We start from the raw sequence: 57398 nt of genomic DNA on the forward strand, positions 1-57398 counted from the left end.
TGGTGCCGCTGGCCAAGGGCATCGAGATCGATCCGTCCCTGATCCGCGTTCCGGGCGAAGCCATCCGAGGCTACCGTGGCGCCAAGGCGGTCGACCTCGCCATCGTCAGCCGCGCCCCCGTTCCGCTGGACGGCGCGCCCACCAGCGAATTCGTGGTGTTCCGCGGCGGCGAGGGCCTGCGCGACCAGGTGGCGATCGTCGTCGGCAAGCCGGACCTGTCGAAGCCCGTTTCCGTGCGGCTGCACTCGGCCTGCCTCACGGGCGATCTCTTCGGCAGCCTCAAATGCGATTGTGGCGACCAGCTGCGCAATACGGTGCGCTTCATGGCCGAAGACGAGGGCGGGATCCTGCTCTATCTCGACCAGGAGGGGCGCGGGAACGGCATCAGCAACAAGATCCGCGCCTACAAGCTCCAGTCGCAGGGCTACGACACCTATGATGCCGATGAGGTGCTGGGCTTCGAGGCGGATCAGCGCCGCTTCGATTTCGCGGCCGTGATGCTGAAGGAGCTCGGCGTCGGCAAGGTCCGCCTGATGACCAATAATCCCGAGAAGATCGCAGCCCTCAGCCAGGCCGGGCTGGAGGTGATCTCCGATCACCGGGTGCTGGGCCGCCCTACGGCGGAGAACGTGAGCTATCTCGCCGCCAAGCGGGATCGGGCCGGGCACTATATCGATCTCGAGGGCATGCTCGCCTGCTCGAGCAAGGATTGAGACGCCCACTCAGCGGACAAGCCGTTTGACTGGTTGCAGGGCCTGAAGGTTCCTGTGGATTTTGCGCGCCATTCGTCCGGCAACTGCCGCGCAAGTCTCTGCAATCATTGCCTTCCAAATCCTGAAAAGCTCCGGTCTTGCAGCTTAAATGAGCTACGTATAGTATACTATACGTAGCTCATGAATCTGTGGAGACATCAACGCATGCTGCGTCAATTATCGCTTGTCCTGACCATTGCCGGGGGCCTGACGAGTGCCGCCCACGCCCACGGGATCTGGACAGCCCAACGCCACGGCGACATCGCCATCGTCTATGGTCACGGCGCCGGAGATGATGCCTACAAGCCGGAGAAAGTGAAAAGCGCCGTCTCGTATCTCGCCTCGGGCGAGAAGCGGGACAGCAAGGTCCTGCATCAAGTCAAGAACGCCCTGGTCGAACCCGCAGAGGATGCGGTCGCCCTGACGGTGATTCTCGACAACGGCATCTGGACGAAAGGTCCCGACGACAAGTCGGCCAACCGGCCGAAAAGCCAGGTGCCGGGAGCGCAGTCGGCGAGCCACTCGATCAAGATCAACACAACGATCCTGAAAAGCGGTGCTTCACTGAAACCGACCGGGCAGGGCCTCGAGATCGTGGCACTGGCCGATCCGATGACCCTGAAGATGGGAGACGATCTTCCCGTTCAGGTCTTTGCCGACGGCGAGCCGCTCGCGGGCGTTCCGCTCTACGTCGACTACGTGAACGACGGGCATGCCCAGAGCAACAAGACCGATGCGGAAGGGAAGGTGACGCTCTTCGTGCGCAATGATGGACTCAACGTGATCGGCGTCTCGCATGCAAAGAAGACGCCCGGCAACGCGGAGATCGATCAGGTGAGTTATTTCGCGACTCTGTCCTTCATTCTGCCGCACGGCGAGGATTGATCGGGGCAGAGTCAACTAGGTGAGAAACGGCTGGCCTCTCGCGGGAGAGGCCAGCCTTTTTGTTTAGCGCGCCGGCATGCCGGTCTCGACGATCTTTGCCCACAGCGAGACGCCGTAGGGGCTCGCCTCGTCGTTGAAGTCGTAGGCCGGGTGGTGGACGCCGGCCGTGTCGCCGTTGCCGAGGAAGATGTAGGCGCCCGGGCGCTGCTCCAGCATGTAGGAGAAATCCTCCGCGCCCATGAGCGGCGGCACGGTGGTGTCCACCGCGTTCTCGCCGGCAACCGCACGGGCGACGTTCGCCATGAACTCGGTCTTGTCGGGATCGTTCATGGTGACCGGATAGCCGCGGTCGTACTCGACCTCCGCTTTCGCCCCGAAGGCCGCGCACACGTTCTCGACGATGGCGCGGATGCGGGTCTCGGCGAGGTCGCGCACCTCCGGCGAGAGGGTGCGCACGGTGCCGAGCAGCATGGCGGTCTGCGGGATCACGTTGAAGGCCTCGCCCGCCTTCACGGTGCAGACGGACACCACAACGGATTCGAGCGGATCGGTGTTGCGGGACGCGATGGTCTGCAGGGCCGTGATCACATGCGCCGAGATCACCACCGGGTCGATGCAGTCATGCGGGCGCGCCGCGTGGCCGCCCTTGCCCTCGATGGTGATGGTGAAGCGATCGGCGGCCGCCATCATGGCGCCGGCCCGGATGGCGAACTGGCCCACGGGAATGCCCGGCATGTTGTGCATGCCATAGACCTCCTGCACGCCGAAGCGCTCCATGAGGCCGTCCTTCACCATCTCGTTGCCGCCGCCGCCGCCTTCCTCCGCGGGCTGGAAGATCACCACGGCGGTGCCGTCGAAGTTGCGCGTCTCGGCCAGGTACTTGGCGGCGCCCAGCAGCATGGCGGTGTGGCCATCATGGCCGCAGGCATGCATCTTGCCCGGCACCTTGGAGGTGTGCGGAACGTTCGTCGCTTCCTCGATGGGAAGCGCATCCATGTCGGCACGAAGGCCGATCACACGGCCTGAGTTGTTCGTGCGGCCCTTGATCACGCCGACGACGCCGGTCCGTCCGAGGCCCGTGACGACCTCGTCGCATCCGAAGCTCTTCAGCTTGTCGGCCACGATGCCGGCGGTGCGGTGAACGTCGAACAGGAGTTCCGGGTTTTCGTGGAAGTCGCGGCGCCAGGTGGTGATTTCATCGGCGAGATCGGCGACGCGGTTGATGATCGGCATGAGGGATCCTCGAGCAGGGAAGCAGGAACCCTCAGCCAAGCAGAGGCAGGGGCCTTCCGTCAACCGTTACGGCATGGCCTGCTGCAGGATGTCAGAACTTCTTGCGCAGGATGGCCTTGGGGCGGGTGGTGCGGAACTGCCCCCGCTCGATGGCCACAAAGATCAGAACGAGCACCACGAGCGCGGCGAACCACCAGACCTGCGTGGTGCCGATGCCGAGGCAGCCCAGGGCATAGGCACAGGCAAAGGCCGCCATGATGCCGGGCGCAACGGTGGCGCGGTGGCTCTGGACTCCCACCACGGCCCGGTAAAGCAGCAGGCTTGCCGCGACCGCTCCCACGAGGCCAAGCTCGTACCAGATCTCGAACAGCAGGGTGGAGGGGGCGTTCCGGGGAACCAAGCCGAAATACCGGCCGCGCAGGGCGGTTTCCAACCCGTGCCCTGTGAGCAGCCGCAGCGGCTCGTTGAGCACGACCTGGCGCCAGACCTCGAGGCTCGCCGTCACCGGTGCTCGCGCGCCGAAGAGGGCTGCTGCAAAGGGCTTGAGGAGAAAGGGCAGGAGCGGGGCGAGCAGCAGGAGGCCTGCCATCATCAACCCGACCAATCGCGGGCCGAGTCTGGGACTGGCCGCCGTCAGGACGAACACGACGGCGCCGGCGGCAAGACCGTAGAGGGGCAGTCCCTCCCGAGTGAGGAGGGCTGCCACCGCGACCGCCAGGGCCAGCGCGACGGCCTCCAGGTTTCTCCCGCGGGAGTGGAGCCAGGCAAGCGCCGGCCAGACCAGCAGGGCCAGCATGAGCATGCCGCGCTCGAGGCTCAGGCCCTCCGGGTCGAAGCGGCTGCTGCCCCGGAGCGCCAGGGGAATGCTGATCACGGCCGCCAAGCCCACGCCCACGGGCAGGAGATAGAGATTGGCCGCACGCATCCGTTCTGGCACGGCCAGATAGCCGCCCAGCCCCATGAGAATCATGCCCGCGATGTTGAAAAGACGTTCCGACCCCTCGGGCAGGAACGGCGTCCAGACCAGGGACAGCCCAGCCCAGAACAGCAGGACGAGCCCGGCAATCCCTCCGGTGGAGGTCGCGAGCGCCAGCATCTTCTCCCGGGCATGCCTTGCGCTGCCGTCCAGCACCGAGGCGAGAACCAGGAGAATCACCGCGAGCGGCGCCATCACCACCAGGGCGCGCCGCGTGAACAGGGCCGCCAGGGGAACGGCGAAAAACAGGATCGCGAAGCCGAGGCGCCGCAGCATGGCGGCGGCGTCGGCGGAAGGGTTGGCCGTCTGGGAAACGGGGCGGACCATGCGGTGGGCTATCGACCTTGGGACGTTCAGGGACCGGGAGCCTAATGGACGAAGTCGCCAAAAGCTGTAGGTGTCGTGCAACACATCCTGTTCCTTTGTGTCCCCTTCCGGAGTTCGCGACCTCCATGTCATCGAGCGCCAAGACCACCGGCAAGCACCTCCTCCTGGTCGGCGGCGGGCACGCTCATGTTCTGGTGCTGGAAGCCTTTGCCCGCAATCCTGAGCCGGGCCTGACCATCACCCTCGTCAGCAAAGATCGCCTGACACCCTATTCGGGCATGCTGCCGGGGCATTTGGCCGGAACCTACACAAGGGACGAGATCCACATCGATCTGGAGCGGCTCGCCCGTGCCGCCGGCGCCGGACTGATTCTGGATGACGCTGTCGGGTTCGACAGGGCTGCGCGGCGCGTGCGGCTGAAAGGTGGCAAGGCGCTCGCCTACGACATCCTCTCGGTCGATATCGGCATCACGCCGGATCTGTCGGGGATTGCCGGAGCGCAGGAGCATGCGCTCGCGGTCAAACCCATCGGCAGCCTGCTGCAAAAATGGGACCGGCTTGTGGAGAGCGCCGTCGCGCCGAACGGACCGCGCCGATTCGCCATCGTCGGCGGAGGGGCTGCCGGGATCTGCCTCGCCTTTGCGGTCCAGGCTTTCTTCACGGCGCAGGTGAGCGTTCCCATTGAGGTGTCGCTGATCGGCTCATCCGAGGCGCCGGGCATCCATGCCGGCATGCGCAGACGCATCGCGCAGGCACTCAAGCGCCGCCGGATTGCGGTTCATGCCGAGGATGCAGCTGTGCGCATTGATCAGAATGGCGTGACTCTCGCGAGCGGCCGGTTCGTGCCGGCCGATGCCGTGCTGGTCTCAACCCATGCCGCGCCGCCGCCGGTGCTCGCCGCGACGGACTGGGCCAAGGACGAGAGCGGTTTTCTGGCCACAGGTCCCACGCTCCAGATCCTGAATGATGAAACCGCTTTCGCCGCCGGCGACTGCGCGACAATGATCGCGCATCCGCGCCCCAAGGCCGGCGTCTTCGCCGTGCGGCAGGGGCCTGTGCTGGCGCGCAACCTGAGACGGGCCCTTCGGGGCGAGCCACTTGAGAACTACATTCCGCAGCGCGATCACCTGCTGCTGATTGCAACGGGCGACGGCCGCGCCATCGGCGGTCGCGGCCGGTTTCTCGCCTTCGAGGGCCGCCTCGCGTGGCGGCTGAAGGATGTCATCGACCGGCGCTTCATGCGCCGGTTCGAGCTTTAGCTCTTCTGCCCGCGGATGAAGTTGATGATGCCGCTGTAGTCGTCGCCCTCGTGCCCGGACGCATTGAAGAGGGAAAAGAGCTGCGTGGCTTCCGCGCCGAGCGGTGTCGACGCGCCCGAGGTCAGAGCCGCCTCCTGTGAGAGCTTCAGGTCCTTGAGCATGAGGGCCGCTGCGAAACCCGGCTTGTAGCCGTTATTGGCCGCCGATGTGGGGACCAGATCCGGCACGGGGCAGTGGTTCATCAGCGCCCAGCACTGGCCCGAGGAGGTAGAGGCCACGTCGAAGAGCGCCTGATGCGAGAGCCCAAGCTTTTCGGCCAGCACGAAAGCTTCCGACACGCCGATCATCGAGATGCCGAGGATCATGTTGTTGCAGATCTTCGCCGCCTGACCGGCGCCCGCCTCGCCGCAATGCACGACGCGTCGGCCCATCTTTGACAGGATCGGCTCGGCCCGGTCGAAGGCTTGCCTGGCGCCGCCCGTCATGAAGGTGAGCGTTGCGCCCTTCGCGCCGCCGACGCCGCCGGAAACCGGCGCATCGAGGCTCATCAGGTTACGCGCCTGCTCACCGGCCATCCCATGCGCCTTGCGGGCGCTCTCCACATCGACCGTGGAGCAGTCGATGATCAGCGCACCCTCCTTCACGGATGGCAGAATATCGGTCCAGACCGAGAGCACGTGCTTGCCGGCCGGCAGCATGGTGACGACGATCTCGGCATTCTGCACCGCATCAAGTGTGGAGGAAGCGATGTTCACGCCGTCGCTCTTCGCCTGATCGCAGGAGGCGGGCGACAGGTCGAAGCCGGTGACCCTGTGCCCGGCCTTGACGAGATTGGCCGCCATGGGGCCGCCCATGTTGCCGAGGCCGATGAACGCGATGCTGGTCATGATAATCCTCCCGTGTTGTCGTGTGACGCTTCTACCCATCAGAGGCGTCCCGTTATCTTGCTCAAGATATTATGCGCGCCGCGCCACCCACAGGGCCCCCGCGAGCGAAAAGCCGTAGAACCACAGCATCAGCGATCCAAACACCTTGTCGAGGGCGGGGTCGAGCCGCGGGAAGAACACCGCGAAATGCGAGCCGACGGCGGCCATGATCAGCATGCCCGGAACGGCGACGAGCGCCATGGCCTGCACCGCCGCTTTCCTGGGGGCCTGCAGGATGCGGTGCATGAGCAGCCCCAGCATCAGCCCGAGTGTGGCGCCTGCCGTGAAGTTGAGCTGGAACGGCCGACGTCCGTCGAGGAAGAACCACGGACCTGCAAAGTGGAACAGCGCGAAGATCGCAGCACTGATGCCGAAGCCGAGACCAATCGATCTGAAGGCGATGCTCATCATGCCCCAAGCCTCATCCTGAGGTGCCGCTGAAAGCGGCGTCTCGAAGGAGGCTCCAGTGAGCACTGGAGACGCCCTGATCCTTCGAGACGGACCTGACGGTCCTCCTCAGGATGAGGGCTAGTGGGGAGAGCGTGCTTCTCAAGGTCACCGATTCCCGCGCCCCACCAGATCGCGCGCCACGATCAGGCGCATGATCTCGTTGGTGCCCTCCAGGATCTGGTGCACGCGCAGATCGCGCACGATCTTCTCCACGCCGTAATCGGCGAGATAACCGTAACCGCCATGGAGCTGCAGGGCATCGTTCGCCACCTGGAAGCCCACATCGGTGGCCATGCGCTTGGCCATGGCGCAGAGCTTGGTGGCGTCGAGCGCCTTGGCATCCAGCGCCGAGGCCGCGCGCCACAGGAAGGTGCGCGCCGCTTCGAGTTCGGTGGCCATGTCGGCGAGCTTGAACTGCAGCGCCTGGAAATCCGCAATGCGCTTGCCGAAAGCCTTGCGGTCGCCCGTATAGGCGAGCGCCTTGTCGAGGGCTGACTGCGCGCCGCCCAGTGAGCACGCGCCGATGTTGATGCGCCCGCCGTCGAGGCCCGACATCGCGATCTTGAAGCCCTGGCCTTCGTCGGAGAGCCGGTTGGCCACGGGCACGCGCACATCCTCGAAGATCACCGCGGCGGTGGGCTGCGCGTTCCAGCCCATCTTCTTCTCCTGCGCGCCGAAAGACACGCCGGGCATATCCTTCTCGATCACGAGGGTCGAGATGCCGGAGGGGCCTTCCTCGCCGGTGCGCACCATTGTCACGTAGATGTCCGAGGTGCCGGCGCCGGAGATGAACTGCTTCACGCCGTTGACCACATAATGGTCGCCGTCGCGCACGGCTTTCGTTTTCAGCGCCGCCGCATCCGAGCCCGAGCCCGGCTCGGTCAGGCAATAGCTCGCGATCAGCTCCATGGTAGCCAGGCGCGGGATATAGCGCTGGCGCTGCTCCTCGTTGCCATAGCGGTCGATCATCCAGGCGGCCATGTTGTGGATCGACAGATACGCCGACACCGCCGGGCAGCCCGTGGCGAGCGCCTCGAAGATCAGTGCCGCGTCGAGCCGCGTCATGCCCGATCCGCCCACATCGTCGCGGGTGTAGATCGCCGCCATGCCCAAGGCTGCCGCCTCACGCATCACATCCACGGGAAAATGCTTCTTCTCGTCCCATTCGAGGGCATGGGGCGCGAGGTTGTCCGCCGCGAAGGCCAGCGCCATGTCGCGGACGGCGATTTGATCGTCGGTGAGGGAAAACTGGGTCATAGCCTCAATCGTCATACCGGAGGGGTTTTGGGCAACCATGACTTTCGATCTAGGGCGTCTCCAGCCAAAGAGGATGCCATGGATAGGCTCTCATAGGCGACATGGTCCATGCCGGATCCTGCCCCATCTGAAACTCAGTTCCATTTGACCGATTGGGCAGGGGAGATAGGAGCCGATGCTGCAGGATCGAATCATTCAGGCTGTTTCCTCTGCTCTCCTGGACCATGAGGAACTGCGGGCATTGTTCCTTGTCGGCAGCTTCGGCAAGGGCACCGCAGATGCATACAGCGACATCGATTTCCTGGCCGTGATCGAGGAGAGCAAGAAGGCAGAGTTCCCGTCGATCTGGCGAAAAACCCTGGAAAGCATCTCCCCTGTCGTCTTCTGGAATCAGAGGCCGCTCGGCGGCATCCTGATCAATGCCGTCACGGCGGATTGGGTGCGCTGCGACCTTGCCATTCCTGCGGACAACAGGCTCAATCACAGGTCGAAAGACACTGTCCGGGTTTTGATCGACCGGGATGGTCTGTACGAGACATTGCCGTCGCACCTTGCCTACAAGGGCCCTAATACGGGTCGGGTCACTTATCTCATCAACGAGTTCATCCGCGTCCTGGGCCTGCTCAGCGTCGGCATGGGGCGCGGCGAGTATTTTCTGGGGACGGTCGGAGCAGGCCTGCTCCGGGATCATTTGTCGAGCCTCCTGGTGGAGGAGACGGGGATTCCCGATCCGGGCGGCGCCCTCCACCTGAGCCGCCTGCTTTCCGCCGATCAGATGCAGGTTCTCCTGAGCCTTCCGTTCCCGAAGCCTGAACGCAGGTCAATCATCGAAGCCCATCTTGCGACCGCCCGCGCATTCATGCCGAGGGCGCGGGCCATGGCGAAAAAGCTCGACATTCCCTGGCCGCAGCCCTTCGAGGACGCGACCCTCCGGAACCTGCAGCGACAGTTCGGTGAAGAGTTCGACGTGAGCTGGTAGCGCTCAGATTGTCTGGACTTGGAGCACGAACGAAAGCCGCCGCTCTCAGGTTGAGAGCGGCGGCAATGGGTTCTGCGAGTAAGCTTTCAGGCTGCTTTACTTCATCGTCGGAATGGAGAACTCCGCGCCTTCCTTGATGCCGGAGGGCCAGCGGGACGTGACGGTCTTCGTCTTGGTGTAGAAGCGGACCGCGTCCGGGCCGTGCTGGTTGAGGTCGCCGAAGCCGGAGGCCTTCCAGCCGCCGAAGGTGTAGTAGGCGAGCGGCACAGGGATCGGCACGTTGATGCCGACCATGCCCACGTTGACGCGCGAGGCGAAGTCGCGGGCGGCGTCGCCGTCGCGGGTATAGATCGCGACGCCGTTGCCGTATTCGTGGTCGGAGGGCAGGCGCAGGGCATCTTCGTAGTCCTTGGCGCGCACCACCGAGAGCACGGGGCCAAAAATCTCTTCCTTGTAGATGCGCATATCGGTGGTCACCTCGTCGAAGAGGCAGCCGCCCATGTAGAAGCCGTTCTCGTAGCCCTGCATCTTGAAGTCGCGGCCGTCGACCACAAGCTTGGCGCCTTCCTGCACGCCGATGTCCACATAGGAGCGCACCTTCTCCATGTGCGCCCGGGTGATCATCGGGCCGAAATCGGCCGACGGATCGGTGGAGGAGCCGACCTTCAGGCTTTCCACGCGCGGGATCAGCTTATCCATGAGCGCGTCGGCGGTGGCGCGGCCCACCGGCACCGCCACCGAGATCGCCATGCAGCGCTCGCCCGCCGAGCCGTAGCCGGCGCCGATGAGCGCGTCCGCCGCCTGGTCGAGATCGGCGTCGGGCATGATGATCATGTGGTTCTTCGCGCCGCCGAAGCACTGGGCGCGCTTGCCGTTGGCGGTGGCGCGGGAATAGACGTATTGCGCGATCGGCGAGGAGCCGACGAAGCCCACGGCCTTGATGTCGGGATCGTCGAGGATCGCGTCCACCACTTCTTTGTCGCCATTGACCACGTTGAGGATGCCGGCCGGAAGGCCCGCCTCCATCATGAGCTCGGCGAGGCGCATGGGCACGCCCGGATCGCGCTCGGAGGGTTTCAGGATGAAGGCGTTGCCGCAGGCGATGGCAGGCGACAGCTTCCACAGCGGGATCATGGCCGGGAAGTTGAACGGCGTGATGCCGGCCACCACGCCCAGCGGCTGGCGGATCGAATACATGTCGATGCCGGGGCCGGCGCCTTCCGTGAACTCGCCCTTGAGCAGGTGCGGGATGCCGGTGCAGAACTCCGCCACCTCGACGCCGCGCTGGATGTCGCCCTTGGCGTCCACGATGGTCTTGCCGTGCTCGCGGGCGAGCATCTCGGCCAGCGGATCCATCTCCTTGGCGATGAGTTCCAGGAACTTCATCATCACGCGGGCGCGGCGCTGCGGGTTGGTGGCGGCCCAGGCCGGCTGCGCAGCCTTGGCGTTCTCCACCGCCTGGCGCAGCTCGTCCTTGGACGCGAGCGCGACCCGGCCGATGGTCTCGCCGGTCATGGGCTGGAAGAATTCGGTGGTGCGGCCCGATTTGCCGGCAACCTGCTTGCCGCCGATGAAGTGTCCGACCTCGCGCATGGCGTCTCTCCTCCTGATGAGTATTTTTCGTGCCCTTCTTCTATCATTGTTGAAATCGCACGACTATGGGTGAAGCTGAGGCACCGTTGTGCGAAAACGCCAATATGGTGGGGCGGACATGAGCGCATTCGATTGGGACGATCTCCGCTTCTTCCTGGCCGTCGCCCGCGCCGGGCGGCTCACGGCCGCCGCCCGGCAGCTGGAGGCGGACCACACCACCGTGTCGCGCCGCATCTCGGCGCTCGAAGCCTCGCTCAAGGCCAAGCTGTTCGAGCGCAGCCCTCAAGGCTACACCCTCACAGAGCCCGGCGAGCGGCTGCTCGGTCATGCGGAGGCCATGGAGACCCAGGCGCTGTCCGTGGCGAGCGAACTGGGAGGCGCGGATCTCGCGCTCACGGGCACCGTGCGCATCGGCGCGCCGGACGGGATCGGCACCTATTTCCTCGCCCCAGAACTCGGGGCGCTGGCCGAGCGGCACCCAGGGCTCACTCTCCAGCTCGTGGCGCTCCCCCGCACCTTCTCCCTGTCCAAGCGCGAGGCCGACATCGCCGTGACCCTGGAACAGCCCACGGAAGGGCGTCTCGTGTCGCGCAAGCTCACGGATTACCGGCTCCGGCTCTATGCCTCGCAGGACTATCTCGCCCGTCACGGGCCGATCACAGAGTTGGCGGACCTTTCGGGCAAGACCCTCGTGACCTATGTGGCGGACCTGCTCTACAGCCCGGTGCTCGACTATTTCTCAGGGATCGAGAAACACACCTCCCGCCGTTTCGAGTGCGCCAGCGTGGTGGCGCAGGCCGAGGCCGTACGGGCGGGGATCGGCATCGGCATCCTGCACGATTACGCCGTGCGGTCCTTCCCGGAACTCGAGGTGGTGCTGCCCGAGGTCTCCTATCTTCGCACCTACTGGCTCGTGACCCATGCGGATGTCCGGAACCTCCGACGCGTGGAGGAGGTCTATTCCTTCATCCTGAGCCGCGTGAGGGCGAACCGGGGGCTGTTTGTCTGAGGCTTTGCTCTTCACGCGGGCGCCCTGAGGGACTAAGTCAAATCCAAACGAACCCCACGGAGATCCCGATGTCCTCCAAGCTCGACCAATTGCGCGCCATGACGGTCGTCGTCGCCGATACGGGCGACCTCGATGCGGTGCGCCGCCTGAAGCCCCAGGACTGCACCACCAACCCGACCCTGCTCCTGAAGGCGGTGGAGACCCCGGCCTATGGCCACATCATCGACGAGGCCCTGGCCTGGGGCCGCGCCCAAGGCGGCTCACGGGAGGGCGTGATCGAGGCGATCTGCGACCGGCTCGCCGTAGCTTTCGGCGCCGAGCTCGCCGGCATCGTGCCGGGCCGGGTTTCGACGGAGGTGGACGCGGACCTCTCCTTCGACACGGAGGCGACGCTTGCCAAGGCGCGGGCCATCATCAAGGCTTATGAGGCGCTTGGCATCGGGCGCGAGCGCATCCTCATCAAGATTGCCGCGACTTGGGAAGGCATCCGCGCGGCGGAAGTGCTCCAGAAGGAAGGCATCGACTGCAACCTCACGCTCCTGTTCAGCCAGGTGCAGGCCCAGGCCTGCGCGGAAGCCGGCGTGTTCCTGATCTCGCCCTTCGTCGGCCGCATCCTCGACTGGCACGTGAAGGCAGGCGGCGGACCCTATACCGGTGAAACCGATCCGGGCGTGCTCTCCGTGCGCAAGATCTATGCGTCGTACAAGGCGCAAGGGATCAAGACCGTGGTGATGGGCGCGTCCTTCCGCAACATCGGCGAAATCGAAGCGCTCGCGGGCTGCGACCGCCTCACCATCTCGCCCGCGCTGCTCGACGAGCTGGCCGGCTCGCAAGGCGAGCTGCCGCGCAAGCTCTCGGCCGATAACGTGGAAAAGATCGCGCCGCTGCCGCGCACGGACGAGAAGAGCTTCCGCTTCGCCATGAACGAAGATGCCATGGCGTCCGAAAAGCTCTCCGAGGGCATCCGCTCCTTCGTCAAGGACCTGCGTTCGCTGCGCAGCCTCGTGGCGCAGCGCCTGGATGAGGCGAAGGCGGCTTAAATCTGCACAACACTGTCATTCCGGGGCCGCGCAACGGAGCCCGGAATCCATAACCGCTAACGGAACAGAAAAGGCGCTGTGTGATCTGCAGCGCCTTTTTCTTGAGATGTCGTGTTTATGGATTCCGGGCTCGGCCTATGGCCGCCCCGGAATGACAGTGGAGGGTTACTTCTTCTCCGCCAACGCCTTTTCGCGGATCGCGGACAGCGACATGCTCGGCGTGATCGCTTCCGGGTCGAGGATGCAGTGCAGGATCGCGGGCTTGCTGGAGGTGAGCGCGCGCTGGAGGGCCGCGGCGAAGTCCTCGGTCAGCTCGACGCGCTCGCCATAGCCGCCGAAGGCGCGGGCGTAGGCGGCGAAGTCCGGGTTCTGCAGCATGGTGGCCGAGACGCGGCCGGGATATTCGCGCTCCTGGTGCATGCGGATCGTGCCGTACATGCCGTTGTCGAGCAGGATCACCAGAATCGGCAGGTCGTACTGCACGGCGGTGGCGAATTCCTGCCCGTTCATGAGGAAGTCACCGTCGCCGGCGAACACCACCACGGGGCTGTCGGGCCGCAGGCGCTTGGCGCCGACCGCTGCCGGCACCCCATAGCCCATGGAGCCGGAGGTGGGGGCGAGCTGCGTGCCGTATTCACGGAACGGCCAGAAGCGGTGCACCCAGGTGGCGAAGTTGCCGGCACCATTGCAGAAGATCGTGTCAGTCGGCATCACCTCGCGCAGGTGCCGCATCACCTGGCCCATCTGCAGGGCGCCGGGATGCTTGATCTCGCTCGGATCGCTCCAGGCCAGATAGCTTTCATGCGCCGCCTTCGTTCCTTCGCTCCAGGGCAGCGAAGCCGGTGGATGCACGGCCTCCAGCGCTGCCGTGAAGGCGTTGGGTGAAGCGTTGATGGCAAGATGCGGCGCGTAGACACGGCCGAGTTCGCTCGAATCGGGATGGATGTGCACCAAGGTCTGCTTCGGCGCCGGAATGTCGAGCAGCGTATAGGCCTGACTCGGAATCTCGGAGAGGCGCCCGCCAACGAGCAGGACGAGGTCGGCCTCCTTGATGCGCGCGAGCAGCTTCGGATTCACGCCGAGCCCGAGATCGCCGATATAGGAGGCGTGGTCGGCGGGAAACAGCATCTGGCGGCGGAACGTGCAGGCGACCGGCAGCTCGAAGCGCTCGGCGAAACGCACGAAGCGCTGCACGGCGTCTTCCGACCAGCGGCTGCCGCCGAGCAGCGCGATCGGCTTCTTCGCGCCGTGCAGGAGCTTCTGCAATTCGGCCATCTGGGCGGGACCGGGATGGGTCTCGATGACCTGATAGCGCGGCGCGTCGGCCACAGCGGCCATCTCGGTGAGCACGTCTTCCGGCAGCGCGATCACAACGGGGCCGGGACGGCCCGAGGTGGCCACGTGGAAGGCGCGGGAGACGATCTCGGGAAAGCGCGCCGGATCGTCCACTTCCGTGGCCCATTTGGCCAGTGGCCCGAAGGCGGCGCGGTAGTCGAGCTCCTGGAACGCCTCGCGCTCGCGCATGCCGCGCTCGATCTGGCCGACGAACAGGATCATCGGGGTGGAGTCCTGCTTGGCGATGTGGATGCCCGGTGAGGCGTTGGTCGCGCCGGGACCGCGGGTGACGAAGCAGATGCCGGGGCGGCCGGTGAGCTTGCCGTAGGCCTCCGCCATCATAGCTGCGCCGCCTTCCTGGCGGCAGACCGTGATATCGATGTTCGCGTCATGCAGCGCGTCGAGTGCCGCGAGATAGCTCTCGCCCGGAACGCAGAAGATGTGATCGACGCCGTGAAGGGTCAGCTGATCGACAAGAATCTGGCCGCCGGTGCGGGAGGGCGCTGTCATGAATGGCTCACGATGTAAGGGTGGGTCTGAATAGAAAAACGGAGGGCATTTCTGCCCTCCGCGGTGTGGTTCAAAACGATCAGGCGTCCACGTCGAACTTCACGCCCTGGGCGAGGGGAAGCGTGTTGCCGTAATTGACCGTGTTGGTGGCGCGGCGCATGTACGCCTTCCACGAATCCGAGCCGGATTCACGTCCGCCGCCCGTCTCCTTCTCGCCGCCGAAGGCTCCGCCGATCTCGGCGCCCGAGGGGCCGATATTCACGTTGGCGATGCCGCAATCGGAGCCCGTGGCCGAGATGAAGGCCTCGGCCTCGCGCATGTTGAGCGTGAAGATCGAGGAGGAGAGGCCGGCGCCGACCGCGTTGTGGAGCGCGATCACCTCGTCGAAGTCGGAGTAGCGCATCACGTAGAGGATCGGCGCGAAGGTCTCGCGCGTCACCGGGCCGGTCTGGCCAGGCATCTCCACGAGGGCGGGACGGGCATAGATGCCGTCGCCCGCCACATCCGTGTAGCGTCCGCCGCCATGCACCTTGCCGCCGGCCGCGCGGGCTTCATCCAGCGCGCGCTCCATGCCGTCGAAAGCAGCCTGGTCGATCAGCGGGCCCACAAGCGTGCCGGTCTCGCGCGGATCGCCGATCTTCACGCTGCCATAAACCTTGGCGAGACGTGGCACGAGGCTGTCATAGACGCTCTCGTGCACGAAGAGGCGGCGCAGGGTCGTGCAGCGCTGGCCGGCCGTGCCCATGGCGGCAAACGCGATGCCGCGCAGCGCAAGGTCGAGGTCGGCCGAGGGAGCGACGATCGCGGCGTTGTTGCCGCCGAGCTCCAGGATGGCGCGGGCAAAGCGCTGGGCCAACTTCGGGCCGACCTGACGGCCCATGGCGGTGGAGCCGGTGGCGGAGAGGATCGGCACACGGGTGTCTTCCACGAGGATCTCGCCGACCTCGCGGCCACCGAGCAGCACCTCGCACAGGCCTTCCGGCACGCCGCCGAAGCGCTTGGCTGCGCGCTCCACGATGGCCTGCGTGGCCAGCGCCGTGAGCAGGGTCTTCTCGGACGGCTTCCACACCACGCTGTCGCCGCACACGAGCGCGAGCGCCGCGTTCCACGACCACACGGCCACGGGGAAGTTGAAGGCGGAGATCACGCCGCAGACGCCGAGCGGATGCCAGGTTTCCATCATGCGGTGATCGGCGCGCTCGGTGGCGATGGTGAGCCCGTAGAGCTGGCGCGAGAGGCCGACGGCGAAATCGCAGATGTCGATCATCTCCTGCACCTCGCCGAGGCCCTCGGAGACGATCTTCCCGGCTTCCAGGGTCACGAGGCGGCCGAGGTCGTCCTTGGTGGCGCGCAGCTCCTCGCCGAGCAGGCGGATGAACTCGCCGCGCCGGGGCGCCGGAATCTTGCGCCAGGCCTTGAAGGCGGCGTCGGCCCGGCCGATGGCGGCCTTGGCCTCCTCCGGCGTGGTCTCGCGCACATGGGCGATCACCTCGCCGGTGATCGGGGAGCGGGCCGGGCGGCCACTGGGCGCGAAGGAGCTGTCCGGCACGCCGAGGCGCGCGAGAATGGCGCGGGCCTCGTCCGCCACGGAGGCAGGCGCGGAGGATACGGGTTTCAGGCTCGCGGTCATGGTTTATCTCCCTCGATGCGGGCTTAGGGCTCAGCATAAGGCCCCGGCCATCGCTTGGTCTTGGAACGAAACGACGGCGGCTGTCAGGCCACCGTCTTAAAGCATTTTCGGATAAGCAGGGAACTGCTTTTCCCGAATAGGGTCATGCGGTTTGGTCAAGAAGCTGGACTGGCTCCCATCCGGAATGCGGCGGGAGCCAGTCCTAATCGTCACGCGACCGCGTCGAGGCGGATGTTCTTCACCGCCGGTTCGTGGCTCTCGTCGAGGCGCTCGCCCGCATAGACGCGGCCGAAGCGGTTGGCCAGGAAGGTGTCGAGGCCGATCTCCTCCTGGCGCACGAAACCCTGTTTCGGCAGCTTGCCCGCGACCAGAAGGTCGAGCATGGCGCAGATGCCGGCAGCCGTCGTCACCTGGATGGCGGTGCGCTGGGTGTCGGCGACCTTCTGGCCGTAAATGCTGCGGGCATAGGTTTCCTGCACGTAGCGTCCGCCGCGCTCGCCCGTGACGGTCACGAACACGATGACCATGTCCTGCATGGTGGCCGGCACGGCGTTCTCCAGGATGTCCTTGAGAACCTCGCGGCGGTTGCGCAGGCCCAGGTCGTTGAGCAGCACCCGCATCAGGCCGCAATGGCCCGGATAGCGGATGGTCTTGTAGTTCAGGTTGCGCACCTTGCCTTCCAGCGTCTCGCACAGGGTGCCGAGGCCCCCGGAGGTGTTGAAGGCCTCGTAGCGCGTGCCGTCGAGGGAGAACTCCTCAAGCTCCTCCATGGCCGGAACCTCGCGCAGGCGGCCGTCGACCACGGCTTCGCAGCGCTCGATATACTCGTTGATGACGCCGTCCGTGCTCCAGGTGAGGTTGTAGGACAGGGCGTTCGACGGATATTGCGGCAGGGCGCCGACGCGCAGGCGCACCGTGTCGAGCTTGTCGAAGTGGCTCGCGATGTCATGCGCCACGATGGAGATGAAGCCGGGAGCGAGGCCGCATTGCGGGATGAAGGCCGTCGAGGCGCCCTCCGCCAACTCCTTCACCATCCGGGTGGTGGCCACGTCCTCGGTGAGGTCGAAATAGTTCACGTCGGCCAGGCGCGCAGCCTGCGCCACATGGCCGGTCAGGTGATAGGGGGCGGCGCTCAGCACGGCGTAATGGCCCTTGAGGGCGTTCTGCAGGGCGACTGCGTCACCGAAATCGAGCTGGACCGTCTGCACGCCATCCTTGACGACCGCTTCGAGGGCCTCAGGCGAGGCATCCGCGACGGTCACGCGGTAATCGCCGGTCTCGTGGAGCATGTCGACAATGGTGGAGCCGATCTTGCCGGCGCCAATGACGAGAATCGAGTGCATTCAAACCTCCCTGTGATGGGAGCAGAAAAAGGCAGAGCGCTGCAAAGCGCCATAGACAAGCTGACGAAAAGCCGAGTAGCTTTCGGCGAAATGCCGTTATGACTGGTCATAGTGATGCTGGATGCCACCGATCGTGCCCTGATTGCCCTCCTGCGGGAGAATGCCCGCATCGGCCATGCGGAGGCGGCGCGGCGCCTCAATCTCTCCCGCACGACCGTGCAGGCGCGGGTGGAGAGCCTGGAACGTCGTGGGGTGATCACCGGCTATACCCTGCGCCTGGCCGAGGAGGTCACCAGCCGCATGGTGCGGGCGCAGGTCACCATCGTGGTCGCCCCCAAGGCCTCGGGCGGGGTCGTGTCGGCGCTCCAGCGCATGCCTGAATTGCGCGCGCTTCACTCGGTTGCGGGTGTTTTCGATCTCTTGGCGGTGGTAGAGGCTCAGGACGTTCCCTCCCTCGACGCCGCCATCGACAGGATCGGCGCGGTCGAAGGCGTCGAGCGCACCCAGTCCTCCATCATCCTCTCAACGAAGTTCGAACGATGACCCCAGCCACCTCCCTGTCAGCCGATGTCGTGATCGTCGGCGGCGCCGTCATGGGCTCTTCCGCGGCCTATCACCTGCTCGCCGATTTCGGCTTCAAGGGACGCGTCATCGTGGTCGAGAAGGACCCGACCTATCAGCTCTCGGCCTCGGCACTCTCGGCGGCCTCGATCCGCCAGCAATATTCGAGCGCGGTGAACATCCGCATCTCGCTTTACGGCATCCAGTTCCTGCGCAGCATCGGCGATCATCTGGCCGTCGATGGCGACCGGCCGGAGATCGGGTTGCGGGAAGGGGGCTATCTTTATTGCGCGTCGGACGCGGGCGAACAGGTTCTGCGCGAGAACCAAGCGCTGCAGGCGTCCGAGGGCGCGGACATCCTGTTCCTGCAGCCGGACGAGCTGAAAAGCCGCTTCCCCTGGCTCAATGTCGAGGATCTGGCTGCCGGCACCTGGGGCCGCTCGGGGGAGGGCTGGTTCGACGGCTGGGGGCTGCTCCAGGCCTTCCGCAAGAAGGCCCGCTCGCTCGGCGCGGAATATGTGAAGGGCGAGGTGGCCGAGATCGAGCGGGACGGCGGCACTGTTGCGGCGGTGCGTCTCAAGGACGGCACGCGGATCGCCTGCGGCGCGCTGGTCAACTGCGCGGGCTCCGGTGGGCGGGCGATTGCCGCCATGGCGGGCCTCGACATTCCGGTCCAAGCCAAGCGCCGCTACGTGTTCACCTTCGCCTGCAAGGAGCCGGTGGAGAACTGTCCGCTGCTCATCGACACGTCGGGCGCCTATGTGCGTCCGGAAGGCGAGGGGCACTTCATCTGTGGCGCGTCGCCGGAGGCGGACATGGATCAAGATTGGTCCGACGACGATCCTGCAAGCCAGGAGATCGACCACACGTTCTTCGAGGAGTTCATCTGGCCGTCGCTCGCCCACCGCGTGCCGGCCTTCGAGGCGATCAGGCCCGGCCGTGCCTGGTCAGGCCCCTACGACATGTGCCTGCTCGATCACAACGCCATCATCGGCCAGGCGGGCGAGCCGAAAAATTTCTACCTGTGCAACGGCTTCTCAGGCCACGGCCTGCAGCAGGCGCCGGCGGTCGGACGGGGCTTGGCCGAACTCATCGTGCACGGCGGCTACCGCACGCTCGACCTGTCGGAACTGGGCTACGAGCGCGTGCTCGCCAACCGGCCGCTGCTGGAGCGGAATGTGATCTAGAGGCCTGTCTCGTCGGAGGTGCTGTAGGCCCAGATCCGGCCGCCGCGGTTCATGTGGCGCTGCATCAAACCCGGCTGGTCGGCGGAGGGACGCGTATCGACGGCAAGCTCGTTGACGCCCTCCCGGTCGGCCCGTTCGTCGCTGCGGCGGGAGCCGGTGCCAACCGTCGTGCTTGAGCCCTGGTTGGTCTGGGCAAACTCGTCCGTTCTCAGGTCCGTGGTTCCGAGATCGTCCGCGCCTTCCGCCATCAGGCCCATGCCGGGCAGGGTGCTGGTGGTGGTCATGCCGCCACCGGAGCCGCCGGTGATGCCGGCACCGAGCGGCGCGCCCACATCAGCGCCGGCTTGGTCGGAGCCGTTTGAGGAGAGCCATTCCCGGCTGCTGCCGTCGAGATCGACCGGGTCGAACATCTCCAGCACTCGTACCGCCTCCTCGGCATTGTCCCGGTCGACCTGGGCGGCGATCAGGGTATGGTCCCGGTGAAGGCCCTGCTCGAAGAGGCGCTTGTCGGCATCCGGCAGGTTCAGGTCGTGCAGGGCTTCCATGGAATCGTCGCGGGCGGAGAGGCTGCGGAAGCCCGAGATCGATGATATCTCGCGGGCATCCTGGTTGCCGACGGCGACGATCCTGTTCTGAGCGATCCCCATCTCGAGCAGGGACTGGAGAGCCTGACGAGCCTGGGCGGGATCCCTGAACAGGGCTGTGATCATCTGTGGCATGGATCTTTTCCGTTGGGTTACTCCCTCAACGAAGAGGTGCTTCAGCCTGTTCCCGCGATTGGCCATTAAGCCTTTTGTATGAAAGGGCTTCCATTTTGAAGCCGGCTATGATTGTCATGGTTTCGTCACAGAACCGTCATCCGGGCTTAACGCCAGGATGGTGAACGACAAGAACGTCCCAGACGGGATGATACGGGAGAGATTAGAATGATGAAGAAGTCGCTCCTCGGCGCCCTGGCCCTCGGCCTCGCGACGAGCACCTCCGCCTTCGCCCAGACGGAGCTTCAGTGGTGGCACGCCATGACCGGCGCCAACAACGACGTCGTGAACAAGCTGGCGGAAGAGTTCAACGCTTCCCAGAAGGACTACAAGGTCGTCGTCAGCTATAAGGGCCAGTACGCCGATACCCTGAACGCCGGCATTGCCGCGTTCCGTGCGGGCAACGCTCCCCACATCCTGCAGGTGTTCGAAGTCGGAACGGCGACCATGATGGGCGCCCGCGGCGCGATCAAGCCGGTCCAGGAGATGATGAAGGAAGCGGGCGAGAAGTTCGATCCGCAGGCCTACCTCCCGGCTATCACCGGCTACTATTCCACGGCTAAGGGCGAGATGCTCTCCATGCCGTTCAACTCCTCCTCGATGGTCATGTGGATCAACAAGGACGAGCTGAAGAAGGCAGGCGTCGCCGAGATCCCGAAGACCTGGCCTCAGGTGTTCGATGCCGCCAAGAAGCTCAAGGCTGCCGGCCACGACACCTGCGGCTTCTCGAATGCCTGGGCGTCCTGGGCGAATGTCGAGCAGTTCTCGGCCTGGCACAACATCCCGATGGCCACCAAGGCCAACGGCCTCGACGGCTTCGACACGGAGATGAAGTTCAACTCTCCGCAGCATGTGAAGCACCTGCAGAACCTCGTGGATATGCAGAAGGACAAGACCTACGATTATTCGGGCCGCGACTCGAAGTCCGAGGGCCGCTTCACCTCCGGCGAATGCGCGATCTTCCTCACCTCCTCGGGCTTCTACGGCAACGTGAAGGCCAACGCGAAGTTCGACTGGGCCAATGCGCCGATGCCGTACTACCCGGACATCCAGGGCGCTCCGCAGAACTCCATCATCGGCGGCGCATCCCTGTGGGTCATGGGCGGCAAGAAGGCTGACGAGTACAAGGGCGTGGCCAAGTTCTTCACCTTCCTGTCCGACACGGACCGTCAGGCGAAGCTGCACCAGGAATCGGGCTATCTCCCGATCACCAAGGCGGCCTACGAGAAGACCAAGGCTTCGGGCTTCTACGAGAAGAACCCCGCTCTCCAGACGGCCCTGATCGAGCTCACCAACAAGGAGCCGACCGAGAACTCCCGCGGTCTGCGCTTCGGCAACATGGTGCAGATCCGCGACGTGATCTCCGAGGAGATCGAGGCTGCTCTCGCCGGTCAGAAGCCCGCCAAGGACGCTCTCGATACGGCCGTGACCCGCTCCAACCAGATCCTGCGTCAGTTCGAGCGCACCGTTCGCTAAGCTGACCTGATACTCGCCACGAACTCATCCCGGGGAGCTTGAAGACGCTTCCCGGGATGATCTTATAGATCACCCTCGCAGACCGGTTGATGCCGTCATCTGCCCATCACCGGACCGACGTTACAGCGATGGAAAAACGAGCTCACATTTCAGGTTGGACGCTGCCGCTCCTGCTGATCCTTCCGCAGATGGCGATCACCGTCATCTTCTTCTACTGGCCGGCCTCCCAGGCCATCTGGCAGTCCTTCCTGCGGGAAGACGCCTTCGGCCTCGCGTCCGAATTCGTCGGCTTCGAGAATTACGTCTCGCTGTTCGAGCAGCCCGAGTATTACCGGGCGATGGTCACGACCGCGATCTTCTCGTCGCTCGTCGCCTTCTTCTCGCTTGCCTGCGCGCTGCTGCTGGCCACCCAGGCAGACAAGAACATTCGCGGCGGGCAAGCCTTCAAGACTTTTCTGATTTGGCCCTATGCGGTGGCTCCCGCCATCGCGGGCGTGCTGTGGCTCTTCATGTTCCATCCGACGCTCGGCACGCTCTCGAAGCCGATCAAGGCGATCGGCATCGACTGGAACCCGATGCTGAATGCCAACCATGCCATGACGCTCCTGGTCCTCTCGGCCACCTGGAAGCAGATCAGCTACAACTTCCTGTTCTTCCTGGCGGGCCTGCAGGCGATCCCGAAGAGCGTGATCGAGGCGGCGGCCATCGACGGCGCCGGCCCCCTGCGCCGCTTCTGGACCGTGATCTTCCCGCTTCTGTCGCCCACCACGTTCTTCCTGCTCGTGGTCAACATCGTCTACGTGTTCTTCGACACGTTCGGCATCATCGATGCCGTGACGGGCGGCGGCCCTGCCGGGCAGACCACGACCCTTGTCTACAAGGTTTATGCGGACGGCCGTCTCGGCGGCGATCTCGGCGGCTCGGCCGCCCAGTCGGTGATCCTGATGATCATCGTGATCGCGCTCACTGCCATCCAGTTCCGTTATGTCGAGCGCAAGGTGCAGTACTGATGGTCGAGAATCGTCCCTTCGCCCAATTCATGGCTTACCTGACGCTCGCGCTTGGCGTCGTCATCGTGGCCTTCCCGGTCTATCTGGCCGTCATGGCGTCCACCTTCGACACCGCGACCATCATCAACGGCAACATGCCGCTGGTGCCCGGTGACCAGGCGGCTGAGAACTACAACCGAACGCTGCTCTACGGCGGCATGCATGCGCGCCAGCCCGTCGGCGGCATGATGTTCAACTCGATGATCATGGCGCTGGGGATCGCGATCGGAAAGATCCTGATCTCGATCCTCTCGGCCTTTGCGGTGGTGTATTTCAAGTTCCCGTTCCGCAAGACCGCGTTCTGGATCATCTTCATCACGCTGATGCTCCCGGTCGAGGTGCGCATCTACCCGACCTACAAGATCGTCGCGGATCTGGGGCTGCTCGACACCTATACGGGTCTGGTCATGCCGCTCATCGCGTCCGCCACCGGCACGCTGCTGTTCCGGCAGTTCTTCATGACGATCCCGGACGAACTGCTCGAGGCCTCGAAGATCGACGGAGCAGGCGCGTTCCGCTTCTTCAAGGACACGCTGCTTCCGCTCTCCATGACGACGATTGCGGCGCTCTTCGTGATCCAGTTCATCTACGGCTGGAACCAGTATCTCTGGCCGCTGCTGATCACCACCAAGAGCTCAATGCAGACCATCGTCATCGGCATCAAGATGATGATCACCACCACGGATGCCTTGACCGAGTGGAATGTTGCGATGACCACCGCGGTGCTCGCCATGCTGCCGCCGGTGCTCGTGGTGATCTTCATGCAGAGGCTCTTCGTGAAGGGTCTCGTCGAAACGGAGAAGTGACGCGCCGATGCGCCCGGCCCTCGCGGTTCAACAACCGTGAGGGCTCCTTCTCGAAAGCTTGAACGAATTTCGCCCGCCTCCTTGAGCGGAACGGGCAACGGTTAAAAGGAAGAGTACGATGGCAGGGGTGACGCTGGATACGGTCAGGAAGATCTACGCGGGCAATGTGGAGGCCGTGAAGGGCGTGTCGCTCGGCATCGAGGACGGCTCCTTCTGCGTGCTCGTCGGCCCGTCGGGCTGCGGCAAGTCCACGCTGCTGCGCATGATCGCCGGCCTCGAGACGATCTCGGGCGGCGAGGTGAAGATCGGCGACCGGGTCGTCAACCAGGTCGAGCCCGCCGACCGCGACATCGCCATGGTGTTCCAGAACTACGCGCTCTACCCGCACATGAGCGTGTACGACAACATGGCCTATGGCCTGCGCAACCGCGGCACGCCCAAGGACGAAATCGACAAGCGCGTGAAGGAAGCGGCCCGCATCCTCGCCATCGAGTCTTTCCTCGCCCGCAAGCCGCGCCAGCTCTCGGGCGGTCAGCGCCAGCGCGTGGCCATGGGCCGCGCCATCGTGCGCAAGCCCCAGGTGTTCCTGTTCGACGAGCCGCTCTCCAACCTCGACGCCAAGCTGCGCGTGCAGATGCGCGTGGAGATCAAGCGCCTGCAGCGCGCGCTCGGCGTGACCTCGATCTACGTCACGCACGATCAGGTGGAGGCGATGACGCTGTCCGACAAGCTGGTGGTAATGTCCGGCGGCCAGATCGAGCAGGTCGGCACGCCGTCCGAGGTCTATCGCCGTCCCGAGACCCGGTTCGTCGCTACCTTCATCGGCTCGCCGCCCATGAACATCCTGCCCGGGACCGTGGAAGGCCCCGGCCGCGTCTCCGTCGGCGGCCAGTCCATCGCCGTCACCGACATGCGCGATGGCCTCACGCCCGGCTCCGCCATCGAGGTGGGCCTGCGGCCCGAGGACGTGCAGGCGGGCGGCACCGGTGCGAGCTCGCTCTCCATGGATGTGGACTTTGTCGAGGAACTCGGCGCCACCCAACTTTTCCACGGCAAGGTGGCCGGCGCCGAATTCATCGTGCAGGCCTCCACCGGCCAGCTTCCTGCCGACACCCGCCAGCTCACGCTCGCGGTCGATCCCGGAAACGTCCACCTCTTCGACCCGCAGACCACGAAGCGGCTTGGTCGGGTGTAATCCTGATCGGCGCAGAGCCTGGTTTCAAAGCGTCCCAAGGCCCTGGAGCGATCCGGGGCCTTTTTTGTTGCTCTCTCCCGATCCTGAAACCCCTCCACGTCATCCCCGGACTTGTTCCGGGGATCCACGTCTGTGCTGTCCGCGTCACAAGTCTCATCCTGAGGAGGTCACGCAGTGACCGTCTCGAAGGATCATCCAGTGTTCTCTGGAGCCTCCTTCGAGACGCAGACTGCGTCTGCTCCTCAGGATGAGGACAGAGAGAAGCGCGATGGCTCGAAGACGTGGATGGTCGGGACAAGCCCGGCCATGACGGCGAGAGCATGTTCTCACTTTGTTCTTGACAGTCTCGCTAAGCTCGGCTATATCGTTGTGTAGACCTGTTCCTGTGAGGGGCGCGCTCGCGAGGCGTCGCAGTGTGGGAGCAGGCACGGTCCCGCCGCAGGGCTCGCAATCCTGTGATCGCGGGTGGCCGATCCTGGCTTGTTCCAGGTCCGCTGAAACAAACCGTGCGCGAAGAGTAGTCTGGCTCTTCCATTCAACATCAACCATCGAGCTGGGCTGCCCGGAGCGCCACCCTCGATCACCCTTCAGGCTCGCAGCACCCGCTGCGGGCCCCAAGGTGCTGGCTCTTTGACAACCCACCACCAGCGTCATCCCGGACGAAGCGTAGCGAAGATCCGGAATCGCAGGACGAGTAAAGCACCGTCATTCCGGGGCGGCGCAGCCGAGCCCGGGATCCATAACCGCTGACGAGGCAGAACGGAGCGTAACGCTGCTCGCGTTTCCTAAAGCGTCGTGGTTCTGGATCCCCGCCTGCGCGGGGATGACACCGGCGAGGGTTCTGGCGCTCCATCGGGTGACGCTCCCGGATCGGCTCTGCCGTCCGGGATGACACCTTGATGGCGGGGGCCGCGAAGCGGCGGTTGCACCGGACCTGAAGCCCCGGTATCCCTTTTGCATCAACGTGAGGAACAGCGATGACGGTCAAGCTCGACGGGGCCACTCTCGGCATTCAGGACGTGGTGCGCGTGGCGCGCCGCGATGCTCAAGGGGCCTACGCGCAGGCAGCCCTGGCGCCGGAAGCGCGGGAGCGGATTGCTGCGACGCGCGATTACATCGACCGCACCTGGATGCATGACGACGCGCCGCTCATGTATGCCTTCAACACCGGCGTTGGCCTGTTCAAGGACCAGCGCGTCCTGATCAGCGACATGGCGGCTTACCAGCGCAAGACCGTCTATGCGCATGCCACCGGCGTCGGCGAACCCTTCGCCGAGGACGTGACGCGCGCCATGATGCTGCTGCGCGCCAACGCCTTCGCGTCGAACTATTCCGGCCCGCGGGTCGAGCTCGTCGAGCGGCTCATCGCCTTCATCAATGCGGGCCTGCATCCGGTGATCCCCCAGAAAGGCTCCGTGGGCGCGTCCGGCGATCTCGCGCCGCTAGCCCATATGGCCGGCGCCGTCTGCGGTTTCGACGAAGCCGACATGATCTATCAGGGTCGCGTCATGCCGGCCCGTGACGCCATTCGCCTCGCGGGCTTTGATCCCGATTTCGAGCTCGGCGCCAAGGATGCCTCAGCGCTCATCAACGGCTCGACCACGTCGCTCGCGCTCGGTGCTCTGGCCACCCACGACGCGCGCCGCCTGCTCAAGCATGCCGACATCGCCATGTGCCTCTCATTGGAGGCCATGCGCGGCGAGCTGGCGGCCTTCGATCCGCGCGTGCACAAAGCCCGTCCGCATCCGGGGCAGGCCAAGGTCGCGCGTAATCTCTTGCGGATTCTCGACGGCACAAAGCGCTGCTCGCAATCGGCCCGCGACATCGTCTTCCCCGATGAGCCGCGCCAGCCCGGCCAACCCGCCAGCCCGCGCGTGCAGGACGTCTACTCCCTGCGCTGCACGCCGCAGGTCCACGGACCCGTCATCGAGGCGCTGGAATATGTGGAGCGCATCATCGGCACAGAGATGAACTCGGCCACCGACAATCCACTCATCTTCGATGACGGGCAGGGCGGCTACGTATCCATCTCGGGTGGACACTTCCACGGACAGTACATGGCGCAGGCCATGGATTTTCTGGCCATCGCCATGGCGGATCTCGGCACAATCTCCGAGCGGCGTCTCGCGCGCCTCGTCGATCCCACTATGTCCTACGGTCTGCCGCGCAACCTGCTCGCGGGCAAGCGCGGCCTCAACACAGGCTTTGCCACCGTGCAGTGCTCCATGTCGGCGCTGGTGATGGAAAACCGCGGGCTCGCGACGCCGGGCTCGGTCGACTCGATCCCCGGCAAGTCCAACGCGGAGGATCACATCTCCAACTCCACCTGGTGCGGGCGCAAGGCACGCATCATCGTCGAGAACGTGGAGCAGATCGTGGCGGGCGAACTGCTGATGGCAGCGCAGGCTTTGACGCTGGTCGAGCCGCTCGCGGGCGACTACCCACTCGGCAAGGGCTCGCGCGCCGCCATGGAAGCGATCCGCGCGGTCATTCCACCGGCCCTCGACGGCGACCGCTGGTATGCCACCGAGATGCGCCAAGCTCTCGACCTCGTGCGCTCCGGCGCCGTCGTCGAGGCAGTGGAGAGCGCTATCGGCGAGCTGGAATAAACGAAAAGGCCCGGTATACCGGGCCTTTGATTGTTGAAGGCGATGCCGATCAGCGGCAGCGGCGAATGGTGCGGTAGATCACGCGTCCGCTCGGCTGAACGACGCGCTCGCGGATCGTGCGGCAGCGATCCACCCGGCGCTGCCAGGCGGGAACACCGCAGCGGCGCACGGTGCGATAGACCACGCGGCCGTTGGGCCGCACGGTGCGAATGCGGCGCGTCACGCAAGCCACATTGTCCACGAGCGCCGGCGCCTGGATCTGCTCAGGGCTGAACCGCGCCTGAGCCTCCTGCGGGGCCGTGAAGAAGCCGGCACCGAGAGCAAGAACGAAAGCGGGGAGAATGATGGCGCGCATGGTCCATTCCTTATCGTTGGAGGAGGGGCTGACGACAACGGCAGGTCTATGGCATGGTTCCTGAAGCCGGAATGAACCCCATGTTGTCACCCGTTACCATTCGCCCTGTTCAGGCCTCGGATGGCGCCGAGTTGGTCACCGCCAATCTCGCCAGCATCGATCTGCACGAGCCCTGGGTGTCGCCCTGCCGCGACCATGCGAGCTTTCTCGGGTATCTCGCCCGCTGCGACGGCGAGCGCTCCATGGGCTTCATCGCACGCGAGCGGGAGAGCGGACGAATCATCGGTGTCGTGAACCTGAACGAGATCGTGCGTGGCTTCTTTCAGAGCGCCTATATGGGCTATTACGGCATGGCCGGCATGAATGGGCGCGGGCTGATGAGGGAAGCGGTCGGCCTCGTGGTCACGCACGCCTTCCGCGACCTCGGGCTGCATCGGGTGGAGGCGAACATTCAGCCTGCGAACCAGCCCTCTCGCACCCTCGTGCAGCGGCTCGGTTTCCGCCAGGAGGGCTTCTCGCCGCGCTACCTGAAGATCAACGGCGAGTGGCGCGATCATGAGCGCTGGGCGGTGCTGGCGGATGAGTGGAAGGGCTGATGCGCCTTAAGCGACAGGGTCGAGCTTCTTCTGCAGGAAGAAGCGATTGTTGCCGACAGGATAATCCTTGAGCTCACCGAAGACCTCATAGCCCAGGCGCTGGTAGAGCGGGAGCGCCATCGGATTGAGCGTGTCGAGCCAGGCCGCGTGACAGCCGCGCCGCCTTGCTTCCTCTTCGGCCATGGTGATGAGCTGTGTGGCGAGACCCATGCCGCGCAATGTCTCAGGCACGAAGAGCAAGTTGATCGCGAGCCACCCGCCCGCCGTGCGGCCGCAGAGGCCTCCGACGGGCTCATGGGTCTCGGGATCATGGATGGCGATGGCAAGATCCTGGCCTGATGGATGGCCGGGAAAGAGAGCCGCGTTGAACCTGCGGATGCCTTCGACAGCAACTTTCTGAAGCGCGGAATCGTCCTCGACGAACGCGAGTGTCGGCGCTTGATTCATTGGATGGATCTCACGTGGCAATCTGCTTGACGGCTGCGAGCAGTACCCGCGCAGCCGCATCCGCGTCCTCGACGGTGATCGACTCCGCCGGGTTGTGGCTGATGCCGCCCTTGCAGCGCACGAAGAGCATGGCGGAGGGGCAGAGGTTGGCCATCGCGACTGCATCGTGTCCTGCGCCGGAGGCGAGATGGAGCGGCTCGATGCCGATGCTCCGTACGGCGATCTCGAGCTGCTCGATCAGGCCCTTGTCCATGGGGGTGGCGGGCGAATCCATGAACGGCTCGATGACGAGTTCGACGCCGCGCCTTTGAGCCGCCGCCTGACACTCTGACAGGATGTCCTGCACCATGGCCTCGCGCACCGCATCGTCCGGCGCTCTCGCATCGAGGGTGAAGTCCACCCCCGCAGGAATGACGTTGATCGCGCCGGGCTGCACTTGAGCGACGCCCACGGTCGCCACCGTGTCGGTGCGCGTGGAGCCCGCACGCTCCACGATGCCGATCATCTCGGCCACGGCTGCCAACGCATCGCGGCGCATATTCATCGGCACGGTGCCGGCGTGTCCCGCCTCGCCGATCACGTAAGCGCGGGCTCGGGTGATGCCGTTGATGGCGGACACGATACCGACGGGCAGGTCCTTCGCTTCGAGCTGCGGCCCCTGCTCGATATGAACCTCAAGATAGCCAAGGGTGCGCGCCGGGTTGCGGGCGAGCGCCGCAGCGCCTTCGGGGTCGCCCCCGAAGGCGACCAGCGCATCGCGTAAGCTGATGCCGTCCTGATCCCGGCCGTCGAGCCAGGCCGGGTTGAAACGGCCGGCAAGCGCTGAGGACGTGGAGAGATTGCTCGGGAAACGCACGTTCTCCTCGTCCCCGAAGGCCACAACCTCGATGGGGCAGGATGGCGTGATCCCCTGCTGCTTCAAGGCCTCGACCACGGCAATGCCGAGCACCACGCCGAGATTGCCGTCATAGCGGCCGGCATCGACGACGGAGTCGATGTGGGAGCCGATGAGGAGGGCGGGAGCGTTGGGGTCAGTTCCTTCGATGCGGCCGATGACAGAGCCGAGCGCATCGATATGAGCGTCGAGCCCGGCAGCCTGCATCATGCTTAGCGTCGCTTCCGCGGCCTTGCGATGGGCGGTGGACAGATAGAGCCGCGTGATGCGGCCGGGCTCGTCCGTATGCTGGGCGAGATCCTCGATCATTGCCATCACGCGGTGGCCGAGGGTGAGATCGGTGGCGTTTGTCATGGCCGTGAGAGTTTCAGGAACCACGCCGCTTCGCAAGAGCAAGTCCCGTCGTCTCGAAGAAGGATTTGGTGTGGTTTGATTTTGCCTGTGTCATCACCGGCCTTGTGCCGGTGATCCCGATCAAAAGAGTGCAGCGCTTCACGGAAGCGGGATGGCCGGGACAAGCCCGGCCATGACAACGAAAGATGTCAGTAAAAACTCAGGCCGCGACGCCGAGCTTCTTCTGCAGGCTCGTGGACGAGGTCGTGTATTGGAACAGGAGCTTCTTCTCCGGGTACACGTAGCGGTGCACTTTCTGCGCCGCCAGCGCGCCCTCGTGGAAGCCCGACAGGATGAGCTTCAGCTTGCCCGGATAGGTGTTGATGTCGCCGATGGCGAAGATGCCGGGAACGTTGGTCTCGAACTTTTCCGTATCGACCGGGATCAGGTTCTCGTGCAGGTTCAGGCCCCACTCGGCGATGGGTCCGAGCTTCATGGTGAGGCCGAAGAAGGGCAGCATCACGTCGCAATCGACAAGGTGTTCCGAGCCGTCGTCCTTGCGGATCACGGCGCCTTCCAGCACGTGATTGTTGCCCTTGAGCGCGCTTACTTGGCCGAGGTGAAGGTCCATGTCGCCCGAGGCTACCAGAGACCGCATCTTCTCCACCGTATGAGGCGCGGCCCGGAAGGCGTCGCGGCGGTGGAGCAGGGTGAGCCGCTTGGCGATGGGCTGCAGGTTCACGGTCCAGTCGAGGGCGGAATCGCCGCCGCCGACGATTAGCACCTTCTTGTTGCGGAACATCTCCATCTTGCGCACGGCATAGAACACGCTCGTGCCCTCGTAAGCCTCGATGTTGTCGATGGGCGGCTTCTTGGGCTGGAACGACCCGCCGCCGGCCGCGATGATCACCGACTTGCAGACGAAGGTGGTGCCGTTCTCCGAGGTCTTGACCCGGAACAGGGGCGCCTCTGGCGTGCCGATGGATTCCAGGCTCTCCACCATCTCGTTCAGGTGGAAGGTGGGGTTGAACGGCTCGATCTGCGCCATCAGGTTGTCGACGAGGCCTTGGCCGGTTACCATCGGGAAGCCCGGAATGTCGTAGATCGGCTTCTCAGGGTACAGCTCGGCGCATTGACCACCCACTTTCGGCAGGATGTCGATGAGGTGGCATTTGATATCGAGGAGGCCCAGTTCGAACACGGCGAACAGGCCCACGGGCCCGGCACCGATGATGACGACGTCCGTTTCGATATGGTCGGTCATAAACAGGCTCCTTCGAGAGGCCTTTTCGAAAGCACGGCCTCTCCGTCTTGGCAATGTGGCAGGCGGAACAGATGAAGATCTAGCGGATCCTCATCTGTTCCGCAGGTCTCTTATTGACGCATTTTCGGGCGGCGAACCGGGATCCACTTCGCCTAAAATGCTTTGGCGGTCAGTCACCCGTTGGGGCGAGCGTGACTTCCAGGCCGTCGAGTTCGGGGGTCCACAGGATCTGGCAGGACAGGCGGGAACTGGGCTTCGTCACCACCGTGTCGAGCTGGTCCTCCTCCTCGTCCGTGGGAGGAAAGAGCTTGTCCAGCCAATCCTCGGCCACGAAGACATGGCAGGTGGCGCATTCGCAGGCTCCGCCGCACAGGCCCTCGATGGGCAAGCCCCAATCCCTGATGATCTCCATGACCCGCCAGCCCTCGATCGCCTCGAGGGTGTGGCGCTGGCCGGCCCGGTCGGTCACATGGATGACGCCCATGAAGCGGGATTTCCTTTGCGCGGATTCTGGGATGTGGCGCAGGAGGGTGCGCCGAGTGGGCTGGATATCGGCCTTTCGGCCCGCCCCGTCAATGGTTTAAGGACCTCGTTTGTTTCCGGCTCAGACCCCCAGGGTCTCCGCCCGCAGGGCCTCGTTCGCCATAAGCTCGGCCATGGAGCCCTGGAAGCGGATTTCGCCGCGCTCAATGACGCAGGCCCGATCGCTGATGCCCGCCGCGAAGGCCCAGTTCTGCTCCGAGAGCAGCACGGCCACGCCTTCCGCCTTCATGGCCCGGATCGCCTCGGCCATCATCTGGACGATCACCGGGGCGATCCCCTCGGAGGGCTCGTCGAGCAGGATCGCGTCCGGGTTGCCCATGAGCGTGCGGGCAATCGCCAGCATCTGCTGCTCGCCGCCGGACATCTGGCTGCCGCGCCGTCCGCGCATCTCGGCCAGGTTCGGAAAGAGCCGGAAGACCCGCTCCGGCGTCCAGGGCGAGCGGCCGGCCGCAGCTGGCCGGCGCCCCGTCTCCAGGTTCTCGTCGACGGTCAGATCGGTGAAGATGCGCCGGTCCTCCGGCACATAGCCGAGGCCCAGCCGGGCGATCTTGTAGGTGGGCAGCCGGCCGAGGGATTGCCCCTTGAACGTGGCCTGCCTGGCCGAGGCCGCGACCAACCCCATGATGGCCTTCAGGGTGGTGGTCTTGCCGGCCCCGTTGCGGCCGACCAGGGCCATGACCTCGCCGGGGTGAAGCCTGAACGTCAGGTCGAACAGCACCTGGGCGCGGCCATAGAAGGCGCAGAGATTCCAGACCTCGAGGAGCGGCGCATTCATGCGGGGCTCCCTCCTCTCAGGGGCTCCAGGGCGCGCGCGTCGCCCAGATAGGCGCGCTTGACCTGCTCGTCCTGCCGGACCTCGTCCGGGGCGCCTGCGGCGATGATCTGACCGCGCAGGAGCACCAGAACCCGGGCCGCATGGCCGAAGACCACGTCCATGTCGTGCTCGGTGAAGAGGACGCCGATGCCCTGAGCTTCGGCAATGGAGCCGGTGAGGTCCATCAGCGCCGCCCGCTCACGCGGCGCCATGCCGGCTGTGGGCTCGTCCATGAGGAGCAGCTTCGGCTGGCCGGCAAGCGCGATGGCGAGCTCCACCCGCTTCACGTCGCCATAGGCGAGCGCCGAGCATGGGGTATCCGCCGCCTCCGCCATGCCGACCCGCGAGAGCAGCCCGACGGCCTTGTCGCGATGGCGCTCGCGGGCCGGGGCCCAGAAGCCGTTGCTCTGCCGGTTGCAGCTGATCAGCGCCATCTGGACGTTCTCGGCAGCAGACATGGACAGGAAGGTCTGCGCCACCTGGAAGGTGCGCCCCACGCCGCGGCGGAAGCGCTTCTGCGGCGAGGCGTGGGTGATGTCCTGCCCATCGAGCAGCACCTGTCCGCGATCCGGCCGCAGCTGGCCGCCGACCATGTTGAACACGGTGGATTTTCCGGCGCCGTTCGGTCCGATGATGGCCAGCATCTCGCCGCGCGCAACCGTGAAGCTCACGTCGCGGGCCGCCACCACGCCGCCGAAGGATTTGTGCAGGCCGTTCACGGCAAGAAGCGTCATGTCCGCGCCCCCCACCAGTCACGGACCGTGCCGACAAGGCCGCGTGGGAAGATGAGCACCATGGCGATGATGCTCAAACCCAGCAGCAGCCGCCAGAGCGGCGTGAGCGGCATGATCCAGTCGCGCAAGCCATGCAGGGCCGCGGCACCCACCAGCGGGCCCATCATGGTCTGGATGCCGCCGAGCAGCAGCATCGTGAGCGCGTCCACAGAGGTGGAGATGCCAAGCAGGCTCGGATCGACCGAGCCGCGCGAGAACGCATAGATTCCACCGGCGAGGCCTGCCGCGGCGCCGGCGATCATGAAGGCAAGCCAGCGGTGCTGGCGAACTTTCAGCCCGATGGCCTCGGCGCGACTTTCCGAGTCGCGGGCCGCCCGCAAGGAGTAGCCGAAGGGCGCATCGATGATGCGCTTGAGAAGCAACACCGCCACCACGGTCAGCGCGGCGGTCAGAAGGTAGTAGGGGATCGGTCCGCTCGCCCACGATGAGGGCCAGACGCCCACGATGCCGTTGTCGCCGCCGGTCACCTCGACCCATTGGAACGCCACCGCATAGAGGATCTGCGCGGCAGCGAGCGTCATCATGGCGAGATAGATGCCGGACAGGCGCACCACGAAGGCGCCGACCAGGCCCGCGCCGAGAGCCGCGAGTGCAAGGCCGAGCGGAAGCGCCGCCTCCATCGAGACCCCATACCACTTGACCGCAAGCGCCGCCCCATAGGCGCCAAGCCCGAAGAAGGCCGCATGGCCGAAGCTTACGACCCCACCGACACCGATGAGGAGCTGCAGGCTGAAGGCGAAGAGCGCGAAGATCAGGATCTCGGTGGCGACCTTCAGAAGATACGCATCCGCCACCAGCGGGAAGGCGGCCAGAACGGCGATCACGACCAGCAGAATGAAGTGACGACCGGGCAGGGGAGAGCGGCTGGCAATGCCCACCGCATGGGTGCCGCCGACGATCTCGGCCCGTCCGAAGAACCCATGAGGACGGATCGCCAGCACCACGGCCATGAGCAGGAAGACGACAACGAGTGTGCTCTTCGGAAAGATCAGGATGCCGAAGGCCTGGAGCTGCCCGATGATGAGCGCCGCGAGAAACGCGCCCGGTACGCTGCCCATGCCGCCGACCACCGTGACGACGAAGGCCTCGGCGATGATGGACAGGTCCATGCCCGTATTGGCCGAGACGCGGGGGATCTGGAGCGCGCCGCCGAGGCCGGCGAGGAACGCGCCGAGAAACAACGTGCCGGTGAACAGCAGCGCCTGATTGACGCCGAGCGACGCCACCATGTCGCGATCCTGCGTGGCCGCGCGCACCAGCACGCCGAAGCGCGTCTTGCGCAACAAAAGCCACACGAGGCCGAGCACGATGGGACCTGCCGCGATCAGCACAAGTTCGTAGGATGGGAAGCGCCGTCCGAGAATTTCGACCGGCGCCCGCAGTCCCGGTGCGCGGGGCCCGAGAATGTCCTGCGGGCCGAAGACCTGCACTACGAGATCCTGCACCACGAGCACGATTCCGAAGGTGGCGAGCAGCTGGAAGAGTTCCGGCGCGCCGTAGATGCGGCGCAGGAGAAGAACCTCGATGATGACGCCGATGAGTCCGACGATGATTGCAGACGCCAGGATTCCGGCCCAGAAGGTGACAGGCCCGAAGGAGAGTTCGAGCAGCCGTGGCACCAGGGTCGCGGCCGTGTAGGCGCCGATCATGTAGAGCGAACCGTGCGCGAAGTTCACGATGCGCGTGACGCCGAAGACGATCGTCAGACCGCAGGCGGTGATGAAGAGCGAGGAGGCGCTGGACAGGCCGCTGAGGGCCTGAACGGCGAGGAAGGCGGGGTCCAGCGCCAGCAAGCCGCTAGTCCTTCCGAACCGTCTTCACCTCGGCCTCCGTCGGCATGAACGAGGCGCCGTCCTTGTAGGTCCAGCCGGTCATGCCGCCGGCAGCGCCTTTGAGCACGAGCTTGCCGACCCAGGCGCCCATGGTGGACTGGTTGTCTATGCCGCGCATGGTGACGGGGCCGATGACCGTGTCGAACTTCGCATCCTCCAGCGCCTTGATGATGGCATCCGTCTCGGTGGAGCCGGCGCGCTCGATGGAATCGCGGATCATGGTCATGACCATGTAGCCGAGCAGCGAGCCGAGGCGCGGCGTGTCGTTGTACTTGGCGCGATAGGCGTCGATGAAGGCCTTGTGCTTCGGCTCCTTGATCTCGTCCCAGGGATAGCCGGTCACGGTCCAGCCCTCGGGCACCTCGTCCTTGAGCGGCAGGAGCCATTCGGGCTCGCCGGTGAGCAGCGAGAGAACCGTCGTGTCCTCGAAGAGCCCGCGGGTGTTGCCCTCGCGCACGAACTGGGTGAGGTCGGGGCCGAAGAGCACGTTGAAGATGCCGTCGGGCTTCGCCTGCTCGATGGCGGACGCGGTGGCGCCCGCCTCGATCTTGCCGAGCGCCGGGTATTGCTCCGTGACGATCTGGGCTCCGGGCACCCGCTCCTGGATCAGGCGCTTGAAGACGGAGGCCGCCGACTGGCCGTACTCGTAGTTCGGCGCCACGATGGCCCAGCGCTTGGCCCCGGACGCCTTGGCCTGATCCACCAGCATGCCGACCTGCATGAAATTATTGGGCCGGACCCGGAAGGTATAGCGGTTGCCTTGAGCCATCGTCACGGCATCGGTGAGCGGCTCGGCGGCGATATAGACGATCTTCTTCTGGTTGGCGTAGTCCGCCATGGCGACGCCGACATTGGACAGGAACGAGCCGAACAGCAGCGAGACGCCCTCGCGGCTCACGAGTTCGTCGGCCACGCGGGTGGCGCTGCCCGTCGTCGCGCCGTCATCGCGGGAGACGATCTCGATCTTGCGGCCGAGCACGCCGCCCTTAGCATTGATCTCGTCCAGAGCCATCTGCCAGCCGTTGCGGTAGGGAACGGTGAAGGCTGCCCATTGGGCGTAGGAATTCAGCTCGCCGATCTTGATTGGGGTCTGCTGCGCCTGAGTCGCCGGTGCTCCAAGGGCAAGCGCCGCTCCAAGAGCAAGCCAGGCCGGAGCCCGCCAACGAATCGCTGATGTTGTCGCCATCACGGCATCCCTTCCATCGAGAATGTGCGAGGATTTAGGGCCAATCGGGTCGAGAAGAAAGGCACAAACTGCCAAGGTTCATGAAATCCTGCCTTGCCCCTTACCGGGAGAGGATGACACATTCGCCGTCCTTTCCGTTCCCTTTAATGGCAGATCCATGCTCCTCGACCGCGATCCCGCCCATGCCTTCATGCCCTATCCGGCCGTTCCGGTTCCCCATGCGCCAGCAGGGCCGTTGTCCGGCCTGACCTTTGCCGCCAAGGATCTGTTCGATGTGGCGGGCTATCCGACGAGCGCGGGATCGCCCCACATGCTGGCCATGTCCGGCATCAGGACCCGCACTGCCCCGACCGTCCAGAAGCTGCTCGATGCCGGTGCGCGGCTCGTGGGCAAGACCATCACGGACGAACTCGCCTTCTCCATGAGCGGCAAGAACGCTCATTTCGGCACACCGGTGAACGGCGGCGCGCCCGACCGCATTCCGGGAGGCTCGTCCTCCGGCTCGGCGGCGGCCGTGTCGAACGGCTTGTGCGATTTTGCTCTCGGCACCGATACGGGCGGCTCCGTGCGGGCGCCGGCCAATCATTGCGGCCTGTTCGGCATCCGGCCGACCCATGCCCGGGTGAGCTTGGAACTCTGCCACGATCTGGCTCCGTCGTTCGACACCTGCGGCTACTTCACCCGTGACGGCGCCACGTTCGAGCGGGTTGGCGCGGTGCTGCTGGGGGAGGACACTGCGCCCCTGCCGCAGAATCCTCGCGTACTCCTGGCACAGGACGCCTTCGGGCTGCTCCACCGGGAAGTACGAGAGGCGCTCGCGCCGGCTCTGCGTCGAGCCGAGGCTGTACTTGGCGGGTCCGACGACGTCGATGTGGCCATCGAGGGGTTCACGGCGCTCTACTGGGCCATGCGCTACATCCAGAGCCGGGAGGCATGGACGGTCGATGGACCGATGATCGAGCGCTACCATCCACCCCTCGGCCCGGGCGTGGCAGACCGCTTCGAATTTTCACGGGCCGTGACCGACAACCAAGTCGCGGAAGCCCAGGTGATTCGCGCCGCGTTCCGCAAGCGGTTCAGCGCCCTGCTCGACGGTGCCGTGCTGATCCTCCCGACCATGCCCGATATCGCGCCGCTCCTCACTGAGAGCGACGAGGCGCTGAACGATTACCGCAACAATGCTCTGAATCTGCTCTGCCTGTCGGTGCTGTCCGGCCTGCCACAGGTATCGATCCCGCTCGCCTCCCGGTCGGGCGCCCCGCTGGGGCTGTCCCTGATGGGGCCGGCCGGATCAGATCTCAGTCTCGTGCGGCTGGCGCGCCGCATCGCGGAGAGCGCATAACGCATCGTGCGGACCCATCGGACGCCGCCGGAGTTACCGGCACAGCGAACAGCACATCACAAGCTTATAAGGGGAAGCCATGACCCATCCAGCCGTTCATCCGGAGACGCCGCATGTGGCGGTGGCCAGCGCCTGCGTGCTGGGGGAGGGGCCGGTGTGGGACCACCGCTCGAACACCTTATTCTGGGTCGACATCAAGAACCCGGGGGTGTGGCGCTATCGTCCGGAGACGAAGGAGCATTTTCGTGTCGACGCGCCTGAGCGGATCGGCTTCATCGCCCTGACGCCTGATGAGGATGTGGTGGTCGCCGGCTTCAAGTCCGGACTTGCGCGCTTCAATCTCAGGACCGGCGCAGTCGAGCCCCTCGTGTCGCCCGACAAGGACAAGCCGAGCAACCGCATCAACGACGGCCATGTGGGCCCGGACGGGGCGATCTATTTCGGCACCATGGATGACGAGGAGGCGAATGCCTCCGGGGCTTTCTGGCGCTGGGACGGCAAGGAGCTGACCCAGTTCCATTCCGGCGTCGTGGTCACCAACGGTCCGGCCTTCAGCCATGACGGGCTGAGGATCTACGCCACCGACACCACGGGCCAGACGATCTATGCCCTCGACGCGGGCGAGGGCTCCATCGGCGAGCCGCGTCCCTTCACCCGCTTCGAGCAGAGCTGGGGCCATCCCGACGGCATGGCGGTGGATGCGGAAGGTTATGTTTGGGTTTGCCATTGGGGCGCCTCGCGCATCACGCGGTTTGCTCCCGATGGCACGGTGGAGCGCACCGTGTCGGTGCCGACCGCCCAGGTGACGAAATGCGCCTTCGGCGGGCCCGATCTCACCACGCTCTACATCACCACCGCGGCCATCGGGCGGGATCCGCATATCGACGTGATGGCGGGCCACCTCTTCAAGGTGGAGACCGGCGGCATCCGTGGGCTGAAAACCAACATCTTCGAGGGATAAGCACCATGAGCATCGAGCGCTTCGGCTCCCTCAACGGGCAGGATGTCCTGCAGGTTTCGCTCACCGGTCCTGACGGCATGGAGATGAAGGTGCTGACCTGGGGCGCGGTGGTGCGCGATCTCGTCGTGCCCTCTGCGGCCGGCCGGCAGCGCGTGGTGCTCGGGCTCAACTCCGTCGAGGATTACGTTGCCCATTCGCCCTATTTCGGCGCCATCGTCGGGCGCCACGCCAACCGCATCGGAGGCGCGTGCTTCACCCTGAACGGGGAAACCCATCGGCTCGATGCCAATGAGAGCCGCAACCAGCTGCACGGCGGCAGCATGGGCTTCGGCACCCGGCTGTGGAGCATCATTGATCACACCGACACCAGCGTCACCTTAAGCCTCGTGTCGGAGGATGGCGACATGGGCTATCCGGGCCGGCTTGTGGCCACCTGCACCTACACGCTCCTGCCCTCATGCGGGTTGCGGATCATGCTCGAGGCCACGTGCGACCGGCCGACGCCGGTGAACCTCACCACCCATGGCTATTTCAACCTTGATGGCAGCGCGGACATCTCGTCTCATGGGCTGATGATCGCAGGCGATTACATCACGCCGACGAGGCCGGATCTGATCCCCACGGGCGAGATCACAGCCGTGGCGGGAACGGATTACGACTTCACGGCTCCAAGGCCCATCCATGGAGCCCGGCACACCCTCTACGACACCAACTTCGTTCTCCGCGGGCCTTATGGCGAACTGCGTCATGGTGCGACCCTGTCCTCCCTCAAAAACGGCGTGTCCATGGAGCTCTGGACCACGGAGCCCGGCGTTCAGTTCTACGATGGGCATCTGCTCGACATGCCCACCGTTGAGGGTCTGGGAGGAGCCAGGTACGGCCGGCACGGGGGCTTATGCCTGGAGCCGCAACGCTTCCCCGACAGCCCCAATAAAGCCCATTTTCCGTCGTCTCTTCTGATGCCAGGACAGGTGTCTCGCCAGGTCAGCGAGTTGAGGTTCGCTCGCTGATGCAAGGAACTTTGCTCATGGGTGCGGGTTCTTCTTTGTAGGCGTTGCGTTTCCAGACAAACACAAACAGTAGGGGAAGGCGCCCATGCCGGTGCTCGATGCGAAAGCCTTGGAAATCGATCCCAAGGGGATGATTTTCCTCAAGAGCATCCTGCGCCCGCTCGCCTCTTCCGAGGTAATCCCAAAGGATAAGCCCCGCATGGTTCGAATCCGGCTTCACCTGCCGAGACGAACACGCGAAGCCGCCAGTCTGGCCTGACGGGCTCTTCGAGCCCGCCACCGTTCTCAATCAAGCATCCGCACCCGTAAGCACCAGGCCGCGCTTGGCCAGGAGGGCGTCTGCCGTTGGCAGGCGTCCGCGGAAGGCTGTGTAGGCCTCGGCCGGATCACGCAGGTTGCCGGCGGAGTAGATGAAGCGCTTCAGCTTCTCGGCCATGTCCCGGTTGAAGGCGTCGCCCGTTTCCTCGAAGGCCGTGAAGGCATCCGCATCCAGCACCTCCGACCAGAGATAGCTGTAATAGCCCGACGAATAGCCGTCGCCCGAGAACACGTGGGTGAAATGCGGCGTGCGGTGGCGCATGATGATCTCGCGCGGCATGCTGATCTTCTGCAAGGTTTCCGCCTCGAAGGCCGATGCGTCGAGATTGCTCAGGTCCTTGCGCCGGTGCAGTTCGAGATCGACGAAAGCCGAGGCAAGAAATTCCACCGTGGCGAAGCCCTGGTTGAAGTTGCGTGCCGCCATGAGGCGCTCAAGCAGTTCTTCCGGGATCGGCTCGCCCGTCCGGTAATGGGTCGCGTAACGGCGAAGGATCTCGGGCTGGGAGAGCCAGTGCTCGTAAAGCTGCGAGGGCAACTCCACGAAATCCGTCGATACGGCCGTTCCCGCAAGCAGCGGGTAGGTGACGTTCGACAGAAGGCCGTGCAGGCCATGGCCGAATTCGTGGAACAGCGTGCGCGCATCGTCGAAGCTGAGGAGCGACGGCTCGCCCGCGCCGCCTTTCGCGAAGTTCATCACGTTGACGATGATCGGGCGAATGTCGCCGGTGAGCCGTTCCTGCGAGCGGAAGGCGCTCATCCAGGCGCCGCTGCGCTTTGACGAGCGCGCGAAGTAATCGCCGATGAAGGTGCCGATATCTTGCCCGCCGGCATCCACCACCTGCCAGGCGCGGATGTCGGGATGATATTTGGGAAACTCCTTCAACTCCTGGAAGCTCAGGCCGAAGAGCCGATGCGCTGTCTCGAACGCGGCTTCGATCATGCGGTCGAGCTGGAAGTAGGGCTTGATGACAGCCTCATCGAGATTGTGCTGCGCCATGCGAACCTGATCCGCGTAATAGCGCCAATCCCACGGCTCGATCGCGATATTGTCACCGATGGATTGCGCCTGCGCCTGCAGATCGTTGCGCTCCTGCTCCGCACGGGCCCGGGCTGGTGTCCACACGTCGTTCAGGAGCTTCATCACGTTGTCCGGCGTCTTCGCCATCGTGTCGGAGAGCTTGAAGTCCGCGAAGGTCTCATAGCCGAGAAGCCGCGCCCGCTCGGCGCGCAGGGCCGCCGTCTCGGCGATGATGGCCTTGTTGTCGGTCTCGTTGCCATTGTCGCCGCGTGCGGCCCAGGCCTTGAAGGCCTGCTCGCGTAGGTCGCGGCGCCTGGAGAACTGAAGGAACGGCTCGATGCTCGAGCGGGACAGGGTGATGACGTATTTGCCCTTGAGCCCACGCTCTTCGGCCGCCTGTGCGGCTGCCTCGCGAAGGAAGGACGGCAAACCTTCGAGATCCGCCTCGCCGTCGAGAACGAGTTGGTAGGACTTCTCGTCCGTCAGCACGTTCTGCGAGAATTGCGTACCGAGGCTTGCAAGTCGCTCGGTGATGGCGGCGAGCCGCTTCTTGTCTTCAGATCCGAGCTTGGCGCCGGCGCGCACGAAGATGGTGTGATAGCGGTCGAGGACGCGCATCTGCTCAGGGTTAAGGCCGAGGCTCTCGCGCTGCTCGTAGAGCGCTGCCACACGTCGGTAGAGCGCCTCGTTCATGAAGATGCTGTTGCGGTGCTTGGCGAGCACCGGCGCCATCTCGCGCTCGATGGCTTGCAGCGCGTCGTTGGTGTGCGAGCCGGCCAGATTGAAGAACACGCCGCCCACTTTTTTGAGCGTCCGGCCGCTGCGCTCCAGCGCCTCGATGGTGTTGACGAAGGTGGGCGCTTCCGTGCTTTCGGCAATCGCCGCGATCTGGGATTGCTGCTCGGCAAGGGCGTGATCGAAGGCCGGCCTGTAATGCTCCGGCGCGATTCTCTCGAAGGGCGGAAGGCCGAACGGGGTCGTCCATGGCGTGAGAAGGGGATTGCCCTCGAGAGCCGCGTCTGAAGCCGTCATGATCGCTCCTGCCTGATGATCTGAAGATGTGAAGTCTTAGACGCCTCAGCCATCCACGGAAAGAGGCTTCGAGTCCGACGCAGCACGGCTGCCGGCAAGGTGGCGCTGCAGGAAGGCCAGCGCCCTGCGGGTTGCATCCTCCTCTGCCGCGCCCCTGAAGCCGTGGCCCTGGCCGGGATAGACCTTCACCTCGTGCGGCACGTTCTGCTGGCGCAGGAGGGCTTCCACCGCATAGGCGTTGGCCACCGGCACGATGGGATCGGCCGCGCCGTGCAGCACCAGGGTCGGCGGCAGGCGCGAGGTGGTGGCGATCGCGCCTTGCGGCAAGGGGCCGAAATAGTTCACCAGCGCCTTCACGCGCGGATCGGTGCTCGACACGGCGAGCCCCAAGGCGGCTCCTAAGGAAATCCCCACGATGCCGATACGGCTCGAATCTGCCCCCGGATGATTCGCCGCAAAGCTGAGGGCATCCTGGACGGTGCTCATCCAGGGCATGAAGTTCTGGAACAGGGTGCTGAACGAAGCCCGCTTCTCGCCCGTGCGGTCGAGATAGTGAACCAGGTGAACCTGATAGCCGGCGGCTGCCACCGTGCGGGCCGCTTCGCGATACTGGCCGTTGTAGCCCAAGCCGTCGGCCCCATGCAGCATGAGGAGCGTGGGACGAGGCGAGGCGCCAGGCCCTTGAAAGGTTTCGACGGCAATCGCCTTGCCGCCGCTCTTGAACGCGCTGCGCTGTGCGGTGAGGGGCATCGAGAGGGACTTGTCCTGTTGGGCTTGGGCGTTGGAAGAGGCAGCAAGGGCTGCCCCGATCAGAAGGTTGCGTCTGGTGATCGACATGGGAGATTGAAGCCGCTCGGCGGGAATTTCGTACCCTTGAGATGGGTGCGCATGCCTGGGAATTGCAGATGGCAAAAGGTCCCAGCGTTTCGAACAGATAAGCTTTCGGCCACGCTTAAGGATCGTTTCAGGCTTGAGCACGTTGTTTGCAGGCCAGCGGGATCGTCTCGCCGGCCTGCAGAGATCATCTGAATGCGTCCCGCGCCCACCCCCGTGCCCCCTCCGGAGACGGAGATCCAGCCCCCGGGCGTTCCGGGGCTTTCCGGCCTGTTGACCCTGGCCGTGTGTGTCGTTGTGCTGGCTGCGCTCTATGTCGGGCGGGAGGTGTTCCTGCCGGTGGTGCTCGCCATCCTGCTGGCGTTCGTGCTCGCGCCCTTCGTCGAGCTGCTGCGCCGGTGGCGCCTCAGTCGGGTGCCGGCCGTCATCATTGCCGTGCTGGTCGCTTTGAGCATCATCGTCTCCCTGGCCACCGTCATCGGCCTTCAGGTGGCCGGCCTGGCGTCTGATCTGCCGCGCTATCAGAGCACCATCGAAAATAAGGTGGGCCACCTGCGCGAGGGCTCGCTTGGAAAGCTGCCGGCGCTTCTTAAGGATTTCGGCCGCCGGTTTGACAAGGCTGTTGCGGAACCTCCTCCGGAGCAACAGGCGCCGGCTTCTCCCAGTGCCGCTGCGCCCCCGCCCCCCGAGGAGCCGAAGCCTCTCCCGGTGGAGGTGCACCAGCCGGATCCGACGCCGGCCCAGGTTGCCAGGAACGTGCTTCTGCCCCTACTCGGGCCCTTGGCCACCATGGGCATCGTGTTCGTCGTGCTGGTCTTCATCCTCATGCAGCGTGAGGATTTGCGTGACCGGATGATCCGCCTGTTCGGGGCCAGCGACCTGCATCGCGCCACCGCCGCCATGGACGATGCCGCCCGGCGTCTCAGCCGGTACTTCCTGACCCAGCTCGCGCTGAATGCGTCCTTCGGGGTCGTGGCAGCGGTCGGTCTCTGGCTGATCGGGGTGCCGAGCCCCATCCTGTGGGGCGTCTTCGCGGCCCTCATGCGCTTCGTGCCCTATATCGGCTCGTTTCTCGCTGCCGTGCCGCCGATCCTGCTCGCCGCTTCCGTCGATCCCGGCTGGTCCATGGCCCTCATGACGCTGGCGCTGTACGCCATCGGCGAGCCCCTGATGGGCCATGTGGTGGAGCCCATCGTCTATGGGCAGAGCACGGGCCTTTCACCCTTTTCCGTCGTCATTTCGGCCATCTTCTGGACCTGGATCTGGGGACCGGTCGGACTGCTGATCGCAACGCCCCTGACCCTCTGCCTCGTGGTGCTGGGGCGACATGTGGAGCGGCTTGAATTCCTCGACGTGCTGCTCGGCGACCGGCCTGCCCTGACGCCGGACGAAAACCTTTATCAACGCATGCTCGCGGGCGATCCGGACGAAGCCTTGGAATCGGCGGAACTGCTCCTCAAGGAACGCTCGCTGACATCCTACTATGACGAGGTTGCGTTGCGGGGGCTTCAGCTTGCCGCCAACGACGCGGCGCGCGGCGTCCTCACCCATCGCCAGCTCGATCAGGTCAGGGACGTGATCCGCGCCCTTGTGCAGGACTTGGGCGGGCATGACGACGTGGAGCCCGAGCCGCAGGACACCGAAGACGATCCGGTCGCGGCTCCTGCGAGCGAAAAGCCGGCCAACAAGGATCCGGCGGTACCCGAGGCGTTGCCCGAGGAAAGCCGGATTCCGGAGGCCTGGAGAGCGGACGGAGCGGTGCTATGCGTTGCAGGCCGCGGACCTCTCGACGAGGCAGCCTCGGAGATGCTGGCGCAACTTCTCAAGAAACACGGGCTTGGCATCCGCGTGGTGCCGCACGAGGCCGTATCGCGCCGGCAGATCTTCAACCTGGACATGACGGGCGTGCAGATGGTGTGCATCAGCTATCTGGAGATCAGCGGCACGCCGGCGCACCTGCGCTACCTGCTGCGGCGGTTGAAGCAGAAGGCGAAGGCCCCAACCATGGTCGGCCTCTGGCCTGCGGAGGATGCGGTGCTGAAGAGCGAGACGATGCGCACCCAACTCGGCGCCAACTATTACGTCTCGTCCCTGCGTGACGCGGTGGTGCAGTGCCTGAAGGTGGCGACCGGCGAGGAGAGGCTGCCGGAGCCGGCCAATCCATCGAACGCGAATGAGGCAACGGCAGCCAAGCGGCTGCCGTTGCCTGCTTAAAACTTTAAGCCGCCGCTTCCTTCAGGAAGTTCTCGGCGTAGTGGCAGGCGACCTGCCGTCCGTCGAGTTCCCGCAGGGCTGGACGTTCCACCTTGCAGCGCTCGGTCACATAGGGGCAGCGGGTTGAGAACACGCAACCTTTCGGCGGGTTGAGCGGCGAGGGAAGCTCCCCTTTCAGGATGATGCGCTTGCGCTTCACGCCGGTGATGCCCGGCGTCGATGACAGAAGCGCCTGCGTATAGGGATGCAGCGGACGCGCGTAGATCTTTTCCTTCGGGCCGTGCTCGACCGCATGGCCGAGATACATGACGAGCACGTCGTGGGCGATGTGCCGAACCACGCCGAGATCGTGCGAGATGAAGAGATAGGCCAAGCCCATCTCCTCCTGCAGGTCGGCCAGAAGGTTGAGCACCTGCGCCTGGATCGATACGTCGAGGGCCGAGACCGGTTCGTCCGCCACCACAAGCTTCGGCGAGAGCATCAGCGCGCGCGCAATGGCGATGCGCTGGCGCTGGCCGCCGGAGAACATGTGCGGGTAGCGATTGTAGTGCTCGGGGCGAAGGCCCACCTTCGCCATCATTGCGCGCGCTCGGTCGGCGCGCTCTGAAGCGGAGAGCTTGGTGTTGATGGCCAGCGGCTCCTCCAGGATCGTGCCCACCTTCTTGCGTGGGTTGAGCGAACCGTAGGGATTCTGGAAGACGAACTGCACCATCCGGCGCAGCTCCTTGGCGTAGTTGGCCGGCGGGTTGACCGCATCGATGCCGTCGAGGGAAAGCTCACCCTCCGTCGGCTTCTCGATGAGGGTCACCATGCGGGCGAGCGTGGACTTGCCACAGCCTGACTCGCCGACGACCGCAAGGGTCTTGCCGGGCTCGATGGCGAAGGAAATGCCGCCGACGGCCTGCAGAGCCGCGGGCTCCTTGAACAGGCCGCGCTTGATTTTATAGACCTGCTTCAGGCCCTTGGCTTCGACAACGGGAGCGCTCACGACGCAGCCTCCGTTCCAACGGGATGATCATGATTGATGGCTGCGGTCCGGTTTGGATCGCCAAGCGGATAATGGCAGCGGATATGGCCACCCGCCCAGGGCTTCAGGCCTGGGCGCACATTGCGCGAATGCTCGGTGGCATAGGCGCAGCGCGGGCTGAACAGGCAGCCTTTAGGACGGTCGTAGAGGCCAGGCACCACGCCGGGGATCGTCGCCAAGCGTCCGCCCTCGCTGCGCTCAGGCAGAGCGGCCAGAAGCGCGGCCGTGTAGGGATGCTGCGGCGAGTCGAAGAGGTCGGCGGCGGAGCGCTCCTCCATGATCTGCCCCGCATACATCACCATCACGCGCTGCGCGGTGTCGGCCACCACGCCCATGTTGTGGGTGATCATGACGAGACCCATGTTGCGCTCCTTCTGGAGCGAGATGAGCAGATCGAGGATCTGGGCCTGGATCGTCACATCAAGAGCGGTGGTCGGCTCGTCGGCGATGAGCAGCTTGGGATTGCAGGCGATGGCCATTGCGATCATGACGCGCTGGTTCATGCCGCCCGACATTTGATGCGGATAGGCGGAGAGGCGGCTTTCCGGTGAGGGAATGCCGACCTGACCGAGAAGTTCGACGGCCCGGCGCTCGGCGGCCTTGCGGTCCATGCCCTCGTGCAGGCGCAGGGTTTCGGTGAGCTGGAACCCGACCGTGAAGGACGGGTTCAGGCTCGTCGTCGGCTCCTGGAAGATCATCGCGACGTCTTTGCCGGTGAGCTTGCGCCGGTCCTTGTCCGAGATCGTCAGGAGGTCGCGGCCGTTGAAGGCGAGCTTGTCGGCCTTCACGCGGCCCGGGAAGGGGATGAGGCCCATGAGGGCCAGCATCGTGACGCTTTTGCCGGAGCCGGATTCGCCCACGACGCCGAGAACCTCGCCCTCTTCGAGCTTGAGGCTCACGCCGTCGACGGCCCGCATGATGCCGCCTTGGGTCGGGAATTTGACCGACAGGTTTTCAATTTCAACAAGAGCCATGATCAGCGCTTCAGTTTGGGATCGAGGGCGTCACGAAGACCGTCGCCCAGAAGATTGAAGGCAAGCACCGTGATGAGGATCGCCAGACCCGGGAAGGTGACGACCCACCAGGCGCGGAGAACGAACTCGCGGGCATCGGCCAGCATGGTGCCCCATTCAGGCGACGGAGGCTGCGCACCGAGGCCGAGGAAGCCCAGGGCCGCTGCATCCAGGATTGCAGTGGAGATGCCCAACGAGGCCTGCACGATGAGGGGCGCGGTGCAGTTGGGCAGCACTTCCTTGAACATCAGGCGCGTCGTTCCGGCGCCGCTGACTCGGGCGGCCGTCACGTAGTCCTTGGAGGTTTCAGTGATCACCGCCGCACGGGCAAGGCGCACATAGTGCGGCAGGATCACCAGAGCCACAGCCAGCATGGCGTTCATCAGGCCCGGGCCCAGCACCGCTACAATGACGATGGCAAGCAGCAGGCTCGGCAGCGTGAGGATGATGTCCATCAGGCGCATGATGAAGATCTCGGTCAGGCCGCGGAAGAAGCCTGCCACGAGGCCGAGCACGGTGCCGATCGCGATGGAGAGCGCCACGACGGCAATGCCGATCAGGAGCGAAAGGCGCGCGCCGTGCATCACACGGGAGAGAATGTCGCGACCGATCGGATCCGTCCCGAGCGGGTAGGCGATCGAGCCGCCCTCCTGCCAGAACGGCGGCTTCAGGGCGATTGCTGTATCGGTAATATTCGGATCGTGAGGAGCGATCACGGGCGCCAGCAGAGCGACGAGTAAGACGACAGCAATGATCACGAGGCCAGCAACAGCGCCATGGTTGGCGCTGAAATAACCCCAGAACTCGCGCAAGGGATGAGGAGGGGTGGCTGTCGGAACTGGGACGGCCGGAGCTTCCATGGTTTCAGTGGTCATCGCGTATGCCTGATGCGAGGATTGATAAGGCCGTAGGCAAGGTCGACGAGAAGATTCACGCTCATCACCACGACGCCGAGCAGCAGAGCGCCACCCTGCAGCACGGGATAATCACGCCGGAAGATGGCATCGATGAGCCATTTACCGACCCCAGGCCAGGAGAAAATGGTTTCAGTGAGGATCGCGCCGGTGAACAACACACCAATCTGCAGGCCGATTACGGTTACGACCGGGATCAACGCGTTGCGCAGGGCATGGAGCGCGACGATGCGAAACCGCGAAAGGCCCTTGGCCTTGGCGGTTCGAATATAGTCTTCGCCAAGAACTTCCAGCATCGCCGAGCGTGTCATGCGCGCAATCACGGCCAGCGGCACCGTACCGAGCACGATGGTGGGCAGAATCAGGTGCCTGACTGCCGACCAGAAGGCTTCGGGTTCATCGGAGAGCAGGGTGTCGATTAGCAGGAATCCGGTGATCGGCTCGATGTAGTACAGCACGTCGATGCGGCCCGAGACGGGGGTCAAATCGAACTGCACCGAGAACAGCAGAATGAGGATGAGCCCCCACCAGAAGATCGGCATGGAATAGCCTGCGAGCGAAATGCCCATGACTCCATGGTCGAAAATGGAATTTCGCCGGATGGCCGCGATGATGCCGGCTGGAAGACCGAGAAGAAGCGCGAAGAGGATTGCGCAGGTGGCGAGCTCGATGGTGGCCGGGAACAGCGATGAGAACTCGTTCAGCACCGGCTCCTGCGTGATCATCGACTTGCCGAGATCGCCTTGGAGAACGCGGGCCAGATAGATCCCGTACTGGACAATGACCGGCTTGTCGAAGCCGTATTCCTTACGCAGCTGTTCGTGGCGCGCGGGATCGATGCCGCGCTCGCCTGCAAGGGTTTCGATTGGATCGCCGGGCACGAGGCGGATCAGGAAGAAGGCGAGCAGCGTGATGCCGATGAATGTCGGAATAATCAGGCTGACGCGGGTCAGGATGAATCTAAGCATGGCCAGAACGGAAAAAGGCGGAGCGGCCATGAGGCCGCTCCGCCAGGTTGATGGGATAGAAGCTTACTTGCCCTTGATGTCCACGCCGTAGAAGGTGTGGCGTCCAAACGGCGAGAGCTTGAAGTCCACCACTTCCTTGCGGACCGGCTTCAGCTGCACGGCGTGAGCCACCGTGAACCACGGAGCCTGCTCCTTGAAGATCTTCTGAGCTTCTTCATAGAGCTTGGTGCGCTCAGCCTGGTTGGTGACGACTTTCGCCTTGGTCACGAGATCGTCGAAGGGCTTGTGGCACCACTTGGCGATGTTCGAGCCGGAGTTGCTCTGTGCCGAGGCGCAGCCCAGCAGGGTGTGCAGGAAGTTGTCCGGGTCGCCGTTGTCGCCGGTCCAGCCGAGCTGAGCCATCTGGTGCTCGCCGGCCTGGGCCCGCTTGCGGTACTCGCCCCACTCGAAGCTCTTGATCTCAGCCTTCACGCCGATCTTGGCGAGGTCGGCCTGCATGAGCTCGGCAATGCGGCGTGCATTCGGGTTGTAGGGGCGCTGCACCGGCATGGCCCACAGGTCCGTCTCAAGACCGTTCGGGTAACCGGCCTCCGCCAGAAGCTTCTTGGCCGCTTCAGGATTGTACTCGTCGTCCTTGATGGACTTGTTGAACGACCACATGGACGGCGGAATCGGGTTCGTTGCAGGAACACCCGAGCCGAGGAACACGGCGTCGACGATGGCCTTCTTGTTCATGGCCATGTTGAAGGCCTTGCGGACGCGCACGTCGTCGAAGGGCTTCTTCGTGGTCTGATAGGCAAGGTAGCCGACGTTCAGGCCAGCCTGCTCCATGAGCGTGACGTTCGGGTCCTTCTTGATGGCCTCGAGGTCAGCCGGGTTCGGGTACGGCATGACATGGCATTCACCCTTCTGGAGCTTCGCCCAGCGGACGGAAGCGTCCGGGGTGATCGAGAAGACGAGGTCGTCGATCTTCGCCTTGCCACCCCAATATTCGGGGAATGCCTTGAAGCGGACGATTGCGTCCTTCTGGTACTGGACAAGAGTGAACGGACCCGAGCCGATGGGCTCTTGGTCGATCTTCTCAGGCGTGCCCGCCTTCAGCATGGCGTCGGCATATTCCTTCGACTGAACGCCGGCAAACTGCATGGCAAGGTTCGACAGGAACGGGGCTTCAGGCTTGTTCAGCGTGATGCGAACGGTATAGTCGTCAACCTTCTCCACCGACTTCAACAGAGCGGGCATACCCATGTCGGTGAAGTACGAGTGGTTCGGGCTCGTCACCTTGAAGAACGGATTGTCTTCCTTCCACTGACGCTCGATCATGAACACGATATCGTCGGCGTTCACGTTGCGGGTCGGCTTGAAGTTCTTGTTGGAATGGAACTTCGCGTTCTTGCGGATGTGGAAGGTGTAGACCGTGCCGTCAGCCGAAATGTCCCACTTCTCGGCGAGGCCGGGAACGACCTGCGTGCCGCCGCGCTCGAAATCCACGATGTTGTCGTAGATGTGCTCGTTCACGTCGAACGAGGTGCCGGTGGTGTTGATGCCGGGATAGAAGTTCTCCGGGCTGCCTTCGGAGCAGTAGACCAGGGTCTTGGCGGCCAGGGGAGCGGCGGCCAGGAAGGCCGGAACGCAGATGGCTGCGAAAAGGGCTGATTTTTTCATTACCTGTAGTCCTCTGAGACGGCTCTAGTCGTGGCCGTTCTGTGACGGAGTTAAGGTGCGAAGCCCCGATATTGTCAATCTGTCCATGCAACAATGGATAATTTTTAGAGGAAATTAACTATTTTCTGAGCCTGCAGCATCCTTAAAGCGCAGCATTTTGGTCAAATTTCCGAGATTCCTCACAATTCCCGCCGGTATCCTCAGGAAGAGGGTTGTCCACAATCGGGCAAGGGGTCTGTCCAGCAGGAAGAGCCATCATTCCCGCTTCTGCCCGGCTGCATCGCTGACCTTCAAGGCGAGGTCGGCGCGGGTGAACGGCTTATGCAGCATCAGATACCCGTCCGGAACGCGCCTGGGATCGGCATATCCGGTCACGAGCATGACGCCGAGGTCGGGACGGACCTCGCGCGCTTTGTCGGCGAGTTCCGTTCCCGTCATGCCGGGCATCGCGAAATCCGCGATCAGCACATCGAGCTGGCTGTCGGCCTTCAGGATGTCGAGGGCTGACGATCCATCGGCGGCTTCTACGACCCGATGACCCATCTCGCTCAGGTAAGCCGCCGTTACCGTACGCACTTCCGCATCGTCATCTACGAGCAGGATGCGAACCTTGGGAGCATCGGGAGCGATGGACTGCTCCTCGCGTGGTCTGCCGTCCTGTGCCGTCACGGCGCGGGAGAGATAGAGCTCCACCGTCGTGCCGACGCCGACCGTGCTGTGGATCGCTACCGTGCCGCCGGATTGCTGCGCCAGACCATAAACCATGGGAAGGCCTAGGCCGGTGCCCTTGCCCACTTCCTTCGTCGTGAAGAACGGCTCCAGCACCCGCGCCAGAACCTCTGGCGGAATGCCGGTGCCGGTATCGGCCACCGAAATCACCACGTAATCGCCGGCCGTGAGATCGGTGATCCGGCCCTCCTCGACCGCCTCGTTGCGTGTGGAGAGGGTGAGAACCCCGTTCTCCGCCATGGCATCGCGAGCATTGATGCACAGGTTCAGGATGGCCAGTTCGAGCTGGTCCGGGTCGACCATGGCGGTCCAGAGTTCATCGATGAGATGCCGCTCAATCCGAATCACGCCGCCGAGCGTGCGGGTCAGCAGATCGCTCATGCCGGTGATGACGTGGTTCACGTCCACGGCCTGCAATCTCAGGTCCCGCTGCCGGCTGAAGCTGAGGAGCCTCTGGGTCAGGGATGCGCCGCGCTCGGCCGCATAGGTGGCATTCTGCAGAAGGCGCGTCAGTCGCGGGTCGTCGGGCGCCCGGCGCGAGGCGAGATCCAGGCTGCCGAGCACGGCCATCAGCAGATTGTTGAAGTCGTGGGCCACGCCTCCGGCGAGGGTGCCGAGAGCCTGCATCTTGTCGGCCTGACGCAGGCGCATCTCCATCAGCTTGCGCTCCGTGATATCGCGCTCGATGGTGGCGAGATTGGTCACGCTCCCCTGATCGTCGAGGATCGGGATATGGTTGATGAGACACCATTGCGTTCGGCCATCGGGCAGCGTGCGCTCCTCGATCACCTCGTCGGGCTGGCGCGCTTCGATAGCGCGCCGCTCCGCCTCCTCGATCATCGCTGCCCGCTCAGGTGAGACGTAGTCCCTCTCCTTGCGGCCCAGGCAGTCGCCGGCCGTGCATCCGAGGCTCCTGGCCTTCCCGGCGTTCAGGCGCACGAAGCGGCCTTCCAGATCCTTGAACGAGATCAGGTCGCCGGTGCTCTCCATCAGCCCGTGCAGGAGCGCGCGTTCGGTATCGAGTTCACGCGCCAGCAGACGCCGCTGATAGGCCGCGGCAACCATATTTGAGAGGGCCGCGGGATCCCAGGGCTTGGGCACATAGGCCATGATGCGGCCCTTGTTGACCGCGCCGATAACCGCCTTCAGATCTGCATATCCTGTGAGGAGAATCGCTTCTGCATTGGATACATCCCGGGCCTTGGCCAGGAACTCGTCGCCTTGCATTTCGGGCATGCGTTGATCCGAGATGATGATGGCGACTTCCGGCTCATGTCGGAGGATCTCAAGCGCCTTGATCGGAGAAGAGGCCGTCAGCACCCGGTACTCGTTCTCGAACAGATCTTCGAGTGCAACCAGGATATCCGGCTCGTCGTCGACGACCAGAATCGTGCCATTCGTTGCTGTCATCTCTCTCGGCAAAGTCATGAAGTAATCTGCCTCGGGATCGTGATGATGAAGCCGGCCCCGCCGGCCGGGCCCGCGCTCACCGTGATCGACCCCTTGTGAGCTTGGACGACGCTATAGGCGATGGCCAGTCCAAGTCCAGTTCCAGACCCCACGGGTTTGGTCGTGAAGAACGGTTCGAAGATGCGCTCCCGCAATTCCGGTGGAATTCCCGGTCCCGTATCGGTGATCCTGATCGTATAGGTTGTCTCGTTGCTTTCGGTGTCAATGTCTATGCCGCCGGTCCCCTTGATGGCATCGGCCGCGTTGCCGACGATGTTCATCACAACCTGGTTGAGCAGAGCCGGCGAACAGTAGAGATCCGGAACCGCGTTGTAGTGGCGGCGCACATCGATCCGGGTGCCCAGCTTGTGGCCCAGGAGGGCCAGAACCGTCTCGATTGATTCGGGGACATTCACCGTCTGGAAGTCGCCCTCGTCCAGACGCGAAAAGCGCCGGAGATTCAGGACGAGTTCCTGAATCCGGCCGAGCCCGAGTTTCATGGCGCCGATGCGGTCGAGGGATTTCCGAACCTGCCGTTCAAGCCCGGCCTCGGGTGGGAGCTTTCCTTCAATTTCCTTGAGGAGCCGTTCAACAGTTCCCTGGTGCGCCTGGATGAAGGCCAGGGGGTTGTTGATCTCGTGGGCAATGCCCGCCACCAATTCGCCCAAGGAGGCCATCTTGGCGGCCTGAACGAGTTGGGCCTGTGTTCCCTTCAGGAGGTCGTTGGCTTCTTCCAGCTCTCGATTCGCCTTGGCGAGCGCCTCGGCCGAGGCGGCTTCGGCCCGCGCGCGGGCAAGCGCGATCTCGCGCTCGCGCAGCTCCGCCTCGATGCGCCAGTTCTCGTCCTGCATGAGCTTGCGCCGCACGAGCGCGCGGATGCGCACCCGCATCCCGTCCGCCTCAATGCCGGTCGGGATGATGTCGTCGACACCTGCGGCGAAGGCCCGGGCGAGGAGCTGCCCACCCTCTTCGTTGCCGAGGCCCACGATAGCAAAGCTCGGAGCGTCCGCCCCCGGCAGGGGCGCCAAACCCCGGTAGAGGTTCAGCTGCCGGCAGAGCTCGATGCCGTCAAAGCCCGGACTGAGCAGGTTCACCAGGATGCAGTCCCAGGTGGCGTCCACCGAGTGCACGAGCCGCAGGGCCTCCGCAGGATCCGGGGCTGCCGTGACCGCATAGCCTTCATGGGCCAGCATGTTCTGAAGATAGGTGCGGCGGGTGAGGCTGTCGTCCACGATCAGGATGCAGGCCCGGCGAAACGTTCCGAAGCTGGGAGATTGCCGCTCCTCCTGCTCATCGCCGATCAGCGACGAGCGCCGGCGCAGAAGCGCCTTGATCCGCAGCAGGATTAGTTCCTGTTCGGCGGACTTGGAGATATAGGCGTCGGCCCCGCTCTCCAGCCCTTGCCGTTCAACGGTGCGCTCCCGGGCTTCTGTCAGCATAATCACCGGAATGGCGCGGGTGCGAACGTTCAGGCGCATCTGCCGGGTCAGCTCGTCCCCGTTCATGCCGGGCAGGTGGTAATCGGCAATGACGAGGTCGGGAAGCTTCTCGTTCAGCCCGTCGAGGGCGGCCTCTGCGGTCGAGCGCCAGGAGACATGAAAGCCGTTCGTCTCAAGCATGTGGCGCAGCTGCAGCGCCTGGGTTTCCGAGTCCTCGACAAGGAGGATTTCGGCCGCTTGTGCCATGGGAGCCGTGCTCATTCGCCGTCTCCGCGGGCCAAGCGCAGGATACGCGGTGCGATCAGGTCGAGGGGCAGGCTGATATTGACGCCGCCCATGCGCGCTGCCGCCGCCGGCATGCCGTAGACGACGGCGGTGCTTTCGTCCTCCGCCACCGCATAGCCGCCGGCCTGGCGCAGCTCGACAAGCCCCTGTGCGCCATCCTCGCCCATGCCAGTGAGGATCACTCCCAGGCTCCTGCGACCGAGCGAGCGCGCCATGGACTGGAACAGCATGGTGGCCGAGGGACGCTGATTGCCGAGCGGCGGCTCGGCGCTCAGCTTCAGGGTGCCTGCCGACGAGAGAAGCAGGTGCCGGTCGCCGGGCGCGACATAGACCCGACCGGGTGATGGGATCTCTTGGTCCTGGGCGAGGCGCACCTCGAGAGAGACCAGCCCGTTCAGCCAGGACGCGAAGCCTTCCATGAAGGGAGCTCCCATATGCTGGACGAGGAGGATCGGAAGCGGAAAGTTCGCGGGCAGAGCGCCGAGGATCTTCGCCAGCGCCGGTGGTCCGCCGGTCGAGGCGGCGATCCCCATGATGCTCGGACGCGTCATGCCCCATTCCGGTTCGCGCCGGGATGGGCCGGTTTCACGCCAGGGTGCGAACGCACGCTGCCGGACGACGGGCACCTGGCTCATGATGTAGAGCTGGGTGCAGATGGTGCCGGCGATGGCGGCATAGCCGTCGCTGGAGAGGCCGACAGGCTTCTCCACCACTGTGAGCGCACCGGCCCGCAGCGCATTCATGGAAATCTTGAGGGAGGAATCCTCGATGCTGTCGGCGATGACCACTATGGGCGTCGGCTGCTCCGCCATGATCCTGCGCGTCGCCTCCAACCCATCCATTCCGGGTAGGCGAATATCCATGGAGATCACATCCGGCCGAACGCGGCCGATCTCCCGCAGCGCCTCTTCCGCCGAGTCGACGGCTGCGGCCACCGCAAGGCGTGGGTCGCTGGCGATGATATGGACGAGCAGCTGACGAACGACGAGGGAGTCCTCGACGACCATCACCCGAACCCGAGATTGCGGCGCCATACTCATCACCCGGAACTCACAACACCTGTCCGATCGTCGCCAGCAATTCGCGCTGATCGAACTTCTGCTTGGTAATATAGGCGCTCGCGCCGAGATCGAGACCCCTGCGCACGTCCTCGGGATCCGCCCGGGACGTCATCAGGATCACCGGAAGGGCGGAAAGCCGTGGATCGGTCTTGATCGCCTGCAGCAGACCGAAGCCATCCATGCGCGGCATTTCCACATCGGCGATCACGAGATCGATCATGGCCTCGCCCGAGCGCAGCACATGAAGGGCGTCGATGCCGTCGACGCTAAGGACAACCTTGTACCCCTGCGCCTCCAGAATGCTCTTTTCCAGAGTGCGGGTGGTGATGGAATCATCAACCACGAGGATCGTCCTGGCTTGGCGTTCCTCCTCCGGGGTCCATCCCGTGAGACCCAAGCCTCCGCTCGCAAGGCGGCTCTCATTCCTGACCCAATGCTCGATCAGCCGGTCCGGGCTGAGCACGAGAGCCGGCATCTCGTCGTCCAGAAGCACGGTTCCCGAGACCAGATCGTTCAGACCGATGGCCTCGCCATCGCTGACGAGCATCGTGCGAACATCGTGGAATGCGTTGACGGCAAAGGCGCAGGTTCGTGAGCCGTGGCGAATGAGAACGGCCTTCACGTGTCCGTTCTCGGCCGGAAGGGGGGCATGGGGGGATCCTGTCAGAGCGGCGAGGGCGACGACCGGGACGACAACGTCCTGCCCCCCTGTCTCGATCCGGGCTGCCGGCCGGCCTTCCACGCTCTCCAGTGATTCGGTTCGCAGGCGCAGAAGGCGCTCCACGGCGTGGGCCGCCAAGCCGAACATGCGGCCCTCCGCCTCGAGCAGCAGCAAAGGCTGACGCGCGGCGGTGAATGGCACATTCAGCAGAACCTCGGTGCCGTGTGGGTAGCGGGGCCGGAGCAGAACCGATCCTTGCAGCTTGCGGACGGCTTCCGCCACGACGGACAGGCCCATGCCGCGGCCGGACAGCCTGTCGATTTCGCCTGCCGTCGAAAAGCCCGGCGTGAAGACAAGGGCGAGCAGCTGATCCATCATGGGCGGCGGGTGACCTGGAGGCCTGGGCTGAAGCAGCCCGCGCTCGATGGCGACCTGCTCGATTCGGGCGAGATCGGGGCCGCGTCCATCATCACGGATGCTGACGACCAGACGACCGCCGCGCGATGTCAGCTCCAGGATGATCTCGGCCCGCTCGGGCTTGCCCTGGGCGATGCGCTCCTCAGGCGGTTCCACGCCATGGCTCACCGCATTGCGCAGGAGATGCATTACGGGATCCTTGAGGGCTTGAAGCACCTGCCGGTCGACCTGGATGTCCAGGCCAGTGCTGCGCACATGCACATCCCGACCGGCCTCCCGGGCAATCTCGCGCACCATGTGCCCGAAGCCGCCGAACACCGTCTCGGCCGAGACGAGCGACACCCGGTCGATGTTCTCGCGGAGCTGGCGGGCTGCCTGCTCGACGGACCAACTCGAATGCCGTCGCTCGCGGGTCAGGGCGGAGATCCTGCGGAACAGACCCTTCAAGCCCTGGTCGAAATCGCGCAGGCGCGGGGCAAACGACGCGGCATTGCGCGAGGTCGAACGGAACCGCTGCTGTGCAGCCGTGCCTGAAACGTTCATCTGCTCCTGCAGCTGGTCCCAGCTCCGCCTCAAGCCGCGGGTCTCGAGCTCGATCTGCCGCAAGTCGTCATCAAAGCTTTCGTTGGCCTGCAGCACGGTCAAAAGCTGGTGCATGGAGGTGGAGAGTTCCTCCATCTGTTCGGCCGCCACGCGCAGATATGCGCTGCTGCCGGCATCAGCGGGAACGACCGCGTCGGCTTTCGGCGATGAGGGCTCCGGTTCGCGAGGTGTCGTCACCAATGCCGGCGCTGGCTGGGCCTCAACTGCGGACGCTGAAGGCTTGAGAACGCCGGC

49 protein-coding genes (1 of these 49 running past the window's edge) are annotated in these 57398 nt (G+C 64.7%); 19 read left to right on the plus strand and 30 right to left on the minus strand.

The genetic code is table 11. The features are described from left to right. Both ribA and IC232_RS17200 read left to right on the plus strand, forming a co-directional pair. Positions 1-713: GTP cyclohydrolase II RibA (gene ribA, locus IC232_RS17195; RefSeq protein ID WP_246812263.1), on the plus strand; the 713-nt coding region annotated here is incomplete at its 5' end. A 204-nt stretch (positions 714-917) separates the two neighbouring features. Next, positions 918-1637 carry a DUF4198 domain-containing protein gene (locus tag IC232_RS17200; protein ID WP_190846210.1) on the plus strand — a complete coding sequence of 240 codons (720 nt, stop codon included), beginning with the start codon at positions 918-920 and terminating at the stop codon, positions 1635-1637. A 63-nt stretch (positions 1638-1700) separates the two neighbouring features. On the opposite strand, the gene IC232_RS17205 is transcribed toward IC232_RS17200, so the two are convergent. Beyond that, positions 1701-2870, minus strand: a complete 1170-nt coding sequence (locus tag IC232_RS17205; protein WP_190846211.1) for a M20 aminoacylase family protein — start codon at positions 2868-2870, stop codon at positions 1701-1703. Between the two features lie 91 nt (positions 2871-2961). Then, positions 2962-4173, minus strand: a complete 1212-nt coding sequence (locus IC232_RS17210) for a peptide ABC transporter permease (protein WP_190846212.1) — start codon at positions 4171-4173, stop codon at positions 2962-2964. A gap of 125 nt (positions 4174-4298) precedes the next feature. On the opposite strand from IC232_RS17210, the gene IC232_RS17215 reads away from it, so the two are divergent. Beyond that, on the plus strand, positions 4299-5432 hold the full coding sequence (locus tag IC232_RS17215; RefSeq protein WP_190846213.1) for an FAD-dependent oxidoreductase: 1134 nt from the start codon (positions 4299-4301) through the stop codon (positions 5430-5432). Here IC232_RS17215 and mmsB read toward each other — a convergent pair. The 3 genes from mmsB to IC232_RS17230 form a co-directional block, all read right to left on the minus strand. Then, positions 5429-6319 carry a 3-hydroxyisobutyrate dehydrogenase gene (mmsB, locus tag IC232_RS17220; RefSeq protein ID WP_190846214.1) on the minus strand — a complete coding sequence of 297 codons (891 nt, stop codon included), beginning with the start codon at positions 6317-6319 and terminating at the stop codon, positions 5429-5431. The two genes, IC232_RS17215 and mmsB, sit on opposite strands and share 4 nt — an antisense overlap. Positions 6320-6388: 69 nt before the next feature. Beyond that, positions 6389-6769 (minus strand): DUF5367 family protein, encoded by a 381-nt coding sequence (locus IC232_RS17225; RefSeq protein ID WP_190846215.1) that lies wholly within the window; start codon positions 6767-6769, stop codon positions 6389-6391. Positions 6770-6913: 144 nt separating this feature from the next. Continuing rightward, complete coding sequence (locus IC232_RS17230; protein WP_190846216.1) at positions 6914-8065, minus strand: isobutyryl-CoA dehydrogenase; 1152 nt, start codon at positions 8063-8065, stop codon at positions 6914-6916. A gap of 175 nt (positions 8066-8240) precedes the next feature. On the opposite strand from IC232_RS17230, the gene IC232_RS17235 reads away from it, so the two are divergent. Further along, positions 8241-9044, plus strand: a complete 804-nt coding sequence (locus tag IC232_RS17235; protein WP_190846217.1) for an aminoglycoside 6-adenylyltransferase — start codon at positions 8241-8243, stop codon at positions 9042-9044. 96 nt (positions 9045-9140) lie between these two features. Here the strand turns inward: IC232_RS17235 and IC232_RS17240 are convergent, their stop codons facing one another. Then, a complete protein-coding gene (locus IC232_RS17240) occupies positions 9141-10637 on the minus strand; it encodes a CoA-acylating methylmalonate-semialdehyde dehydrogenase (RefSeq protein WP_190846218.1) in 1497 nt (498 codons plus the stop codon). Between the two features lie 118 nt (positions 10638-10755). On the opposite strand from IC232_RS17240, the gene IC232_RS17245 reads away from it, so the two are divergent. Together IC232_RS17245 and tal are read left to right on the plus strand one after the other, a co-directional pair. Next, the gene (locus IC232_RS17245; RefSeq protein ID WP_190846219.1) at positions 10756-11646 is read left to right on the plus strand and encodes a LysR family transcriptional regulator; all 891 of its coding nucleotides are present in this window, start codon (positions 10756-10758) and stop codon (positions 11644-11646) included. 68 nt (positions 11647-11714) lie between these two features. After that, positions 11715-12686 (plus strand): transaldolase, encoded by a 972-nt coding sequence (gene tal / locus IC232_RS17250; RefSeq protein WP_190846220.1) that lies wholly within the window; start codon positions 11715-11717, stop codon positions 12684-12686. A gap of 165 nt (positions 12687-12851) precedes the next feature. Here the strand turns inward: tal and IC232_RS17255 are convergent, their stop codons facing one another. The 3 genes from IC232_RS17255 to IC232_RS17265 all read right to left on the minus strand — a co-directional run bounded on the left by IC232_RS17255 (position 12852) and on the right by IC232_RS17265 (position 17504). Continuing rightward, complete coding sequence (locus IC232_RS17255; protein ID WP_190846221.1) at positions 12852-14531, minus strand: thiamine pyrophosphate-binding protein; 1680 nt, start codon at positions 14529-14531, stop codon at positions 12852-12854. A 79-nt stretch (positions 14532-14610) separates the two neighbouring features. Then, the gene (locus IC232_RS17260; protein ID WP_190846222.1) at positions 14611-16161 is read right to left on the minus strand and encodes an aldehyde dehydrogenase family protein; all 1551 of its coding nucleotides are present in this window, start codon (positions 16159-16161) and stop codon (positions 14611-14613) included. Between the two features lie 209 nt (positions 16162-16370). Beyond that, positions 16371-17504, minus strand: a complete 1134-nt coding sequence (locus IC232_RS17265; protein ID WP_190846223.1) for a saccharopine dehydrogenase family protein — start codon at positions 17502-17504, stop codon at positions 16371-16373. A 114-nt stretch (positions 17505-17618) separates the two neighbouring features. Here IC232_RS17265 and IC232_RS17270 point away from each other — a divergent pair, with 114 nt between their 5' ends. Beyond that, positions 17619-18047: an Lrp/AsnC family transcriptional regulator gene (locus tag IC232_RS17270; protein WP_190846224.1), complete on the plus strand. Its 429-nt coding sequence runs from the start codon at positions 17619-17621 to the stop codon at positions 18045-18047. Beyond that, positions 18044-19252 carry an NAD(P)/FAD-dependent oxidoreductase gene (locus IC232_RS17275; protein ID WP_210335402.1) on the plus strand — a complete coding sequence of 403 codons (1209 nt, stop codon included), beginning with the start codon at positions 18044-18046 and terminating at the stop codon, positions 19250-19252. Before IC232_RS17270 ends, IC232_RS17275 begins: the two co-directional genes overlap by 4 nt. Here IC232_RS17275 and IC232_RS17280 read toward each other — a convergent pair. Further along, the gene (locus tag IC232_RS17280) at positions 19249-19971 is read right to left on the minus strand and encodes a hypothetical protein (RefSeq protein WP_190846225.1); all 723 of its coding nucleotides are present in this window, start codon (positions 19969-19971) and stop codon (positions 19249-19251) included. The genes IC232_RS17275 and IC232_RS17280 overlap by 4 nt on opposite strands. A gap of 207 nt (positions 19972-20178) precedes the next feature. On the opposite strand from IC232_RS17280, the gene ugpB reads away from it, so the two are divergent. From ugpB to hutH, 5 genes are all read left to right on the plus strand, one after another. Next, positions 20179-21486: a sn-glycerol-3-phosphate ABC transporter substrate-binding protein UgpB gene (gene ugpB, locus IC232_RS17285; RefSeq protein WP_409564937.1), complete on the plus strand. Its 1308-nt coding sequence runs from the start codon at positions 20179-20181 to the stop codon at positions 21484-21486. A 128-nt stretch (positions 21487-21614) separates the two neighbouring features. Further along, entirely contained in the window at positions 21615-22496 is an 882-nt protein-coding gene (ugpA, locus tag IC232_RS17290) for a sn-glycerol-3-phosphate ABC transporter permease UgpA (protein WP_190846289.1), read from the plus strand. Next, the gene (gene ugpE, locus IC232_RS17295; RefSeq protein ID WP_190846226.1) at positions 22496-23341 is read left to right on the plus strand and encodes a sn-glycerol-3-phosphate ABC transporter permease UgpE; all 846 of its coding nucleotides are present in this window, start codon (positions 22496-22498) and stop codon (positions 23339-23341) included. The genes ugpA and ugpE overlap by 1 nt, the downstream gene beginning before the upstream one ends. Before the next feature lie 118 nt (positions 23342-23459). Beyond that, positions 23460-24536: a sn-glycerol-3-phosphate import ATP-binding protein UgpC gene (locus IC232_RS17300; protein ID WP_190846227.1), complete on the plus strand. Its 1077-nt coding sequence runs from the start codon at positions 23460-23462 to the stop codon at positions 24534-24536. Positions 24537-25513: 977 nt separating this feature from the next. Continuing rightward, positions 25514-27145 (plus strand): histidine ammonia-lyase, encoded by a 1632-nt coding sequence (hutH, locus tag IC232_RS17305; protein WP_190846228.1) that lies wholly within the window; start codon positions 25514-25516, stop codon positions 27143-27145. Between the two features lie 49 nt (positions 27146-27194). On the opposite strand, the gene IC232_RS17310 is transcribed toward hutH, so the two are convergent. Then, positions 27195-27500, minus strand: coding sequence for a hypothetical protein (locus IC232_RS17310; RefSeq protein WP_190846229.1), 306 nt, complete (start codon positions 27498-27500; stop codon positions 27195-27197). Between the two features lie 80 nt (positions 27501-27580). Between IC232_RS17310 and IC232_RS17315 the strand changes: the two genes are divergently transcribed. Further along, positions 27581-28096, plus strand: coding sequence for a GNAT family N-acetyltransferase (locus IC232_RS17315; RefSeq protein WP_210335403.1), 516 nt, complete (start codon positions 27581-27583; stop codon positions 28094-28096). Positions 28097-28102: 6 nt separating this feature from the next. On the opposite strand, the gene IC232_RS17320 is transcribed toward IC232_RS17315, so the two are convergent. The 8 genes from IC232_RS17320 to IC232_RS17355 form a co-directional block, all read right to left on the minus strand. Beyond that, positions 28103-28543, minus strand: a complete 441-nt coding sequence (locus IC232_RS17320; RefSeq protein ID WP_190846230.1) for a GNAT family N-acetyltransferase — start codon at positions 28541-28543, stop codon at positions 28103-28105. Between the two features lie 10 nt (positions 28544-28553). Continuing rightward, positions 28554-29792 carry an allantoate amidohydrolase gene (locus IC232_RS17325; RefSeq protein ID WP_190846231.1) on the minus strand — a complete coding sequence of 413 codons (1239 nt, stop codon included), beginning with the start codon at positions 29790-29792 and terminating at the stop codon, positions 28554-28556. Between the two features lie 199 nt (positions 29793-29991). Then, positions 29992-31035, minus strand: coding sequence for an NAD(P)/FAD-dependent oxidoreductase (locus tag IC232_RS17330; RefSeq protein WP_190846232.1), 1044 nt, complete (start codon positions 31033-31035; stop codon positions 29992-29994). A gap of 169 nt (positions 31036-31204) precedes the next feature. After that, the gene (locus tag IC232_RS17335) at positions 31205-31519 is read right to left on the minus strand and encodes a 2Fe-2S iron-sulfur cluster-binding protein (RefSeq protein WP_190846233.1); all 315 of its coding nucleotides are present in this window, start codon (positions 31517-31519) and stop codon (positions 31205-31207) included. Positions 31520-31639: 120 nt separating this feature from the next. Then, a complete protein-coding gene (locus tag IC232_RS17340) occupies positions 31640-32353 on the minus strand; it encodes an ABC transporter ATP-binding protein (protein WP_190846234.1) in 714 nt (237 codons plus the stop codon). Continuing rightward, on the minus strand, positions 32350-33126 hold the full coding sequence (locus tag IC232_RS17345) for an ABC transporter ATP-binding protein (RefSeq protein WP_190846235.1): 777 nt from the start codon (positions 33124-33126) through the stop codon (positions 32350-32352). Before IC232_RS17345 ends, IC232_RS17340 begins: the two co-directional genes overlap by 4 nt. Beyond that, positions 33123-34979, minus strand: coding sequence for an ABC transporter permease (locus tag IC232_RS17350; RefSeq protein WP_246812264.1), 1857 nt, complete (start codon positions 34977-34979; stop codon positions 33123-33125). The genes IC232_RS17345 and IC232_RS17350 overlap by 4 nt, the downstream gene beginning before the upstream one ends. Before the next feature lie 4 nt (positions 34980-34983). Then, a complete protein-coding gene (locus tag IC232_RS17355) occupies positions 34984-36204 on the minus strand; it encodes an ABC transporter substrate-binding protein (RefSeq protein WP_190846236.1) in 1221 nt (406 codons plus the stop codon). A 157-nt stretch (positions 36205-36361) separates the two neighbouring features. Between IC232_RS17355 and IC232_RS17360 the strand changes: the two genes are divergently transcribed. From IC232_RS17360 to IC232_RS17375, 4 genes are all read left to right on the plus strand, one after another. Continuing rightward, positions 36362-37546, plus strand: a complete 1185-nt coding sequence (locus IC232_RS17360) for an amidase (RefSeq protein ID WP_190846237.1) — start codon at positions 36362-36364, stop codon at positions 37544-37546. Positions 37547-37625: 79 nt separating this feature from the next. Then, positions 37626-38507, plus strand: coding sequence for an SMP-30/gluconolactonase/LRE family protein (locus IC232_RS17365; protein WP_190846238.1), 882 nt, complete (start codon positions 37626-37628; stop codon positions 38505-38507). A 5-nt stretch (positions 38508-38512) separates the two neighbouring features. Next, positions 38513-39517, plus strand: a complete 1005-nt coding sequence (locus tag IC232_RS17370) for an aldose epimerase family protein (protein ID WP_190846239.1) — start codon at positions 38513-38515, stop codon at positions 39515-39517. Between the two features lie 85 nt (positions 39518-39602). Continuing rightward, positions 39603-39776 carry a hypothetical protein gene (locus IC232_RS17375; protein ID WP_190846240.1) on the plus strand — a complete coding sequence of 58 codons (174 nt, stop codon included), beginning with the start codon at positions 39603-39605 and terminating at the stop codon, positions 39774-39776. A gap of 30 nt (positions 39777-39806) precedes the next feature. On the opposite strand, the gene IC232_RS17380 is transcribed toward IC232_RS17375, so the two are convergent. Then, entirely contained in the window at positions 39807-41885 is a 2079-nt protein-coding gene (locus IC232_RS17380; RefSeq protein WP_190846241.1) for a M3 family metallopeptidase, read from the minus strand. A 45-nt stretch (positions 41886-41930) separates the two neighbouring features. Continuing rightward, complete coding sequence (locus IC232_RS17385; protein WP_246812265.1) at positions 41931-42722, minus strand: dienelactone hydrolase family protein; 792 nt, start codon at positions 42720-42722, stop codon at positions 41931-41933. Positions 42723-42914: 192 nt separating this feature from the next. On the opposite strand from IC232_RS17385, the gene IC232_RS17390 reads away from it, so the two are divergent. Continuing rightward, on the plus strand, positions 42915-44933 hold the full coding sequence (locus tag IC232_RS17390) for an AI-2E family transporter (protein WP_190846242.1): 2019 nt from the start codon (positions 42915-42917) through the stop codon (positions 44931-44933). A 4-nt stretch (positions 44934-44937) separates the two neighbouring features. On the opposite strand, the gene IC232_RS17395 is transcribed toward IC232_RS17390, so the two are convergent. From IC232_RS17395 to IC232_RS17435, 9 genes are all read right to left on the minus strand, one after another. Continuing rightward, positions 44938-45921: a peptide ABC transporter ATP-binding protein gene (locus IC232_RS17395; protein WP_190846243.1), complete on the minus strand. Its 984-nt coding sequence runs from the start codon at positions 45919-45921 to the stop codon at positions 44938-44940. Continuing rightward, on the minus strand, positions 45918-46934 hold the full coding sequence (locus IC232_RS17400) for an ABC transporter ATP-binding protein (RefSeq protein WP_190846244.1): 1017 nt from the start codon (positions 46932-46934) through the stop codon (positions 45918-45920). The genes IC232_RS17395 and IC232_RS17400 overlap by 4 nt, the downstream gene beginning before the upstream one ends. Positions 46935-46936: 2 nt before the next feature. Continuing rightward, entirely contained in the window at positions 46937-47848 is a 912-nt protein-coding gene (locus IC232_RS17405; protein ID WP_190846245.1) for an ABC transporter permease subunit, read from the minus strand. Then, positions 47845-48855, minus strand: a complete 1011-nt coding sequence (locus tag IC232_RS17410) for an ABC transporter permease subunit (RefSeq protein WP_190846293.1) — start codon at positions 48853-48855, stop codon at positions 47845-47847. Before IC232_RS17410 ends, IC232_RS17405 begins: the two co-directional genes overlap by 4 nt. Positions 48856-48918: 63 nt before the next feature. After that, complete coding sequence (locus tag IC232_RS17415) at positions 48919-50520, minus strand: ABC transporter substrate-binding protein (RefSeq protein ID WP_190846246.1); 1602 nt, start codon at positions 50518-50520, stop codon at positions 48919-48921. Positions 50521-50775: 255 nt separating this feature from the next. Then, a complete protein-coding gene (locus tag IC232_RS17420; protein ID WP_246812266.1) occupies positions 50776-52659 on the minus strand; it encodes a response regulator in 1884 nt (627 codons plus the stop codon). Between the two features lie 14 nt (positions 52660-52673). Continuing rightward, on the minus strand, positions 52674-54398 hold the full coding sequence (locus IC232_RS17425; RefSeq protein WP_190846248.1) for a response regulator: 1725 nt from the start codon (positions 54396-54398) through the stop codon (positions 52674-52676). Continuing rightward, complete coding sequence (gene cheB / locus IC232_RS17430; protein ID WP_190846249.1) at positions 54395-55462, minus strand: chemotaxis-specific protein-glutamate methyltransferase CheB; 1068 nt, start codon at positions 55460-55462, stop codon at positions 54395-54397. Before cheB ends, IC232_RS17425 begins: the two co-directional genes overlap by 4 nt. A gap of 10 nt (positions 55463-55472) precedes the next feature. Continuing rightward, positions 55473-57398, minus strand: partial view of a response regulator gene (locus IC232_RS17435; RefSeq protein WP_190846250.1) — the 3' portion only. It continues 297 nt past the right edge of the window; only the last 1926 of its 2223 coding nucleotides appear in the window; its start codon lies off the right edge, out of view; its stop codon occupies positions 55473-55475.

It is taken from the genome of Microvirga sp. (genome assembly GCF_014699075.1).
Taxonomy (GTDB): domain Bacteria; phylum Pseudomonadota; class Alphaproteobacteria; order Rhizobiales; family Beijerinckiaceae; genus Microvirga.

Bases quoted from the DNA above. Each gene is read 5' to 3' on its own strand.
- IC232_RS17200 (WP_190846210.1), top strand. From the start codon at position 918: ATGCTGCGTCAATTATCGCTTGTCCTGACCATTGCCGGGGGCCTGACG.
- IC232_RS17205 (WP_190846211.1), bottom strand. From the start codon at position 2,870: ATGCCGATCATCAACCGCGTCGCCGATCTCGCCGATGAAATCACCACC.
- IC232_RS17210 (WP_190846212.1), bottom strand. From the start codon at position 4,173: ATGGTCCGCCCCGTTTCCCAGACGGCCAACCCTTCCGCCGACGCCGCC.
- IC232_RS17215 (WP_190846213.1), top strand. From the start codon at position 4,299: ATGTCATCGAGCGCCAAGACCACCGGCAAGCACCTCCTCCTGGTCGGC.
- mmsB (WP_190846214.1), bottom strand. From the start codon at position 6,319: ATGACCAGCATCGCGTTCATCGGCCTCGGCAACATGGGCGGCCCCATG.
- IC232_RS17225 (WP_190846215.1), bottom strand. From the start codon at position 6,769: ATGATGAGCATCGCCTTCAGATCGATTGGTCTCGGCTTCGGCATCAGT.
- IC232_RS17230 (WP_190846216.1), bottom strand. From the start codon at position 8,065: ATGACCCAGTTTTCCCTCACCGACGATCAAATCGCCGTCCGCGACATG.
- IC232_RS17235 (WP_190846217.1), top strand. From the start codon at position 8,241: ATGCTGCAGGATCGAATCATTCAGGCTGTTTCCTCTGCTCTCCTGGAC.
- IC232_RS17240 (WP_190846218.1), bottom strand. From the start codon at position 10,637: ATGCGCGAGGTCGGACACTTCATCGGCGGCAAGCAGGTTGCCGGCAAA.
- IC232_RS17245 (WP_190846219.1), top strand. From the start codon at position 10,756: ATGAGCGCATTCGATTGGGACGATCTCCGCTTCTTCCTGGCCGTCGCC.
- tal (WP_190846220.1), top strand. From the start codon at position 11,715: ATGTCCTCCAAGCTCGACCAATTGCGCGCCATGACGGTCGTCGTCGCC.
- IC232_RS17255 (WP_190846221.1), bottom strand. From the start codon at position 14,531: ATGACAGCGCCCTCCCGCACCGGCGGCCAGATTCTTGTCGATCAGCTG.
- IC232_RS17260 (WP_190846222.1), bottom strand. From the start codon at position 16,161: ATGACCGCGAGCCTGAAACCCGTATCCTCCGCGCCTGCCTCCGTGGCG.
- IC232_RS17265 (WP_190846223.1), bottom strand. From the start codon at position 17,504: ATGCACTCGATTCTCGTCATTGGCGCCGGCAAGATCGGCTCCACCATT.
- IC232_RS17270 (WP_190846224.1), top strand. From the start codon at position 17,619: ATGCTGGATGCCACCGATCGTGCCCTGATTGCCCTCCTGCGGGAGAAT.
- IC232_RS17275 (WP_210335402.1), top strand. From the start codon at position 18,044: ATGACCCCAGCCACCTCCCTGTCAGCCGATGTCGTGATCGTCGGCGGC.
- IC232_RS17280 (WP_190846225.1), bottom strand. From the start codon at position 19,971: ATGCCACAGATGATCACAGCCCTGTTCAGGGATCCCGCCCAGGCTCGT.
- ugpB (WP_409564937.1), top strand. From the start codon at position 20,179: ATGATGAAGAAGTCGCTCCTCGGCGCCCTGGCCCTCGGCCTCGCGACG.
- ugpA (WP_190846289.1), top strand. From the start codon at position 21,615: ATGGAAAAACGAGCTCACATTTCAGGTTGGACGCTGCCGCTCCTGCTG.
- ugpE (WP_190846226.1), top strand. From the start codon at position 22,496: ATGGTCGAGAATCGTCCCTTCGCCCAATTCATGGCTTACCTGACGCTC.
- IC232_RS17300 (WP_190846227.1), top strand. From the start codon at position 23,460: ATGGCAGGGGTGACGCTGGATACGGTCAGGAAGATCTACGCGGGCAAT.
- hutH (WP_190846228.1), top strand. From the start codon at position 25,514: ATGACGGTCAAGCTCGACGGGGCCACTCTCGGCATTCAGGACGTGGTG.
- IC232_RS17310 (WP_190846229.1), bottom strand. From the start codon at position 27,500: ATGCGCGCCATCATTCTCCCCGCTTTCGTTCTTGCTCTCGGTGCCGGC.
- IC232_RS17315 (WP_210335403.1), top strand. From the start codon at position 27,581: ATGTTGTCACCCGTTACCATTCGCCCTGTTCAGGCCTCGGATGGCGCC.
- IC232_RS17320 (WP_190846230.1), bottom strand. From the start codon at position 28,543: ATGAATCAAGCGCCGACACTCGCGTTCGTCGAGGACGATTCCGCGCTT.
- IC232_RS17325 (WP_190846231.1), bottom strand. From the start codon at position 29,792: ATGACAAACGCCACCGATCTCACCCTCGGCCACCGCGTGATGGCAATG.
- IC232_RS17330 (WP_190846232.1), bottom strand. From the start codon at position 31,035: ATGACCGACCATATCGAAACGGACGTCGTCATCATCGGTGCCGGGCCC.
- IC232_RS17335 (WP_190846233.1), bottom strand. From the start codon at position 31,519: ATGGGCGTCATCCATGTGACCGACCGGGCCGGCCAGCGCCACACCCTC.
- IC232_RS17340 (WP_190846234.1), bottom strand. From the start codon at position 32,353: ATGAATGCGCCGCTCCTCGAGGTCTGGAATCTCTGCGCCTTCTATGGC.
- IC232_RS17345 (WP_190846235.1), bottom strand. From the start codon at position 33,126: ATGACGCTTCTTGCCGTGAACGGCCTGCACAAATCCTTCGGCGGCGTG.
- IC232_RS17355 (WP_190846236.1), bottom strand. From the start codon at position 36,204: ATGGCGACAACATCAGCGATTCGTTGGCGGGCTCCGGCCTGGCTTGCT.
- IC232_RS17360 (WP_190846237.1), top strand. From the start codon at position 36,362: ATGCTCCTCGACCGCGATCCCGCCCATGCCTTCATGCCCTATCCGGCC.
- IC232_RS17365 (WP_190846238.1), top strand. From the start codon at position 37,626: ATGACCCATCCAGCCGTTCATCCGGAGACGCCGCATGTGGCGGTGGCC.
- IC232_RS17370 (WP_190846239.1), top strand. From the start codon at position 38,513: ATGAGCATCGAGCGCTTCGGCTCCCTCAACGGGCAGGATGTCCTGCAG.
- IC232_RS17375 (WP_190846240.1), top strand. From the start codon at position 39,603: ATGCCGGTGCTCGATGCGAAAGCCTTGGAAATCGATCCCAAGGGGATG.
- IC232_RS17380 (WP_190846241.1), bottom strand. From the start codon at position 41,885: ATGACGGCTTCAGACGCGGCTCTCGAGGGCAATCCCCTTCTCACGCCA.
- IC232_RS17385 (WP_246812265.1), bottom strand. From the start codon at position 42,722: ATGTCGATCACCAGACGCAACCTTCTGATCGGGGCAGCCCTTGCTGCC.
- IC232_RS17390 (WP_190846242.1), top strand. From the start codon at position 42,915: ATGCGTCCCGCGCCCACCCCCGTGCCCCCTCCGGAGACGGAGATCCAG.
- IC232_RS17400 (WP_190846244.1), bottom strand. From the start codon at position 46,934: ATGGCTCTTGTTGAAATTGAAAACCTGTCGGTCAAATTCCCGACCCAA.
- IC232_RS17405 (WP_190846245.1), bottom strand. From the start codon at position 47,848: ATGACCACTGAAACCATGGAAGCTCCGGCCGTCCCAGTTCCGACAGCC.
- IC232_RS17410 (WP_190846293.1), bottom strand. From the start codon at position 48,855: ATGCTTAGATTCATCCTGACCCGCGTCAGCCTGATTATTCCGACATTC.
- IC232_RS17415 (WP_190846246.1), bottom strand. From the start codon at position 50,520: ATGAAAAAATCAGCCCTTTTCGCAGCCATCTGCGTTCCGGCCTTCCTG.
- IC232_RS17420 (WP_246812266.1), bottom strand. From the start codon at position 52,659: ATGACAGCAACGAATGGCACGATTCTGGTCGTCGACGACGAGCCGGAT.
- IC232_RS17425 (WP_190846248.1), bottom strand. From the start codon at position 54,398: ATGAGCACGGCTCCCATGGCACAAGCGGCCGAAATCCTCCTTGTCGAG.
- cheB (WP_190846249.1), bottom strand. From the start codon at position 55,462: ATGAGTATGGCGCCGCAATCTCGGGTTCGGGTGATGGTCGTCGAGGAC.